The organism is Lentzea sokolovensis (genome assembly GCF_033949975.1).
In the GTDB taxonomy this organism is placed as follows: domain Bacteria; phylum Actinomycetota; class Actinomycetes; order Mycobacteriales; family Pseudonocardiaceae; genus Lentzea; species Lentzea sokolovensis.
Map to the genome: position 1 here is coordinate 1 of NZ_JAXAVU010000015.1, position 56,094 is coordinate 56,094.

At 69.3% G+C, this 56,094-nt stretch carries 56 protein-coding genes, 1 tRNA gene and 1 other RNA gene (1 of these 58 only partly in view); 26 read left to right on the top strand and 32 right to left on the bottom strand.

The features are described from left to right. Nucleotides 1-392 precede the first annotated feature (392 nt). Complete coding sequence (locus SK854_RS38375; RefSeq protein ID WP_319980059.1) at nt 393-3,923, bottom strand: FkbM family methyltransferase; 3,531 nt, start codon at nt 3,921-3,923, stop codon at nt 393-395. 18 nt (nt 3,924-3,941) lie between these two features. Continuing rightward, a complete protein-coding gene (locus SK854_RS38380) occupies nt 3,942-5,285 on the bottom strand; it encodes a glutamine synthetase family protein (protein ID WP_319980060.1) in 1,344 nt (447 codons plus the stop codon). A gap of 41 nt (nt 5,286-5,326) precedes the next feature. Here SK854_RS38380 and SK854_RS38385 point away from each other — a divergent pair, with 41 nt between their 5' ends. Both SK854_RS38385 and SK854_RS38390 read left to right on the top strand, forming a co-directional pair. Further along, nucleotides 5,327-5,962, top strand: coding sequence for an LppX_LprAFG lipoprotein (locus SK854_RS38385; RefSeq protein WP_319980061.1), 636 nt, complete (start codon nt 5,327-5,329; stop codon nt 5,960-5,962). Continuing rightward, nucleotides 5,962-7,473, top strand: a complete 1,512-nt coding sequence (locus tag SK854_RS38390) for an MFS transporter (RefSeq protein ID WP_319980062.1) — start codon at nt 5,962-5,964, stop codon at nt 7,471-7,473. The genes SK854_RS38385 and SK854_RS38390 overlap by 1 nt, the downstream gene beginning before the upstream one ends. Here SK854_RS38390 and SK854_RS38395 read toward each other — a convergent pair. Then, nucleotides 7,428-8,951 (bottom strand): alpha/beta hydrolase, encoded by a 1,524-nt coding sequence (locus SK854_RS38395; RefSeq protein WP_319980063.1) that lies wholly within the window; start codon nt 8,949-8,951, stop codon nt 7,428-7,430. The two genes, SK854_RS38390 and SK854_RS38395, sit on opposite strands and share 46 nt — an antisense overlap. Next, nucleotides 8,951-10,513: an alpha/beta hydrolase gene (locus SK854_RS38400; protein WP_319980064.1), complete on the bottom strand. Its 1,563-nt coding sequence runs from the start codon at nt 10,511-10,513 to the stop codon at nt 8,951-8,953. Before SK854_RS38400 ends, SK854_RS38395 begins: the two co-directional genes overlap by 1 nt. Before the next feature lie 29 nt (nt 10,514-10,542). On the opposite strand from SK854_RS38400, the gene SK854_RS38405 reads away from it, so the two are divergent. Next, nucleotides 10,543-12,255, top strand: coding sequence for an NAD+ synthase (locus SK854_RS38405; RefSeq protein ID WP_319980065.1), 1,713 nt, complete (start codon nt 10,543-10,545; stop codon nt 12,253-12,255). Here the strand turns inward: SK854_RS38405 and SK854_RS38410 are convergent. Then, nucleotides 12,230-12,847, bottom strand: coding sequence for a hypothetical protein (locus tag SK854_RS38410; protein WP_319980066.1), 618 nt, complete (start codon nt 12,845-12,847; stop codon nt 12,230-12,232). The genes SK854_RS38405 and SK854_RS38410 overlap by 26 nt on opposite strands. Before the next feature lie 56 nt (nt 12,848-12,903). On the opposite strand from SK854_RS38410, the gene SK854_RS38415 reads away from it, so the two are divergent. Both SK854_RS38415 and SK854_RS38420 read left to right on the top strand, forming a co-directional pair. After that, nucleotides 12,904-14,094 carry a sensor histidine kinase gene (locus SK854_RS38415; RefSeq protein WP_319980067.1) on the top strand — a complete coding sequence of 397 codons (1,191 nt, stop codon included), beginning with the start codon at nt 12,904-12,906 and terminating at the stop codon, nt 14,092-14,094. A gap of 2 nt (nt 14,095-14,096) precedes the next feature. Then, nucleotides 14,097-14,747, top strand: coding sequence for a response regulator transcription factor (locus SK854_RS38420; protein WP_319980068.1), 651 nt, complete (start codon nt 14,097-14,099; stop codon nt 14,745-14,747). Here the strand turns inward: SK854_RS38420 and lysX are convergent. Beyond that, a complete protein-coding gene (lysX, locus tag SK854_RS38425) occupies nt 14,741-18,043 on the bottom strand; it encodes a bifunctional lysylphosphatidylglycerol synthetase/lysine--tRNA ligase LysX (RefSeq protein ID WP_319980069.1) in 3,303 nt (1,100 codons plus the stop codon). The genes SK854_RS38420 and lysX overlap by 7 nt on opposite strands. On the opposite strand from lysX, the gene SK854_RS38430 reads away from it, so the two are divergent. After that, nucleotides 18,005-18,844 carry an alpha/beta fold hydrolase gene (locus SK854_RS38430; protein WP_319980070.1) on the top strand — a complete coding sequence of 280 codons (840 nt, stop codon included), beginning with the start codon at nt 18,005-18,007 and terminating at the stop codon, nt 18,842-18,844. The genes lysX and SK854_RS38430 overlap by 39 nt on opposite strands. On the opposite strand, the gene SK854_RS38435 is transcribed toward SK854_RS38430, so the two are convergent. Beyond that, nucleotides 18,822-19,184, bottom strand: a complete 363-nt coding sequence (locus SK854_RS38435) for a VOC family protein (protein WP_319980071.1) — start codon at nt 19,182-19,184, stop codon at nt 18,822-18,824. The two genes, SK854_RS38430 and SK854_RS38435, sit on opposite strands and share 23 nt — an antisense overlap. A 125-nt stretch (nt 19,185-19,309) precedes the next feature. On the opposite strand from SK854_RS38435, the gene panB reads away from it, so the two are divergent. Next, entirely contained in the window at nt 19,310-20,164 is an 855-nt protein-coding gene (gene panB / locus SK854_RS38440) for a 3-methyl-2-oxobutanoate hydroxymethyltransferase (RefSeq protein ID WP_319980072.1), read from the top strand. 4 nt (nt 20,165-20,168) lie between these two features. Here panB and SK854_RS38445 read toward each other — a convergent pair whose 3' ends face one another. After that, nucleotides 20,169-21,026: a glutathione S-transferase family protein gene (locus tag SK854_RS38445; RefSeq protein ID WP_319980073.1), complete on the bottom strand. Its 858-nt coding sequence runs from the start codon at nt 21,024-21,026 to the stop codon at nt 20,169-20,171. A gap of 18 nt (nt 21,027-21,044) precedes the next feature. Here SK854_RS38445 and pip point away from each other — a divergent pair, with 18 nt between their 5' ends. Continuing rightward, nucleotides 21,045-21,986 carry a prolyl aminopeptidase gene (gene pip / locus SK854_RS38450; RefSeq protein WP_319980074.1) on the top strand — a complete coding sequence of 314 codons (942 nt, stop codon included), beginning with the start codon at nt 21,045-21,047 and terminating at the stop codon, nt 21,984-21,986. Nucleotides 21,987-22,147: 161 nt separating this feature from the next. Here the strand turns inward: pip and SK854_RS38455 are convergent, their stop codons facing one another. The 12 genes from SK854_RS38455 to SK854_RS38510 form a co-directional block, all read right to left on the bottom strand. Further along, complete coding sequence (locus SK854_RS38455) at nt 22,148-22,573, bottom strand: RICIN domain-containing protein (protein ID WP_319980075.1); 426 nt, start codon at nt 22,571-22,573, stop codon at nt 22,148-22,150. A gap of 50 nt (nt 22,574-22,623) precedes the next feature. Then, nucleotides 22,624-23,385 carry a helical backbone metal receptor gene (locus SK854_RS38460; RefSeq protein ID WP_319980076.1) on the bottom strand — a complete coding sequence of 254 codons (762 nt, stop codon included), beginning with the start codon at nt 23,383-23,385 and terminating at the stop codon, nt 22,624-22,626. Next, complete coding sequence (gene npdG, locus SK854_RS38465; protein ID WP_319980077.1) at nt 23,385-24,050, bottom strand: NADPH-dependent F420 reductase; 666 nt, start codon at nt 24,048-24,050, stop codon at nt 23,385-23,387. The genes SK854_RS38460 and npdG overlap by 1 nt, the downstream gene beginning before the upstream one ends. A 61-nt stretch (nt 24,051-24,111) precedes the next feature. After that, nucleotides 24,112-25,518 carry an RNB domain-containing ribonuclease gene (locus SK854_RS38470; RefSeq protein WP_319980078.1) on the bottom strand — a complete coding sequence of 469 codons (1,407 nt, stop codon included), beginning with the start codon at nt 25,516-25,518 and terminating at the stop codon, nt 24,112-24,114. 24 nt (nt 25,519-25,542) lie between these two features. Continuing rightward, nucleotides 25,543-25,737, bottom strand: coding sequence for a hypothetical protein (locus SK854_RS38475; RefSeq protein ID WP_030481005.1), 195 nt, complete (start codon nt 25,735-25,737; stop codon nt 25,543-25,545). Continuing rightward, entirely contained in the window at nt 25,734-26,207 is a 474-nt protein-coding gene (locus SK854_RS38480) for a hypothetical protein (RefSeq protein ID WP_093602180.1), read from the bottom strand. The genes SK854_RS38475 and SK854_RS38480 overlap by 4 nt, the downstream gene beginning before the upstream one ends. Before the next feature lie 18 nt (nt 26,208-26,225). Further along, complete coding sequence (locus SK854_RS38485) at nt 26,226-27,230, bottom strand: C40 family peptidase (protein WP_319980079.1); 1,005 nt, start codon at nt 27,228-27,230, stop codon at nt 26,226-26,228. Between the two features lie 3 nt (nt 27,231-27,233). After that, a complete protein-coding gene (locus SK854_RS38490; protein WP_319980080.1) occupies nt 27,234-27,836 on the bottom strand; it encodes a hypothetical protein in 603 nt (200 codons plus the stop codon). Between the two features lie 11 nt (nt 27,837-27,847). Beyond that, complete coding sequence (locus tag SK854_RS38495; RefSeq protein WP_319980081.1) at nt 27,848-29,719, bottom strand: hypothetical protein; 1,872 nt, start codon at nt 29,717-29,719, stop codon at nt 27,848-27,850. Beyond that, nucleotides 29,716-32,577: an ATP-binding protein gene (locus SK854_RS38500; RefSeq protein WP_406601878.1), complete on the bottom strand. Its 2,862-nt coding sequence runs from the start codon at nt 32,575-32,577 to the stop codon at nt 29,716-29,718. Before SK854_RS38500 ends, SK854_RS38495 begins: the two co-directional genes overlap by 4 nt. Further along, nucleotides 32,552-33,028 carry a hypothetical protein gene (locus SK854_RS38505; RefSeq protein WP_319980082.1) on the bottom strand — a complete coding sequence of 159 codons (477 nt, stop codon included), beginning with the start codon at nt 33,026-33,028 and terminating at the stop codon, nt 32,552-32,554. Before SK854_RS38505 ends, SK854_RS38500 begins: the two co-directional genes overlap by 26 nt. 3 nt (nt 33,029-33,031) lie before the next feature. Next, nucleotides 33,032-33,310: a hypothetical protein gene (locus tag SK854_RS38510; protein WP_170176263.1), complete on the bottom strand. Its 279-nt coding sequence runs from the start codon at nt 33,308-33,310 to the stop codon at nt 33,032-33,034. Between the two features lie 425 nt (nt 33,311-33,735). On the opposite strand from SK854_RS38510, the gene SK854_RS38515 reads away from it, so the two are divergent. Continuing rightward, nucleotides 33,736-33,999, top strand: coding sequence for a hypothetical protein (locus SK854_RS38515; protein ID WP_245822284.1), 264 nt, complete (start codon nt 33,736-33,738; stop codon nt 33,997-33,999). A gap of 44 nt (nt 34,000-34,043) precedes the next feature. Here the strand turns inward: SK854_RS38515 and SK854_RS38520 are convergent, their stop codons facing one another. From SK854_RS38520 to rnpB, 3 genes are all read right to left on the bottom strand, one after another. Next, entirely contained in the window at nt 34,044-35,630 is a 1,587-nt protein-coding gene (locus SK854_RS38520) for a DUF6345 domain-containing protein (RefSeq protein WP_319980083.1), read from the bottom strand. Nucleotides 35,631-35,785: 155 nt separating this feature from the next. Next, a complete protein-coding gene (locus SK854_RS38525; protein ID WP_319980084.1) occupies nt 35,786-36,910 on the bottom strand; it encodes a threonine synthase in 1,125 nt (374 codons plus the stop codon). 17 nt (nt 36,911-36,927) lie between these two features. Beyond that, nucleotides 36,928-37,319, bottom strand: an RNA gene (gene rnpB / locus SK854_RS38530) — RNase P RNA component class A. Nucleotides 37,320-37,494: 175 nt separating this feature from the next. Between rnpB and SK854_RS38535 the strand changes: the two genes are divergently transcribed. Next, nucleotides 37,495-38,016, top strand: coding sequence for an NAD(P)H-dependent oxidoreductase (locus SK854_RS38535; RefSeq protein WP_319980085.1), 522 nt, complete (start codon nt 37,495-37,497; stop codon nt 38,014-38,016). A 123-nt stretch (nt 38,017-38,139) separates the two neighbouring features. Here SK854_RS38535 and SK854_RS38540 read toward each other — a convergent pair whose 3' ends face one another. Next, nucleotides 38,140-39,216 carry a bifunctional RNase H/acid phosphatase gene (locus tag SK854_RS38540; RefSeq protein WP_319980369.1) on the bottom strand — a complete coding sequence of 359 codons (1,077 nt, stop codon included), beginning with the start codon at nt 39,214-39,216 and terminating at the stop codon, nt 38,140-38,142. A gap of 65 nt (nt 39,217-39,281) precedes the next feature. On the opposite strand from SK854_RS38540, the gene SK854_RS38545 reads away from it, so the two are divergent. Next, nucleotides 39,282-39,364 (top strand) — tRNA-Leu (locus tag SK854_RS38545). Nucleotides 39,365-39,497: 133 nt separating this feature from the next. Here SK854_RS38545 and SK854_RS38550 read toward each other — a convergent pair. Continuing rightward, a complete protein-coding gene (locus SK854_RS38550) occupies nt 39,498-39,941 on the bottom strand; it encodes a MarR family winged helix-turn-helix transcriptional regulator (protein WP_319980086.1) in 444 nt (147 codons plus the stop codon). A gap of 45 nt (nt 39,942-39,986) precedes the next feature. Between SK854_RS38550 and SK854_RS38555 the strand changes: the two genes are divergently transcribed. From SK854_RS38555 to SK854_RS38570, 4 genes are all read left to right on the top strand, one after another. Beyond that, nucleotides 39,987-40,514: a DUF6790 family protein gene (locus SK854_RS38555; protein ID WP_319980087.1), complete on the top strand. Its 528-nt coding sequence runs from the start codon at nt 39,987-39,989 to the stop codon at nt 40,512-40,514. Between the two features lie 215 nt (nt 40,515-40,729). Then, nucleotides 40,730-41,371, top strand: a complete 642-nt coding sequence (locus SK854_RS38560; RefSeq protein ID WP_319980088.1) for an RNA polymerase sigma factor — start codon at nt 40,730-40,732, stop codon at nt 41,369-41,371. A 34-nt stretch (nt 41,372-41,405) separates the two neighbouring features. Beyond that, entirely contained in the window at nt 41,406-42,062 is a 657-nt protein-coding gene (locus SK854_RS38565; RefSeq protein WP_319980089.1) for a hypothetical protein, read from the top strand. Between the two features lie 126 nt (nt 42,063-42,188). After that, nucleotides 42,189-42,458: a hypothetical protein gene (locus SK854_RS38570; protein ID WP_319980090.1), complete on the top strand. Its 270-nt coding sequence runs from the start codon at nt 42,189-42,191 to the stop codon at nt 42,456-42,458. A gap of 70 nt (nt 42,459-42,528) precedes the next feature. Here SK854_RS38570 and SK854_RS38575 read toward each other — a convergent pair whose 3' ends face one another. Then, a complete protein-coding gene (locus SK854_RS38575; RefSeq protein WP_319980091.1) occupies nt 42,529-42,891 on the bottom strand; it encodes a cupin domain-containing protein in 363 nt (120 codons plus the stop codon). Between the two features lie 158 nt (nt 42,892-43,049). Between SK854_RS38575 and SK854_RS38580 the strand changes: the two genes are divergently transcribed. After that, nucleotides 43,050-43,877 (top strand): aminoglycoside phosphotransferase family protein, encoded by an 828-nt coding sequence (locus SK854_RS38580; protein ID WP_319980092.1) that lies wholly within the window; start codon nt 43,050-43,052, stop codon nt 43,875-43,877. Between the two features lie 4 nt (nt 43,878-43,881). Here SK854_RS38580 and SK854_RS38585 read toward each other — a convergent pair whose 3' ends face one another. Further along, entirely contained in the window at nt 43,882-44,439 is a 558-nt protein-coding gene (locus SK854_RS38585) for a TetR/AcrR family transcriptional regulator (protein WP_319980370.1), read from the bottom strand. A 112-nt stretch (nt 44,440-44,551) separates the two neighbouring features. Between SK854_RS38585 and SK854_RS38590 the strand changes: the two genes are divergently transcribed. After that, nucleotides 44,552-45,103, top strand: a complete 552-nt coding sequence (locus tag SK854_RS38590; protein ID WP_319980093.1) for a hypothetical protein — start codon at nt 44,552-44,554, stop codon at nt 45,101-45,103. Between the two features lie 52 nt (nt 45,104-45,155). On the opposite strand, the gene SK854_RS38595 is transcribed toward SK854_RS38590, so the two are convergent. The 4 genes from SK854_RS38595 to SK854_RS38610 are packed head-to-tail and all read right to left on the bottom strand — an operon-like array spanning nt 45,156 to nt 48,175. Beyond that, on the bottom strand, nt 45,156-45,893 hold the full coding sequence (locus SK854_RS38595; protein ID WP_319980094.1) for a zinc ribbon domain-containing protein: 738 nt from the start codon (nt 45,891-45,893) through the stop codon (nt 45,156-45,158). Continuing rightward, the gene (locus SK854_RS38600; protein ID WP_319980095.1) at nt 45,890-46,939 is read right to left on the bottom strand and encodes a Nif3-like dinuclear metal center hexameric protein; all 1,050 of its coding nucleotides are present in this window, start codon (nt 46,937-46,939) and stop codon (nt 45,890-45,892) included. The genes SK854_RS38595 and SK854_RS38600 overlap by 4 nt, the downstream gene beginning before the upstream one ends. After that, nucleotides 46,936-47,931 (bottom strand): Rv2231c family pyridoxal phosphate-dependent protein CobC, encoded by a 996-nt coding sequence (cobC, locus tag SK854_RS38605; protein WP_319980096.1) that lies wholly within the window; start codon nt 47,929-47,931, stop codon nt 46,936-46,938. The genes SK854_RS38600 and cobC overlap by 4 nt, the downstream gene beginning before the upstream one ends. 37 nt (nt 47,932-47,968) lie before the next feature. Beyond that, entirely contained in the window at nt 47,969-48,175 is a 207-nt protein-coding gene (locus tag SK854_RS38610; protein WP_030472678.1) for a hypothetical protein, read from the bottom strand. Nucleotides 48,176-48,259: 84 nt separating this feature from the next. Between SK854_RS38610 and SK854_RS38615 the strand changes: the two genes are divergently transcribed. From SK854_RS38615 to SK854_RS38640, 6 genes are read left to right on the top strand one after another with little or no spacing between them, the layout of a single operon-like run. Then, a complete protein-coding gene (locus tag SK854_RS38615; protein WP_319980097.1) occupies nt 48,260-48,712 on the top strand; it encodes a low molecular weight protein-tyrosine-phosphatase in 453 nt (150 codons plus the stop codon). Next, complete coding sequence (locus SK854_RS38620) at nt 48,691-49,422, top strand: fructosamine kinase family protein (RefSeq protein ID WP_319980098.1); 732 nt, start codon at nt 48,691-48,693, stop codon at nt 49,420-49,422. Before SK854_RS38615 ends, SK854_RS38620 begins: the two co-directional genes overlap by 22 nt. Nucleotides 49,423-49,426: 4 nt before the next feature. Further along, entirely contained in the window at nt 49,427-49,969 is a 543-nt protein-coding gene (locus tag SK854_RS38625; RefSeq protein WP_319980099.1) for a DUF1349 domain-containing protein, read from the top strand. A gap of 57 nt (nt 49,970-50,026) precedes the next feature. Further along, the gene (locus SK854_RS38630; RefSeq protein WP_319980100.1) at nt 50,027-50,485 is read left to right on the top strand and encodes a helix-turn-helix domain-containing protein; all 459 of its coding nucleotides are present in this window, start codon (nt 50,027-50,029) and stop codon (nt 50,483-50,485) included. Next, nucleotides 50,486-51,040 carry a PIN domain-containing protein gene (locus SK854_RS38635; RefSeq protein ID WP_319980101.1) on the top strand — a complete coding sequence of 185 codons (555 nt, stop codon included), beginning with the start codon at nt 50,486-50,488 and terminating at the stop codon, nt 51,038-51,040. It abuts the gene before it with no gap. A gap of 21 nt (nt 51,041-51,061) precedes the next feature. Further along, complete coding sequence (locus SK854_RS38640) at nt 51,062-51,880, top strand: SURF1 family cytochrome oxidase biogenesis protein (protein WP_319980102.1); 819 nt, start codon at nt 51,062-51,064, stop codon at nt 51,878-51,880. Here the strand turns inward: SK854_RS38640 and SK854_RS38645 are convergent. Beyond that, on the bottom strand, nt 51,788-52,720 hold the full coding sequence (locus SK854_RS38645) for a cobalamin biosynthesis protein (RefSeq protein WP_319980103.1): 933 nt from the start codon (nt 52,718-52,720) through the stop codon (nt 51,788-51,790). The genes SK854_RS38640 and SK854_RS38645 overlap by 93 nt on opposite strands. Before the next feature lie 72 nt (nt 52,721-52,792). Here SK854_RS38645 and SK854_RS38650 point away from each other — a divergent pair, with 72 nt between their 5' ends. The 3 genes in view from SK854_RS38650 to SK854_RS38660 are tightly spaced (each overlapping or abutting the next) and all read left to right on the top strand, a layout consistent with a single transcriptional unit that may run on beyond the window. Next, the gene (locus tag SK854_RS38650; RefSeq protein ID WP_319980104.1) at nt 52,793-54,265 is read left to right on the top strand and encodes a DUF2397 domain-containing protein; all 1,473 of its coding nucleotides are present in this window, start codon (nt 52,793-52,795) and stop codon (nt 54,263-54,265) included. Continuing rightward, nucleotides 54,262-55,458 (top strand): TIGR02678 family protein, encoded by a 1,197-nt coding sequence (locus tag SK854_RS38655; RefSeq protein ID WP_319980105.1) that lies wholly within the window; start codon nt 54,262-54,264, stop codon nt 55,456-55,458. The genes SK854_RS38650 and SK854_RS38655 overlap by 4 nt, the downstream gene beginning before the upstream one ends. Then, nucleotides 55,455-56,094, top strand: partial view of a TIGR02680 family protein gene (locus tag SK854_RS38660; RefSeq protein ID WP_319980106.1) — the 5' portion only. The gene runs 3,389 nt beyond the window's last position; 640 of the gene's 4,029 nt are visible here — the first part of the coding sequence; it begins with the start codon at nt 55,455-55,457; its stop codon lies off the right edge, out of view. The genes SK854_RS38655 and SK854_RS38660 overlap by 4 nt, the downstream gene beginning before the upstream one ends.

Here is a 56,094-nt window from a genome sequence, read left to right on the forward strand (position 1 = left end):
TATATTACTGGCTGTGTTTCGGCACGCTGTTGAGTTCTCAAAGAACACGCGCTCACCGGTTCCAGTCTCCGTTTCCGGAGGCTTTCTCTCGGGGCTTGTGTTGAAAGCTTAGCCAGTTCGTTTTCGCTTTGTCAAATCGGCCGTTTCGGCTTCTTTAGCTCGGCGCAAACTCGCTTCGCATTCAGTTTTTGCTTGGTTCAGAAGTTATCTGAGTGGCTTTCCCGGTGTCAAATCGGGGTCATTTTCAGATCCCGGACAGCACGTTAGGCCGTTCATTTACTTCTGGGGGTTTGACGCCGTGAGACTTTACCCGGCCCGATCCGCGGTGTCAACCGCTCGTTCCGGGGTCTCGCTTGCGACTTGGAGAAAGTTACTGATGGGGACGATCAAAGTCAAATCGCCTGGTCAGCGGGCTGCTTGATCGGCACGGACGGTGCGGGAGCAGCCTGCTTGGCCCCGACAGGACGCGGTCGCAGCCACAGGGTGATGGAACGAAGTCCCTCCATCGCCCGCACGATCTGGTCCGCCGAGGCCGGCTGACGCGTCGCCACCGGCACCAGGTCGTAGCCCCAGACGCCGAACTCCTTGAGCACCGTCACCGGATCGTCACCGAAGTCCGCTGTAGAGGTCGCGGAGAACTCGAGGAACACGTGCGGCCTGTCGCGACGCAACAGCCGGACGAGTCCCGCGAGAGCGCGATGCCCACGTCCAGGCGTGTCGACCTTGACGACGGAAAGCTTCATGCCCTGCACCAAGGCGATCTCTTCGAGCGCCTTGTCCAGGCGCACCGACTTCACCCGTGCCACGTCTTCCCCGGCATCTGCGGCCAGCGGCGACACCGACACACCACCGGTCAACGTCGGTGAAACGGCGAGCTCGCCCGCGCTCTCCCACGCGGCGCCCTCGACCACGGTCATCCGATCGGCGACCGCGGCGGGAAGGTTCGCCGAGACGTTGTGCCTGAGCAGAGCGGCGGCGGACGCGTCCGGTTCGACGGCGACAACGGCGCCCATCAGCCCGAGCCGCGACAACACCCGAATCGAGTGGTAGCCGACGTACGCGCCGACGTCGAGGAAGATCCCGTCCGGTTCCAGCACGGAGTCGAGCAGTTCCGCGAGCTCCGGTTCCCACACACCGTTGGACGACAGCAGCGGAAGCATGAACGCGTCGTCGGAGGGCAGTCGCATCATGCCCGCGTCGCACAACACCAAAGACGAACGCACGGCGGGCGCGTCACCGGCGTTCTCGTGCTGACGAACGACCACGCGGCGCAACGCGTCCGCGGTCTGTTGTGCCTGATGGGCGGTGCGAAGTGCGGCGTCCAGGCGCGTGTCGCGCTCGCGGAACACCTCGACGACCTTCGACTCCAGCGAGTCGATCCGGTCCAGGGTCCGGTCGAGGGCGACGGTCAGCTTGTCGATCCGCTCCGCCAGCACCTCGTCGGACTTCGCGCGCTTGGCCGCCTCGGCGACGACCGCGTCCTCGACGTCGCGCTGCCGGCGGCCCTGACCGGCCATGTCCGCGCGCACGCGCACGACCCCGTCGTCGACGCCGATCAGCTGGTCGGCGAAGTGCGACTGCCGTTGCGCGACCTGTTCGACCTCGGCGCGGAGCAGTTCGAGCTCCCCGGCGCCGACGCCGGCCTTCAGCGCGTCCTGCCGGTTGACCAGCTCGGACACCGTGCGCTCGACCCCGTCGATCAGGGTGTGCAGCACCTGGCGCATGTGGTTGTCGTAGTGGTCCAGCGCGCGCAGCACGACCTTGCGCAACGCGGGTGCCATCGGCGTCCGATGAGGGCCGTCCACGGTCGGTTGCCGCAGTAACGCGTGCTTGGCCGACTGCAGCGCGAGCATCGGGTCGACCTCGGCCTTCGGTTTCGGCCGGCGTGCCCGCCACCCGCGGTACGCGTGCTCGACGCGTTCGCGGAGGACTTCGGCCACGCGTGCGACGGAGCGCACGGACAACACGTGCTCACGTCCGGCCGCACCGAGTGCTTCGGCCGTGGGCAGGTCATCGGCCAGTGAACGCAGCAACTTCGCGGCGGCCTGCACGTCGGGTTCGGCGCCCTGGTGACACGGCACGAGAACCGCCGTCTTGCCGAACAGTTCGGCAACGGCGCCGTGGTCCGACGCGACTACGGGGACTCCTCGCACCGCCAGCTCGGCCAGGCGCAACGCGATCCGGTCGTCCGCCCCACCGCGGTGCAGTGACACCACGGCATCGGCGACGGCCGCCACGTCGAGGTCGTCCACCAGCGAGATCCGCGGGTCGGAGCCCGTGGCGAGGCGCAGTCGCTCGGCGGCCTCCGGGTGCTCGACCGCGCCGGACACCGCGATCCGCAGCTCGACGTCCGTGCGGTCGGGGAACGCGGTCAGGAACGCCGACACGGCGCCCAGCACGTTGCCGGGCCGGTCCAGCTCGTGGTCCGCGAGCGCCGCGAACACCACCACTTCGCCGGACTCGTGCTCACGTGCGCCAACGTCGTGCACGGGCACAGGCACCACACGCACGATGGGCCCGCCGATGCGTTCGGCGGCGGCACGCGACACCTCAGACGAAAGCCAAAGTTCGTTCACGCCCGTGCGGTCGTCCGCAGCCGTGGCGTCCAACGCGACGTCGACGACGAACCGTCCGGCCGGCACCTCGTCCCAAGAAGAAGCGCGCACCACGACGGGATAGCCGGCGGCGGCCGACACGGGCAGTCCGGACGCACGCGCGGCGGCGAGCATCAGCTCGGCCAGCGGTCCCGAACCCACGACGGACACGCCGAGCTGGTCGAGCAGCGCAGGGCCTTCCGACCGGGGCTGCGGCACGGCGGGCGCGGGCAACCGCCCGGAAGCGACACCGACCCCGGCACACCACTCGCGCCAGGCGTCGGCGTCCGCGGCGAAAGGCGCGGGGAACTGCTGTTGCAGCGAGGTGTCCGCACGCCACACCGCGTCGGCCCACCGCGTGCCACCGTGCTCGGTCGCCTCGCACGCCCACATGAGGAACCCACCGCCACCGTCCTCACCGAACGCCGGCGGCGGCGTCAGCGCGGAGGCCCGGTAGTCGGCCCGCAGCTCGGACGGGATCTGGGTCCCGTCGATCAGGGAGTCGAACCGGTACGGGACGGGCGCCACGGACCAGCCGCTGCGCACCAGTTCGGCGCGGTAGGCCTGGCAGAGCTCGGCGACCTCGGAGTGCTCCGAGAGCAGCACGCGGGGACGGTCGGCGAAATCGGCCGACAGCAACCAAGGCCGGCGCGGGTCGAAGCCGCGGAAGTGCACGGTCAGCAGGTCCTGGCCGATCACGGCCAGAGAACCGGACTCGGTGCGGTGCAACGGACGGTCCGCGACGTTCCACACGGACAATCCGAGCCGTGCGTCACGCACGACGTAGTGCGGCACGATCGCCGGCATGTCCAAAGAGGTCAGGTAGGGCTCGGAACCCTTGCCGACCGCGATGAACCCCGGGTCGAAGGCACCCTGGTCGTGCAGGTCGGCGGGGCCGGGCTGCAGACCGTCGGACGGCAGCGGACGCAACGTGCGGGGCAGCATCACGACCGGTGCGGTGCGCAAGGCCTCCAGCACGAGCTTCGTCAGCGACCCGAACACCTGCACCCACGGGTCGAGGTACAGCACGGGCATGCCCTGCGACAGCAACGCCTCCAGCAGTCGCGGCACCATCGCGGCCTTCAGCTCCGCGGCGTCGAGCGACGTCGCGAGCACGTGCAGCTCGTCCTCGGTGACACCGATCTCCATCGGCGAGACCAGCCCGGGACCGGTGTGCTCCGACTGCGCGTCGACGACCAGCGCGACGAACCGGCCCTCGGGGTGCTCCGCGAGGAACGAGCTGGACAGGACCTTGACCGCGGGCAGCTCCGCCGCCGTGGCGACGGTGCAGGCGCAGATCGTCGGCTGGAACTCGGGTACCTCAGTCACGGAGAGCACGTATCTGCCTCACAGCATGGGGAGAAGAGTGCGCAACTCGTACGGGGTGACGCTTCGACGGTACGCGTCCCACTCCGTCCTCTTGTTGCGCAGGAAGAAGTCGTAGACGTGCTCGCCGAGCGCCTCGGGCAGCAGCTCCGAGTTCTCCATCTCGGTCAGCGCCTCGCCGAGGTTCTGCGGCAGGTTCGCGTACCCCGCCGCACGGCGCTCGCGGTCCGTCAGCGACCACACGTCGTCCTCGGCGGGCGGCGGCAGCTCGTAGCCCTTCTCGATGCCCCGCAGGCCGGCGGCCAGGATCACCGAGTAGGCCAGGTACGGGTTGCACGCGGAGTCCAGCGAACGGACCTCGACGCGGCGCGACGACGACTTGCCCGGCGAGTACATCGGCACACGGACCAATGCAGAGCGGTTCGCGTGACCCCAGCACACGGCCGTGGGGGCTTCACCGCCGACGATCAGCCTCTTGTAGGAGTTGACCCACTGGTTCGTGACGCCGGAGATCTCGCGCGCGTGCTTGAGGATGCCCGCGACGAACTGCTTGCCGATGTCGGAGAGCTGGTACGGGTCCTCGTCGTCGTAGAACGCGTTGCGGTCGCCCTCGAACAGCGAGAAGTGCGTGTGCATGCCGGAGCCCGGCTGGTCCGAGAACGGCTTGGGCATGAACGAGGCGCGCACGCGTTGCGTGATCGCGACCTCCTTCACCACGTAGCGGAACGTCATGACGTTGTCCGCCATGGTCAGCGCGTCGGCGTAGCGCAGGTCGATCTCCTGCTGGCCGGGCGCGCCCTCGTGGTGGCTGAACTCGACGGAGATGCCCATGGCCTCCAGCGCCTCGATGGCGTGGCGGCGGAAGTGCGTGGCGGTCTCGTGCGAGGTCTGGTCGAAGAACCCGCCGTTGTCGGCCGGGATCGGCTCGCTTCCGTCGCCGGGCAGGTCCTTGAGCAGGAAGAACTCGATCTCGGGGTGCACGTAGCAGGTGAACCCGGCCTCGCTGGCCTTCGACAGCGTGCGGCGCAGCACGTGGCGCGGGTCGGCCCACGACGGGGAGCCGTCCGGCATGGTGATGTCGCAGTACATGCGTGCCGAGTAGTTGCTGCCCTCCGGCGTCTGCCAGGGCAGCACCTGGAACGTCGAGGGGTCCGGCTTCGCGACCATGTCCGACTCGTAGACGCGGGCGAAGCCCTCGATCGCCGAGCCGTCGAACCCGATGCCCTCGCTGAAGGCACCTTCGAGCTCGGCCGGTGCGACCGCCACGGACTTCAAGAAGCCCAGGACGTCCGTGAACCAGAGCCGGACGAACCGGATGTCGCGTTCCTCTAGCGTGCGGAGCACGAACTCCTGCTGGCGGTCCATAGGGCGCAGCTTAAGGGCTCGGGACTCTCTACGATCAACGCATGTCCGCCCGTTGGTTGTTGGTTTGCGCACTCGCCCTGCTCACGAGCTGCACGTCCGGGGGAGATCTCCCCGATGGTGCGACCTTGCTCTCGAAATCGGCCGAGTCGATGCGCTCGGTCAAGAGCGTCCACTTCACCATCAAGGTCGACGGTGAGCTGCCGGACGTGCCGGTGAAGGAGGCCGACGGCGACCTCACCTCGGCGGGGGACTCGAAGGGCACCGCGAAGGTGACGTTCGGCGGGCAGCTGCTGTCCATCGAGTACGTCCTCACCGGCGGAAACCTGCACTTCAAGGGCCCGACCGGCGGGTTCACGAAGCTGCCGGCGGCGTTCGCGGGCCAGGTGTACGACCCGTCCGCGATCCTGAACCCGGACAAGGGCGTCGCGAAGGTGCTCTCGTCTTCCAAGGACGCGAAGACCAAGTCGTCCGGTGACGTGTCGGTGGTCGAGGCGACGGTGCCGAAGGACGTGGCGGCCGGGCTGGTGCCGGGCATCTCCGCGGACGTGAAGGCGACGTTCTCGATCGACAAGGACAACAAGCTCAAGAGCGCGCTGTTCGAGCTTCCCGCTGGTCAGAAGGTCGACATCGGTCTGACCGACTTCGACAAGCCCGTCACCGTCACCGCGCCTGCCTAATGCGCAAAATCGCTCTCGCCGCGTCCGGCGCGGCTGTGCTGCTGGGCGCGCTCGACGCGTACGTCGTCGTTGGCGTCCTCACCGACATGGTGCGCGACCTGGGCATCGCGGTGAACGAGCTGGAGCAGGCGACGCCGATCGTCACCGGCTACCTGCTCGGGTACGTGGCGGGCATGCCGTTGCTCGGGCAGCTGTCGGACCGGCTCGGCCGGCGGTTCGTGCTGCAGATCTCGCTGCTCGGGTTCCTGGTGGGCTCGGTGATCACGGCGCTGGCCGCGGACGTGCCCCTGCTGGTGCTGGGCCGGGTCGTGCAGGGCCTGGCCGGTGGCGCGTTGCTGCCGGTGACGATGGCGCTGGTCGCGGACCTGTGGGAGGAGCAACGGCGGTCGTCCGCGCTCGGGACCGTGGGCGCCGCTCAGGAGCTGGGGTCTGTTCTCGGCACGCTGTACGGCATCGCGGTGGCGTCGCTGTTCAACGCGATGCCGTTGTTCGAGGCGTGGGAGCCGCAGAGCTGGCGGTGGATTTTCTGGGTGAACATCCCGTTGGCGGTCATCGCGATGGTGATCGTGCAACGGTCCGTGCCGAACACACGGCGCGAGGTGCGCATCGACGTCGTGGGCGGGGTGTTGCTCGCTCTTGCCTTGTCGTTGCTGGTGGTGGCGCTCTACAACCCGACGCCCGCCGAGTCCGTGCTGCCGTCATGGGGCTGGCCGACGCTCATCGCGGCGTTCGTCGTGCTGGGTGGCTTCTTCTTGTGGGAACGCCGTAGTGCCGTGCGGCTCATCGACCCTGATGGCGTGCAGTGGCGGCCGTTCTGGGCCGTGCTCGGGGTGTCGCTGGCCGCCGGTGCCGCGTTGATGGTGACGCTGGTCGACGTGGAGTTGTTCGCGCAGACGGTGTTGCGCCGCGACTCGGCGTCCGCGGCGACGTTGCTGACCAGGTTCCTGATCGCGTTGCCGGTCGGCGCTGTCCTGGGTGGATTCCTCGCGTCACGGCTCGGCGACCGCTGGGTGTCCTTCGGCGGACTCGCGCTGGCGTCGGTGTCGTACGTGTTCATCGCGCAGTGGCCCGCTGACGTCAGTGGGCTCGTGCTCACGCGTGACCTGGCCATCGCCGGTTTCGGGCTGGGGCTGGTCATCGCGCCGTTGTCCGGTGCTGTGCTGCGTGTGGTGCCCGCCGTGCGTCACGGCGTGGCGTCGGCGTTCGTCGTCGTCGCGCGCATGACGGGCATGCTCGTCGGTGTGGCGGCGTTGTCCGCGTGGGGACTTCACCGGTTCCGCGAGCTCACGGCAGGCCTGAACACGCCGCTGCCGTTCGGCGTCGAGAAAGCCGAGTTCGAACGGCAGATGGCCGAGTACCAGCGCGGGCTCACCGAGGCGCTGCTCACCGAGTACCACGAGATCTTCCTGATCACGGCGGTGATTTGCGCTGTCGGAGCGCTGGGCTCGATCCTTCTGCCGGGTCGTCAGCAGACCGAGTCTGTTTCGGGCAGTCTCAAGTCCACCAGGTAGTTCGTGCCCACGCCGTCCACGCAGTTGATGCCCGCGAGGAACGCCGTGTGCTGGTTTCCGTTGTACGTCAGCAAACGCGCGCCCAACGCCCGTGAGAGGTCCACGCCGGACTGGTAGGGCGTCGCCGGGTCACCGGTCGTCGACACCACCAGCACCTGCGGCAGCCCGTTCACGTTCGGCGGATGCGGTTCCGACGTGTGCGGGGCCGGCCAGAACGCGCACGGGCCGAGAGCGGTCTCGTCGGTGGGGATCGTGTCGTTGCCCAGCAGTTCCAACAGCCTCCGACGGTTGGACTCCAGGGTGGCCCGGTCCTTGATCGGCGGTTCGTCGACGCAGCGGATGGCCACGAACGCGTCCTGGATGCGGCTGTAGGTGCCGTCCGGGGCGCGACCGAGGTACTGGTCGGCGAGCTGCAGCAGGGTGGTGCCCTTGTTCTGCCGCAGTTCCTGCAGGCCCTTGAGCGCGGTCTCCCACAACCGGTCGGTGTACATCGCCTGGATGATGGCGGTGTTCGCGTCCGAGTGGGACAGCTTGCGGTCGCCGACCTGCATCGGGGTCTTCTTGAGCGGCTCGATCATCTGCCGGAACTTGGACTCCGCCGTGACCGCGTCCTTCCCGATGGGACAGTCGCGTTGCGCGCACCAGCCGGCGAACCGCTGGAACGACTCCTCGAAGCCCTGCGCCTGACGCGCCGACGCGGCCACCTTGTCGCCGTCGACCTCCACCGCGCCGTCGAGCACCATCGCGCGCACGTTGCGAGGGAACATCTCGGCGTACAAGGTGCCGATGCGGGTGCCGTAGGAGTAGCCGAGGTAGCTCAGCTTCTTCTCCCCCAGCGCGGCACGGAGCACGTCGACGTCCCGCACGACGTCACGGGTGCCGACGTTGCGCAGCAGGTCGATACCGCTGCGTTCGGCGCAGCGGTCGACGAAGAACTTGTTCTCCTGTTCGGTCTGGTTCGCGCTCTCGCCCTTGGGCCGCAGCCGTTGCGCGTCGCGTTCCGCGTCGGTCAGGCACTGGACGCGGGGCAGGCTCGCCCCCACGCCTCGCGGGTCGAAACCCACCACGTCGAACCGCTTGCCGACCGGGTTGTTCGGCTGCATGTTCGCGACGTGCGCCATGCCCGAACCTCCCGGACCACCGGGGTTCAGCACGAGAGAACCGACCCTCCGGTCCTTCTCGGTGGCGGGTCGGCGCAGCAGTCCAACGGTGATCGTTCCCGCGTCCGGCTTCTCGTAGTTGAGCGGGACCTGCATACGCGCGCATTGGATGCCCTCGCGCTCGTACAGGGTCTTGCTCTTCGCATCGGTCGCGTAGGGCTGGCACGCACCCCACGACAACACCTGCGAGTAGAAGCGCTCGATGCCCTTGCGACCGGCGACGGGCGAGCCGTCGATGCGCGCGAAGGACGTGGACGTACCGAACAGAACGATCAAGGCGAACAAGGCCGCGGTGACTCGGGATCGCCTCTTCGTCATTAGGCGCACCGGGTTCCGTCAGCGGGCAAGGTCTGGTCGACCAGGTACTTCACACCTGCGGCGTCCACGCACTGGTCACCCTGCAGGAAGACCGTGTGCTGGACGCCTTCGAACGTGAGCAGCCGCGAGTTGAGCGCTTTGGCCAGGTTCACGCCCGCCTCGTACGGCGTCGCGGGATCGCCGGTCGTGGAGATGACGAGCAGCGGCGGGATGCCGTCGGCCTTGGGCGGCGCGATGGTGGCGCTCACCGGCGCGGGCCAGAACGAGCACGCGTCGAGGGCCGCGCCCGGCGGGTTGCCGTCGTCGAGGAACGGCGCCGCCGCCTTGTACTGCTTCGCGGTCTCCAGCAGGGCGTTCTTGTCCGTCAGCCGTGCGTCGTCCACGCAGTGCACTGCGTTGAACGCGTCAGTGATGGTCGAGTAGTTGCCCTGGTCGTCACGGTCGAAGTACGCGTCGGCGAGGGCCAGCAGCCTGGTGCCCTTGCCGTCCTTCAGCTCCTGGAGGCCGTCCAGCAGGATCGGCCAGAGCTGTTCCGAGTACATCGCCTGGATCGCCGCGGTGATGGCGTCGTTGTAGGACAGCTTGCGATCACCGACGTCGACCGGCTTCTGGATCAACGGGGTGGTCAGCTGCCGGAAGCTCGCGTTGGCGTCGTCGCCGAGAGGGCAGTCGTTCTTCCCCCGGCACCACTTCACGAACTCGTCGAAGGCCTTCTGGAAGCCGGCTGCCTGGGCGACCAGCGACGCGAGCTGGTCCTGGGTGGGGTCGACTGCGCCGTCGAGGATCAGTGCGCGCACGTTCTGGGGGAAGGTCTCGGCGTACTCAGTGCCTATCCGGGTGCCGTACGAGTACCCGACGTAGCTCAGCTTCGCGTCGCCGAGCGCAGAGCGGAGGACATCCATGTCCTTAACTACGTCCCGCGTGCCCAAGTTGGCGAGCATTGATGCACCGAATTTTGTCTCGGCGGCACACTTCTCGGCATATGCCCTGTTCTCTTGCTCCGTTTGGGCGATTCCGGCCGGACTCGTGTCCACATCGAGGTCCAAACGCTCCGCGTCGCGCTCCGGTCCGGTCAGACATTTGACCGCCGGCTCGCTCGCGCCGATGCCCCTCGGGTCGAATCCGACGAGATCGAACTTCGCCGCGAGCTCGGTCTTGCGGTAGGCGGTGATCATGCCCGCGGCCGACGCCATGCCGGACGCGCCGGGGCCGCCGGGGTTGGTCAGCAGCGAGCCGATCTTCTGCCCGGTGGCCTTGTACCGGAGCACGCCGATGGTGATCGTGTCGCCGGTTGGCTTGCCGTAGTCGAGGGGAACCCTCAAGCGCGTGCACTGGACATCGCGCTTGGTGCCGTAGGCCTCCCTGCTCGACCCGGTGGTGGCGTACGGCGCGCAGTCCTCCCAGCCGAGCTTCTGGCCGTAGAACTCCTCCAGACCGGCGGGCACGGTCCCGGCCGGACCCGTCTTCTCGAAGACGACGCCGGGCTTGGACGTCCCCTCGATGATCGACGTGCAGGACGCGAGCAGCGGAATGACGAGCAACACGCTCAAGAGACGGGCCACAGCCCGATCGTATGGGAGATGATGAGGGCATGCCGCAGCTTCGGATCGCGCTCGCCCAGGTCAACGCCACTGTTGGTGACCTTGCCGGCAATTCGTCGTTGGTCGTGGAGTGGACGCGCAAGTCCCGTGAGGGCGGCGCTCACCTCGTCGTCTTCCCCGAGATGGTGCTGACCGGCTACCCGGTCGAGGACCTGGCGATCCGCACCTCGTTCGCCCGCGCTTCCGGCGAGGCCCTGCAGGCGCTGGCGGGGTCGCTGGAAGCCGCGGGCCTGGGTGACATCGCCGCTGTCGTCGGGTACCTGGAGCACGACTCCGTCGGCCCGCGCAACGCCGTCGCCGTGCTGCACGGCGGCCGTGTCGTCGCGCGGCAGAACAAGCACCACCTGCCGAACTACGGCGTGTTCGACGAGCGCCGGTACTTCAAGCCGGGTTCGACGCTGGACGTCGTGCGGATCAACGGCGTCGAGGTCGGCATGGTGATCTGCGAGGACCTGTGGCAGGACGGCGGCCCGATCACCGCCCTCGGCAACGCCGGGGTCGACCTGGTGGTCTCGCCCAACGCCTCGCCGTACGAGCGCAACAAGGACGACCAGCGGCTGCCGCTGGTCGCGCGCCGTGCGGCCGAAGCCGGCGCGCCGCTCGCCTACTGCAACCTGGTCGGCGGCCAGGACGAGCTGGTGTTCGACGGCGACTCGCTCGTCGTCGCGGCCGACGGTCAGCTGATCGGGCGCGCGCCGCAGTTCGTCGAGCACCTGATGTTCGCGGACTTCGACCTGCCGGGCGGCCGCGAGTACCACCAGGGCCAGATCGGCGACTTCTCCGTGCGCCGCGTGTTCCTGTCGGACGCGGTTCCGGCCTACGAGCCGCTGCCCGCGCCGCGCGTGTTCGAGCCGTTGTCCGATGAGGCCGAGGTGTGGCACGCGCTGGTGACCGGCCTGCGCGACTACGTGCACAAGAACGGTTTCCGGTCCGTGGTGCTCGGTCTGTCCGGCGGCATCGACTCCGCCGTGGTGGCCTCTCTCGCCGTAGACGCTCTCGGCGCCGACTCGGTCTACGGCGTCTCGATGCCGTCCTCGTACTCGTCCGAGCACTCGCGTTCGGACGCCTCCGACATGGCCGCGCGCACGGGCCTGCACTTCACCACCGAGCCGATCGGCGAGATGGTGTCGACGTACGTCTCGCAGCTCAAGCTGACCGGCCTGGCCGAGGAGAACATCCAGGCCCGGTGCCGCGGCATGCTGCTGATGGCGTTGTCGAACCAGAACGGCCACCTGGTCCTAGCGACCGGCAACAAGTCCGAGCTCGCCGTCGGCTACTCGACCATCTACGGCGACGCGGTCGGCGGCTACGCCCCGATCAAGGACGTGCTGAAGACCCTCGTCTGGGACCTCGCCAAGTGGCGCAACGCCGAGGCGGAGAAGCGCGGCGAGACCCCGCCCATCCCGGAGAACTCGATCTCCAAGCCGCCGTCGGCCGAGTTGCGCCCCGGGCAGGTCGACACCGACTCGCTGCCGGACTACGAGGTGCTCGACGCGCTGCTGGACGACTACGTCCACGGTGACCGCGGGTACGACGACCTGCTGGCCGCCGGGCACTCGCCGGAACTCGTCGACAAGGTGCTGCGGATGGTCGACAAGGCCGAGTACAAGCGGCGGCAGTACCCGCCGGGTACGAAGATCTCGAACAAGGCCTTCGGACGGGACCGCCGGCTGCCGATCACGAACGGGTGGCGCGAGGGCTGAGCATTCCCGTGGTGGGGATGCCCTCGTAGACGCGGGCGGACGTCGCTTCCGGCTGGTCGTAGTAGGTCGCCAGGCCGCCGTGCACGGAGATGAGGGTCGTCTTCGTTCGCCACCAGTTGTCGGCGACTCCGCGGACCTCTTCGACGGGCTCGAAGCCGGACAGGTCCACGTCGTCGACCACGGTGATCTTCCGCGCCTCGACGGTGGCGTAGTAGGTGAGAGCGAGCGATTCGATCCAGCCCTCCACCGACTCGTGCAGGGCGGCGAACCTGCCGCAGCCGAGGCCGAACTCGCCGTTCGGGCCGATGTCGAAGGTGTAGGGCAAGGCGCTCCGCGTCTGGCCCGCGTCGAACCGGTCGGCACCGGACGCCCCGACCGGCAGGTCCGCGGCGAGCCAGCGCGGGCCACCGTCGTAGGCGAGCGAGGGCGGCAGGACCAGACCGCCCCACCGTTCGTGGAAGCCGGCGGCCCTGTCGATCTCGGATTCGCGCACGCCGGCCGCGCGCCAGCGTTCCCGGTCGAGCGGTGGAACGTCGACCCGGCGGCTGTGGATCGTGACGAAGTAGCGGGCCACATAGCTCAGCGCGGACACAGGAGTGGAGTCTGCTCTACCGCGCCGGTCCTGGTCAGACCGCTACGTTTGCCCGTATGAAACGGATTTGGGCGGCGCTGGTCTACCTCGCGAGCGGCCTGTTGACGGCCATCGCGTCGTGGCTCGCCATCGGCGTCCTGCTGCTGTCCGTGGTCGTGCTGCCGTTGCTGCCGATCACCGCGCCGTGGATGCGCCGGATCGTCGACTTCGACCGGCAAAGACTCGCGCGGTTCACCGGGGACAGGGTGCAGTCACCGCCGCCGCTCGACGGGCCGTGGCTGCATCGGGCCCAGCGGGTGCTGGCCGACCCGGACAGCCGCCGCGACGGGATCTGGCTGATCACGCACGCCCTGTTCGGAACGCTGTTCGGGGCGATCGCGATCGGGGTTCCCGGGGCGCTGCTCCAGCAGCCGTTCGTGCCGCTGATCTGGTGGGCGATCCCCGGCGGGTTCGAGAACTCGTTCGGCGTGCGCGTCGACTCGTGGCCGAAGGCGCTGCTGAGCGTGCCGATCGGGATCGTGCTGACGCTGATCCTGCTCCAGTTCCCGCGGCTGGCGGACGTGGACGCTCGATGGGCGCGGAAGCTGCTGGCGCCGCCCAAGGCGTCGCTGGAGAAGCGGCTGGCCGAGGTGGTGGCCACACGAGCGGCCGCGTTGCAGGCTCACGGGGCGGAGCTGCGGCGGATCGAGCGGAACCTGCACGACGGGACGCAGAACAAGCTGGTCGGCGTGGTCATGATGCTCGGGATCGCGGAGCGGACGCTCAAGCAGAACCCGGACAACGCGGCGCAGGCGTTGCTTCGGGCGCAGGACGCGGCGGGCGAGGCGTTGGAGGAGCTGCGGAACGTCGTGCGGAGCATTCATCCGCCGGTGCTGGAGGACCTGGGGCTGGACGGGGCGATTCAGGCGTTGGCGGCGCGGTGTCCGGTGCCGTGCGTGCTCACCGCCGAGCATCTCGGGCGGTTGCCCGCGGCGGTGGAGGCTGCCGCTTACTTCGCGGTGGCCGAGGCCCTCACGAACGTGGCCAAGCACAGTGGTGCCCGTCATGCCTGGGTCAGTCTTGGGGTGGACGATGATCAGCTCACCGTTCTCGTGCACGACGACGGCAAGGGTGGCGCGGACGAGAAGCAGGGGACGGGCTTGGAAGGCATTCGTGGCAGGGTGGCGGCGCTGGACGGCAGCGCGGAGATGAGCAGTCCCGAGGGTGGGCCCACTGTGCTCACCGTCGTGCTGCCGGTGGGGAGGTGACCATGCGCATCGTGATCGCCGAAGACGACGCGTTGCTCCGCGAGGGGCTCACGTTGTTGTTGCGCAACGAAGGCATCGAAGTCGCTGCGGCGACTGACAACCCGGACGACTTTCTGAAGGCCGTGGCCGAGCACGAGCCGGACATCGCCGTGGTCGACGTGCGGATGCCGCCGACGTTCACCGACGAAGGCCTGCGGGCCGCGGTGGAAGCACGGCGACGGCACCCGAAACTGGCGGTGCTGGTCCTGTCCGCGTGGGTCGAGCAGAGCTACGCGCACGAACTGCTCGCGGGTGCGGGAGGCGGCGGCGTCGGCTACCTGCTCAAGGAACGCGTCGGCAAGGTCGCGGACTTCCTCGACTCGCTGCACCGCGTCGCGAACGGCGGCACGGCGCTCGACCCCGAGGTCGTGTCGCAGCTTCTGGTGCGGCGCAAGGCGGACGACGCGCTCAGCGTGCTGTCACCGCGGGAGCGCGAGGTCCTCGGCCTGATGGCGGAGGGACTGTCGAACGCCGCCATCGGCGAGAAGCTCGTTCTCAGCGCGGGAGCCGTGCACAAGCACATCGGCAACGTCTTCCTGAAGCTCGGCCTCAACAGCGAGGACGGCACCGGCGACCGACGCGTCCAGGCCGTCCTCGCGTACCTGGATCACTGAGGCCGGACGAAGGGGAAGAGCACGGTCTGCCGGATCGACGTGCCGGTCAGCATCATCAGCAACCGGTCGACGCCCATGCCGAGCCCACCGGTCGGCGGCATGCCGTGCTCCAGCGCCCGCAGGAAGTCCTCGTCCAGCTCCATCGCCTCGACGTCACCGGACGCGGCCTTGAGCGACTGCGCCTCCAGCCGGCGCCGTTGCTCCAAGGGATCGGTGAGCTCCGAGTAGGCGGTGCCGATCTCCGCGCCGAACGCGACGAGGTCCCACCGCTCGGCCAGGCGCGGGTCGACGCGGTGCTGGCGGGTCAGCGGCGACACCGAGGTCGGGAAGTCGATGTAGAAGGTCGGGCCGACGGTGCCGGCCTCCACGAACGAGTCGTACGCCTCCTGCACCAGCTGGCCGTGGTCCCAGTCGTCGTTGATCTCCACGTCTCGCGCGGACAGCAGGGACCGCAGCTCCGAGACCGACGTGTCCGGGGTGATCGAGGCGTCCAGGGCCGCGGAAACCGCTGTGTAGACCGGAATCACCGGCCACTGGCCCGACAGGTCGAACGTGCCGTCGGGCCGGTGCGCGACCTCGGAACCGAACGCCTCGCGCGCCGCGTGCTGGATCAGCGTGCGGACCAGGTCGAGCATGACCCGGTAGTCCGCATAGGACTGATAGGCCTCCAGCATCGTGAACTCGGGGTTGTGGGTGGCGTCCGCGCCCTCGTTGCGGAAGTTGCGGTTCAGCTCGAACACCCGGTCCACGCCCGCGACGCACAGCCGTTTCAGGTACAGCTCCGGAGCGATCCGCAGGTACATGCGCATGTCGTAGGCGTTGATGTGCGTCACGAACGGCCGTGCGTTCGCACCGCCGTGCACGGCCTGCAGCATCGGCGTCTCGACTTCGAGGTACTCCTGCGCGTGCAGGAACTCCCGCACGCTGCGGATGACGTCGCTGCGCAGCTTCAGCAGGTGCGCCGAGTCCTGGTTCACGACCAGGTCGAGGTAGCGCTGGCGGACGCGGGCCTCCGGGTCGGTGAAGCCCTTCCGCTTGTCCGGCAACGGGTGCAGGCACTTCGCGGTCATCGTCCAGGACGAGGCCAGCACGGAGATCTCGCCGTGGTCGGACTTGATCACGCGACCGGTCACGCCGACGTGGTCGCCGAGGTCGACGTCCGACTTCCACGACGCCAGCGCGTCACCCAGCGCGTCTATGGACAGCATCAGCTGGATCTCGCCGCTGAAGTCCCGAATCCGCGCGAAGCAGAGCTTGCCCATCTCCCGCAGCGCCACCACGCGTCCGGTCACCGACACGTCCTCGCCGAAGCGTTCCCGTGCGCCCGCAAGGAGATCCGTGCGAGCGAACCCGACCGGATAAGGGTCGACGCCCTGGGACAGAAGCCGTTCGACCTTCGCGATCCGCACCCGGACCTGCTCCGGCCTGCGCACGGCCTTCGGTTCGATCCGGATCGCGTCGATCTCGGCGACCTTCAGCGCGAACTCGGAGCTCACGTCGGTCTTCTGCAGCGCCCGCTTGCGCAACGACCGCAGCGACGGCACGAAACCCTCGGCGACACCGGCGGCGATGCTGACCCGCGGCAGCGAACGGGAGCGCTGGTAGCAGAGGAAACGCGGCTCCCACTCCGGCAGGTACTTGGCGTTCGACCGGTACAGCGACTCCAGCTGGAAGAACCGCGAGGCGAGCGACAGCACCCGCCGCCACGCCCGCAGCACCGGGCCGGCGCCGATCTTCTCGCCCTCCTCGAACACCGCGCGGAACATCGCGAAGTTCAACGAGATCCGTTGCACGCCGAGGTGCCCGGCGGCAGCCGCGAGCTGGGCGACCATGTACTCGTTGAGGCCGTTCTCGGCCCCGCGGTCGCGGCGCATCAGGTCCAGGGAGACACCCCGGCGACCCCACGGCACGAACGACAGCAGGCCGCGCAGAGCGCCCGAGGCGTCGTAGGCCTCGACCATCACGCACCGGCCGTCGCTCGGATCTCCCAGACGCCCCAGCGCCATCGAGAACCCGCGCTCGGTCTCGGCACCGCGCCAGGCCTCGGCCAGGTCCAGAATGGACGCCATCTCGTCCGGCGCGATCTCGCTGTGGCGGCGGACCCGCGTGGTGTACCCGGCCCGTTCGACGCGCGACACCGCCTGACGCAGCCCACGCCGTTCCGGACCGGCCAGGTTGAACTCGCGGACGTCCAGGATCGCCTCGTCGCCGATCTCCAACGCCTTCAAGCCTGCGTCGGAGTAGACCTGCGCGCCTCGTTCGGAGGCACCGAGAACACCGGGCATCCAGCCGTAGGTGCGTGCCTCGGACAGCCACGCCAGCACGGCCTCCGGCCAGTGCTCCTCGTCGCCGATCGGGTCGGCCGACGCCAGCGTCACGCCGCCGATCACCCGGTAGGTCAACGCCGCGCGGCCGGACGCCGCGAACACGACGCTCTTGTCGCGCCGGGTCGCGAAGTAGCCCAGCGAGTCGGGCTCGCCGTCGGACGCCAGCAGCCGGCGCACGTCCAGCTCCTGGTCAGCGGTGATCATGCTCTGCGTGCGGACACCGCGGAAGAAGATGTACATCGCGCGGGCCGCGACGAGCGTGCCGCCCAGGCCGAGGAGCACGCTCAGCCACTGCGGGCCCTCGGGGATGTCGAGCCTGCCCAGCCGGACGACCTCACCCGTCGCCTGGTTCGCCGCCCACGCGACCTTGTCGAGCTGCTCGACGAGTTCGCCGGGGAAGATCTCGGCGAGGCCCCAGCCGAGGAGGACCAGCGCGATCATGCCCAGCACGAACGACGCGAGCGCCCGCCGCCACGCACCACGGGCGACGCGGGCCGGGAACGCCTCGCGCACCACGAACAGCAGCACGACGAACAGAAGCGAGGTCGCGGCGCCGACGCCGAGAAACACCCAGTGCGGCTTCTCGCCCTCATCCAGGATTTCTTCAGGCGCCAGGGCCAGGATGACCATGATGAAGCCGACCAGCACCAGGCCCATGACCTGGAACAGCAGCAGCGTCCACAGCGCCGCTCGCTTGTGCCTGCGCAGGGCGGCGCCGAGGACGAAGAACACCATGGCGATGAACAGGTTGCCGTCGATCGGCAGACCGAAGAAGTACCCGATGCCGTCCGCGACGTCGGTGAACCAGCTGTCCTCCGGCAGGATCACTCTGAGCAGCGACAACGCCCCGGCTAGCTGCACGATCGTCGCGATCGTGCCCGCGGTCTTCCACTTCCACGCCGGTGCCACTGCATCTCCCGAGGTCAGCCGATGACCGCCATGATTCCGTCTTCGGCCGGACGAGTGCATGTCGCGTCCTCCGGGCGTGTCGAGGCACCCGTCGTGGTGCTCAGCTCAGGCCTGGGCGGGGCGTGGTTCGACTGGGACCGGACCGTCCGCCTGCTCGAACCACTCGCACGGGTGATCGTGTTCGACCGGCCAGGCCTGGGACTGAGCGGTCCTGCCCGGCGCGGGCCGTCGCTGGCGCGGGAGGTGGCGGTGCTCGACGCGGTGCTGCGCGGCGTGCCTCGGGCGATCCTGGTCGGGCACTCGATGGCGTCGATGCACGTCGAGGCCTACGCGCGGCTGCGTCCGCATCGGGTCGACGGGGTGATCCTGCTCGATCCGGACGCCGAGGCGCCGGGCGCGGGAGCCCCGTTCGACCTGTCGGCGGTGGTCGCGCAGGGCGTGCGGGCGTTCGGCAGCCGCTGGCTCGGCGCCCGGTTCACGCGGCGGTACGGGCACTCGTTCCGCAACCTGCTGACCGCCGTCTCGACGCTCGGCGTAACGGATCCGGCACCCTCTGACCTGGTCGAACTCGTCTACCGGCGGCCCGGTGTCGGGCGGGCGGTGCTCTGGGAGCTCGCGTCGTACCCCGGTCAGGTGGCGACGCTCGAACGGCTGCGGGCACGCCGGCCGTTGCCGCGTGTGCCGTTCCTCGTGCTCACCGCCGGACGGAAGGTGTGGCCGGAGCACCGGTCGTTGGCCGCCCTCGTGCCGTGGGGACGCAACGTGCCGGTGCCCGGCAGTCGGCACATGATTCAGATGGATCGCCCGGACGCCGTGGTCATGGCCGTCCGGGAGGTGCTCAGGGGTCTACCCGACCACTGAGCAGGCAGAACTCGTTGCCCTCCGGGTCGGCGAGCGTGTACCAGCTCACGTTCTCGCCCTGACCGATGTCGGCACGCGTGGCACCGAGCGCGAGGAGACGCTCCAGTTCCTCGTCCTGCTCGCGGTCGGTCGCCCGCACGTCGATGTGCAGGCGGAGCTTCTGCAGCTTGCGGTCGGGGTTGCGCAGGAACAGCAGCGTCGTGCGCTTGTCCTCCGGTCCGATCTCCACCGACACGTCGTCGCGGTCGAGGATCTCGTAGCCCAGAACTTCTCCCCAGAAGGCGGCAAGGCGTTCGGGATCGGTGCAGTCGAGTACCAGTTCGGTGATTCGTGCGGCCACGCGTGTGACGGTAACCGCATCTGCATTCCGTTTCCGCCTGACGGTGCCACTCTGGAGTTCGGCAACCGTGCACCAAGCGCCCGGGGACCTGCTGATGCGGGCCTCGAGGAAAGGACCGGTCGACGATGACCACTGCCGATGTTTCCGCGCCCTACGGCTCCGGAGCGGGCCAGAAGCCCCCGGCCAAGAGGGTCCGCGTTCATCACCTGCGTGAGATGAAGGAACGTGGCGAGGCGTGGCCCATGCTCACCTCGTACGACACGTTCACCGCCTCGATCTTCGACGAAGCCGGAATCCCCGTCCTGCTGGTGGGCGACTCGGCGTCGAACACCGTCTACGGGAACGAGACCTCGCTGCCGGTCACGGTGGACGAACTCGTACCGCTGGTACGCGCGGTGACGCGTTCGGTCAAGCGTTCCCTCGTTGTCGCCGACCTGCCGTTCGGCTCCTACCAGGTGTCGGTCGAGCAGGCCGTCGCGACGGCCGTCCGGTTCATGAAGGAAGGCCAGGCGCACGCGGTCAAGCTGGAGGGTGGCGCGTACTTCGCGCCGCACATCCGGGCGATCACCGCCGCGGGCATCCCGGTCATGGCGCACATCGGCTTCACCCCGCAGTCCGAGCACCAGCTGGGCGGCTACCGCGTGCAGGGGCGTCACGACAACCACGACGTCGTGGTGCAGGACGCGCTGGCGGTGCAGGAGGCGGGCGCGTTCGCGGTCGTGCTGGAGATGGTGACCGCCGAGGTCGCGAAGCAGATCACGCACGACCTCGTCATCCCGACCGTGGGCATCGGCGCCGGTCCGGACACCGACGCCCAGGTGCTGGTGTGGCAGGACATGATGGGCCTGAACCGCGGCAAGGCGCCCAGGTTCGTCAAGCGCTACGCGGACATCGGCAACATCATGCTCGGCGCGGCCACCGAGTTCGCCAACGAGGTGCGCGGGCAGCAGTTCCCCGGCCCCGAGCACACCTTCCACTGACCGCTCAGCGGGTCCAGACCTCCGGGTCTGGGCCCGCCGGCACGATTCCGGTCGGATTGATGCCGTGGTGCGTCACGTAGTAGTGGCGCTTGATGTGGTCCCAGTCGACCGTGTCCCCGAATTGCGCGTAGAGGCGTTTCGCGTAAGCCCACAGGTTCGGCATCTCGGTGAGCTTGTTCCGGTTGCACTTGAAGTGGCCGTGGTAGACCGCGTCGAACCGGACGAGCGTGGTCCAGAGCCTGATGTCGGCCTCGGTGAGCTGCTCTCCGACCAGGTAGGTGTGGTCGGTCAGGTGCTCCTCGATGCGGTCCAGTCCGGTGAACAGGGCCGTGTAAGCCTCCTCGTACGCCTCCTGTGACGTGGCGAAACCGGCCTTGTAGACGCCGTTGTTGACGTGGTGGAAGATCGGCTCGATCCAGGCGTCGATCTCCTGGCGCAGGTGCTCCGGGTAGAGGGTGCTCTCCGGGCGCCACTTGAGGCTGAAGTCCAGGGTGATCTGCGGGTAGTCGTTGGTGACGACCTCGCCCGTGGTGGTGTCGACCAGCGCGGGGACGGTGACCCGGCCCTCGTAGTTGCCGTCGGCCTTGTCGTAGGCCTCTTTGAGGTGGTCGATGCCCAGGACCGGGTCGGTGCCCTGGAAACGCCAGCCCTTCTCGTCGCGGATCGGGTCGACGACGGCCAGGGAGATCGCGTCTTCGAGGCCGAGGAGCTTGCGGACGATGACCGCGCGATGCGCCCACGGGCAGGCGAGGCTGACGACGAGCCGGTAGCGGCCGGGTTCTGGCTCCGGCCGCGCGGTGAAGCGGTTCGGCTGACGGACGAACGCCCCCGTGGTGGAGGTCTCCTGCGAGAACTGCGCCATGTGTCCGACGATAGGCCCATGTACCCGGAGATCGAGCCCCACGCGTCAGGCCACCTGGACACCGGTGACGGCAACCTCGTGTTCTGGGAGGAGTGCGGCAACCCGGACGGCAAGCCCGTCGTGTTCCTGCACGGTGGCCCCGGCGGCGGCTGCTCGCCGTCGCACCGGCGCCTCTTCGACCCGTCCGCCTACCGGATCATCCTGTTCGACCAGCGCGGGTGCGGGCGTTCGCTGCCGCACGCGTCGATGTCCGGTGATCTGTCGCTGAACACGACCTGGCACCTCGTGGCCGACATGGAACTGCTGCGGACGTCGCTGGGGATCGACCGGTGGCAGGTCTTCGGCGGGTCCTGGGGGTCGACGCTGGCGCTGGCGTACGCCGAGAAGCATCCGTCGCGCGTGTCGGAGCTGGTGCTGCGCGGGATCTTCACGCTGCGTTCGTCCGAAGTGGACTGGTACTACCGCGGCGGGGCGGCGAACCTATTCCCCGATCTGTGGGAGAAGTTCAGCGAGCCGCTCGCCGGTCTCTCCGGCGATCCGGTCGAGCTGTACGCGAAGCTGCTGGCCTCGGACGATCCCGAGGTGCACGGGCCGGCGGCGGTCGCGTGGAGCACGTGGGAGGGCGCGACGGTGACGTTGCTGCCGCGGCCCGAGCTGGTGGCGGAGTTCGCCGTGCCGGAGTACGCCCTGGCGTTCGCGCGGATCGAGAACCACTACTTCGTGAACCACGGGTGGTTCGAGGAGGGGCAGCTGATCCGGGACGCCGTGCGGCTCAAGGACATTCCCGGCGTGATCGTGCAGGGCCGCTACGACATCGCGACGCCCGCGGTGTCGGCGTGGGACCTGCACAAGGCGTGGCCGGAGTCGGAGCTGGTGCTGGTGCCGGATGCCGGGCACGCGTACGACGAGCCCGGCATCCTCGCGGCTTTGCTGGCGGCGACGGATCGGTTCCGGGATTAGTGGTGCGGCCCGGAACGTTGCCGTGCGCATTCGCGGTCAGACGGGTGCATCGTGGTGCCGCCCCCGCGTCCTCATACCGGAGTCGTATGGGGGCGTGGGGGCGGTGCCGCGAGGCGCCCTGCTGAGCGTGAATGCGCTCGCCAACGAGCCGGGTCACGCCACTAACGGAGGCCGTTCCACTTCGCGCTCGACGTCGTGCAGGTCGCGACCGTCACCTGCGCGGTGAGGCACTTGTTGGTGCCCACGTTGCGTAACTGGAACGAGGAACCAGACGCGACGCGGCGCCAGCGCTGGCCGGCGCTCGTCGTGCAGGCCTGGCCGAGCACGTCACCGGCGGCGGTCGCGCCGAGGCACTTGTCGGTGGCCATGTTGTGCGGCCAGTCGACGCCACCGCTTATCGGGACGATCCAGCGCTGCTCGTCGGAGAGTTCGTTGCACGGCTTCAGAACGACGTTGCTGCCGGTGTCGGCGAGGCAGCGGGTGCTGCCCGCGAGCTGGTAGACGACGACGGGTTCGGCGCTGGCCGGGAGGGCGGTGAGCGTGACGGTGGCGGCGGCTGTCGCGATGATCGCGGCTAGTTTCCCCATGGCCGAGAATCCTGGCAGCGCCGGGAGTTCCGCGAATCCACCCGTGGTTGTCAACCCTGGCCGTAGTCGAGTGCCCTCTGGAGACCAGCTTTTGCGTCTACGAGCGAAGGCCCGTACCAGGTGAGGTGCCGGCCGTTGACCAACACGTACGGCAGCCCGGGGAAGCTCTCCGGGCCGTCCTCGTGGGTGAACACGTACGGCTCGTCGGGCAGGATCACCAGGTCGGGGCGCCTGTCGTTGAGCTGCTCCAGGCTCGGACGCGGGTAGCGCTCCTCGTCGGAGGCGTATACGTTCTCGATTCCCAAGCGCCGCAACACATCGGTGGCGAAAGTATCGCGGCCGACGACCACCCACGGGCGGCGCCAGACCGGGATCAACGCCGTGAGCTTCGCCGGTGCCGTCTCGCGCCAGAGGTCTTCTGCCTTCGTGAGCCACTCCGGTTCGAGGTCCCAGCCGAGCCCGAAGAGCCTCCTGAGCGAGGCCAGGGCCATCGGGACCGTCTTCGGCGCCTCGGTCACCCAGACGTTGACGCCGTTGGCGCGCAACCGGTCCACGTCCTCGGCGCGGTTCTCCTCGGAGTTGGCGATCACGAGGTCCGGTTTCAGGCTCAGGACCTTGTCGACGTCCGGGTACTTCGAGCCACCGACGCGTGGAACGTCCAAATCGGACGGATGGGTGCAGTAGTCCGTGGCCCCGGCGAGGGCGTCGGGCACGCTGACGGCGACGGCCTCGGTGATCGACGGCACCAGACTGACCACGCGTCGTGGCTGGTCGAGCGGGACCGGCTCACCGAGGTCGTCGACGGGAAGCATCAGACGCCCGTGATCTTCAGGCCGGCGTGGGTCTTGTACCGGCGGTTGATCGCGATGAGGTTCGCGGTGAACGCCTCGACCTGGTGCGCGTTGCGCAGCCGCCCGCCGTAGACGCCGCGGAAGCCCGGTACCAGCTCGGCCAGTTCGCGCACGGTGTCGGTGGCCTCGCGGTCGTCGCCCAGCACGAGCACGTCCATGTCCACTTCGGACACCGCGAGGTCGGCCAGCAAAACGGCGGACACGTGGTGGAACGCGGCGGTGACCTTGGACTCCGGCAGCAGGAGTTCGGCCTGCTGGGCCGCGCTGCCCTCGGCGACCGGCAGCGCGAACGGCCCCTGCTTGTCGAAGCCGAGCGGGTTCACGCAGTCGATGACGATCTTGCCGGCCAGCTGGTCGCGCAGGGACGCCAGCAGGTCCGCGTGCCCGTCCCACGGCACCGCGACCAGCACGATGTCGGAGTCTGCGGCGCAGTCGGAGTTGTCCGCGCCCCGGACGTCGCCGCCGGCGATCTCGACGATCTCCTTGGCCGCCAGCTCGGCCCGGTCGGCGCTGCGGGAACCGATGATCACCTTGAGGCCCGCCTTGGCCCAGCGGATGGCGAGGCCCTTGCCCTGGGCTCCGGTGCCGCCCAGGACGCCGACGGTGAGGTCACGAATGTCAGTCACCCCTGCATCTTCACACGACCCGCCGGAAGCGGGCTGCCCAACGTGACCTTGGGCTCGCCGCTCACACCGCCCTGAACCGGACGCGCCGCTGCGCGGGGTCGGCCTCGTCCAGCCGGACGCGAATCCGCTCACCTTCCGGCAGGCGCTTCCCGGTGCACTTGGCGAGGATCGGCGGAGCGGACACGAACACCTCGGCGTCGTTGTCGCCGGACCGCAGCACGACGGCGTCGAACTCCTGCCCGACCCGTCCGGCCAGCACCCACGCCTCGGCCTGGTCCAGCGACGCCCGCTCCACCTTCGACGCCAGCGAGTCCGAGGACCCCATCAGCGCCGGCAGCTGCGGCAGCGCCTCGGCCAGCCAGGACGGCAGCTCCTGTCCCGCCCTGACCGCCAGGCACACCTCGGTGGCGAAGCGGTCCACCAAGCGGCGCAGCGGCGCGGTGACGTGCGTGTACGGGGCCGCGACACCCGCATGCGTGACGATCTCGGGGACCGACCCGTTGAACGCCGAGTAGCCCGCACCGCGCAGCAGCCGCGTGGCATCCGTGAACAGCGCCAACGCCTCCGGTGTCGAAGCGTCCAGACCGGCCAGGAACGCACCGGGCGACAGGTCCGCGGGCCACGCCACCTTCAGCGCCGCCGCGTCCTTGCGCAACGAGGCCACGGCCGCAGGGTCCGGGTCGGGCAGCGTGCGCAGGATGCCGACACGCGCCTCCAGCATGATCGACGCGGCGGCCATGCCGGTCATCAGCGAGATCTCGGCGTTCCACGAGTCCACCGCGGCGCGCGGCCTGGTGACCAGCTTCCAGCCGTCCCCGTCGGACTCGATCTCCTGCTCGGGCAGCTGCAGCTCGATCGCGCCGCGCTGACGGGCCAACGCCCGCCGCAGCGGCCCGAACTCGGCCAGCGCCGCCACGGACGGGTGCGGATCGCCCGCGTCGAACGACTTCTGCACCGACTCGTAGTCGAACTGGGCCGTGGACCGCACCAACGCCCGCCGCACCTCGACAGCCGTCGGAACGCCGTCAGCCCCGCAGGTGAACGTCCACAGCACCGCGGGCCGCACGACGCCAGGCAAGAGAGAGGCCGCACCCTCGGAGAGCACGGTGGGATGCAGCGGCACGTTGCCGTCAGGCAGGTAGATGGTCTGACCGCGCCGCCGGACCTCAAGATCCAACGGGCCGCCGGGCGTCACGAACAACCCCAGGTCGGCGATCGCGTAGTGCACGACGAAGCCGTCACCGGACTTCAGCACGCACAGCGCCTGGTCCAGGTCCTTGGCGCCGGGCGGGTCGATCGTCACCAGCGGCAGCGAGGTGAGGTCGGGGCGATCTCCCGCGGAACGGGAGATCGCCGCCTCTGCCTCGGCGAGCACGGCCGCGTCAAAAGCTGACGGCAGGCTGAACTCGGTGCGGATGCCGTCGAAGGACACGTCCGCACGGCCCGTGCGGATCACCAGGGAAGCCACCCGCACAGACTATGTACCGACGAGTCAGTCCTCGTCGTCGCCGCGCCACTTCTTGTCGGACTCGTCGGCCGCCTTGGTCCGTTCCCTGGCGATCTCCAGGGCACGGGCCGCGGTGGCCTCGTCCGGGTACGGGCCCATCCGGTCAGGGCCCTTGCAGCCCTTGCCCTGCTCCACGGTCTGGTGGGTCAGGCAGAAGTACCAACCACTGCTGTCACTCATCTGCGTTCGCCTCCCAAAGGCGCCGGGAATCCCCGCGGCGGCGTCGACTGGTTGGCGTTGGCGTACTCCGACGGGATCGGGTCCAAACACGAGACCAGCACCGTGCGGTCCTCGGCGTTCTCGATCTTACGTCCGGAACGGTCCCGGTAGACGAGAGAGCCGTCGGAGTCGATCTCCATGATGGCGCCGACCTCGGCCAGCTGTTCCTCGTCGAGATCGGCGAGCTTCTCGTAGCGCGACGGCACCACGCGGTAGACCGGCCACTTCAGGTGGCCGTACGTCCGGTGGAAGTCCGCGAGCAGGTGCACCAGGTGCTGCTGCCACGGCAACGGCATCGCCTCGGCCAGCGCACGCGGGATCACCACGTAGTCGGCAGAGACTCCCGGAGCACCGGCCGCCACGTAGTCACGCACTGGTGTGCTCGACGCGGGTGGTCCGGAAGGCCTCGGGATGGGGTCGTGGTTGAACATGCAGCGCCTCCCCGCGATCTACACGCCCGGCCGGACGGCCAGCGGCATCAACTCTTGATAATTCCAGTTGATCTTGCTGATCTTCACGACGTCACCCGTCTGGGGGGCGTGGATGTACTCGTCGTTGCCGAGGTACATGCCGACGTGGTGCACCGAGCGCGGGTCCGCGGTGTTGTACGCCCAGAAGATCAAGTCACCGGCTTGGGCGTCGCGCACCGGAAGGTGGGCGCCGCCCTTCTCGTACTGGTCGTTCGCGACGCGCGGGATGCTCACACCGGCCGCGCCGAAGGCCTTCACCAGGATGCCGGAGCAGTCCCACGCGTCCGGGCCGTTGCCGCCCCACAGGTACGGCTCGCCCAGCTGCTCCTTGGTGAACTGGATCGCGATGCCCGCCGCGTTCGACGCCAGCAGGAACTCCCCCGCGCCGGAGCCGCAGCCCGCCGGGTCGCTGATCGCGCCCAGCTCGCTGAGCAGGAACGCCCCCATCGACTCCCAGTTGTGGTACCGGTCGGGGAACGCCGAGCGCTCCACCGCCTGCGCCGAGTCACCGGGCCGCTTGTTCTCCCAGTCCGGCACCTTCAGCAGCACGTCGTAGAACTTGTTGATCGCGTACGTCGGGTCGATCACCTCGGCGGGGGTGCCCCAGCCCATCGACGGACGCATCTGGAAGATGCCGAGCGAGTCGCGGTCGCCGTAGTTCAACGGGCGCAGGCCCGACTCGGTCATGCCGGCCTGGATCGCGATCTGCCACGCGAGCGGCGGCAACTTGCGCTCCTGGCCGATGGAGATGATCCGCGCGACGATGTTGCGCTGCTCCTCGTTGAGGCGCGCCGCGTCGGCCTGTCCCCTGGCCGCACCGCCACCCGCGTCCCACGGGCCGATGGCCGCGTTGCAGCTCATCTTCAGGACGTTGCCGCCGGCAGCGGGATTCGTGGAGTTGCTGACCACCTGCGAGACGCCCGACGTCGCCACCGCGATCACGACGACCGCGGCGAGAGCCCCGATCAGCAGCATCAGGCGCATGGGTCAGCCCGCCTTCGTGTAGCCGTTGACCCGCCACTCGTTGCTGGGCGAGAGCTTGATCAACGTGATGACGACCTTGCCGGTGTCCGTTCCCACCTCGAAGTCCGCCGACGACACGGTCGACCGCTTGGCCGCGACCTTCTGGGTGATCTTGTCCGGCACGTTCTTCGGGTCGATCGTCGCCATCTGCGCGAGGAACTCCTCCGTCGTGTACGGACGGAGCTGCGCGAGCCACTTGGTGACGTCGTTGTCCGGCGGCGGCTTGATCCAGTTCTCCGCCCACAGCTCGGCGATCAGCTGCGCGTCCGCCGCGGGAGGGGCGGCCGACGCGGCGTTCGTGGGCGGTGGCTGCTTGGTCGGCAGCGAGACGCCGCTGCTGCCCGGCAGCTGACCGACCTGGGTGCCCGACGAGGACGCCGAGGTCTGACCGGCCGCGGACGGGTCCGTGGCCTTGCGGTCGAGCACCTTGGGGATGACCACTCCGAGCGTGACGACCAGCACCACGAAGATGATGATCGAGGCGCCCAGGTGCCGCGGGGAACGCAGCGGCCAGCCCCACAGCCTGCGGTAGACCGCGGCACGGCCGCGGTTGGTACGGATCGGCATCTACGCTCCCCTCAGCTGTTGTCCCGGACTTCGAAGCCGCGCGACGGCCGGTAGATCACGTGCACCGGACGCCCCGCCACGACTTCTGTCTCTGCCCTTCGCGGTTCCTGCGCCGGCGCGGAGTAGCCACCGCCGGAACGCGACGGCACGAGCACCGCGTCGTCGACCCGGTCCCACTGCCTGTCGGTGACCGTGGGGCTGTCCACCACGCGCGACCGGGCGACGGGCAACGCCGCCGGACCCGATCCCGAGGGCAGCGCGCCCGCGCGGACGCCGTTCCCGTGGGAACCGCTGACGATCTGGCCCGGCTGCGAGTCGCGGTCGAGCCGCTGAGCCGTCGCCATGACCGGGTTCGAGGCCTCCGGGCGCACCCGGCCGCGACCGCGCTGCGGAGCCGCGTCGCCCTCGGCGTCGCTGTCCCGCACGGACTCCCAGAACTCGTCCTGCGGCGTCGGGCCGGTCTGCTTCTTGCGGCCCATCATCTTCGACCAGACGCCCCCGCTCATCGGCAGGACGTTGCTGGCCGAACCGACCGACATCTCGACCATCTGCCACATGCGGCGCAACGGTTTGCCGATCACGAAGCACACGAGTGTCAGCATCAGGCCGAGCAACGTGCGCGTCAGCAACGACAGCCCGGTCGCGTTGAAGATCGCCTGCAGCAGCAGCGCGTGGACACCCGCGAGGACCGCGAGCACCAGCACGTTGAACACCGTCACGGCGGCCGCGCGGGCGACCTTGCGCAGCAGGTCGTGGTGCAGCAACGCGACCAGGCCGATGAGCGGCCCGGCGAGCGTCAGGATGCGCAGCAGCAGCTGGGCCAGCAGCACCGCGGCCTTCGCGAACAACTGGAACAGCGAGAACGCGATGGACTGCAGCAGCGCCAGGAAACCCGCGCCGGTGCGGCTGCCGTCGGTGCCGTCGAAGTAGCCCTTGGAGGTGCCGAGCTGCGCTTCCAGGGCCTTCCACTCGGCCTTCTTCGCGTCCAGGGCTGCCTGATCGCCGTCCTTGCCCTCGGCGATCTCGGCGGTGGTCCAGGCCTGCGCCTTGAGGATGCGCGGGCCGAACTCGGCGGCCTGCGGTGCCTCGGGCGTGCCGAACGCGCCGCGCAGCCAGCTCTGGTAGACGACGGCGTCGTGCAGTTTCGTTGGTAGGACGTGGAGCGTGCCTTGTTCCTCAGGCGCCTCGATGAACCCCGCCTGGATCTCCGAAGTCTTCGAGACCAGCGTGTTGTCGAGGAGGTTGTAGAACTGCGGCAAGGCCAATGTGGACGTTGCCAGCCACATGGCCGCCAGCGCCCAGAGTCCGCGTTTGGAGATCGCGGCGAAGTCGCCGGTCCAGATCTGCCGGAACATCAGGATCGCGAGGAGCAGCGCCACCAGGCCGAACCAGCGCAGGTAGACGTTGTCGTAGACCTTCTGCACGCCGTTCTTCACGGCGTCGTCCAGCGGGACCAGCAGGCCGCGGCCCATCACGGTGTAGTGCAACGCGTTCGTGGCGCCGACGATGTTCTTGCCGATGCTGAACAGCTCGTTGCCCGCCCACGTGTCGAGCGTGGCGTTGGCGTCGGGCAGGACGTTGCACTTGGCGTTGTAGTTGTGCCAGACCATGCCCGCGTAGCCGTACTCCAGGTACGGCGAGCCGGGCAGGCCGTTGCCGACGGGCGGGTCGAGCGCGCCGACCATGCCGGCGCCGGGACGTTCCGGATTCGGTGCCTCGCCACAGGTTTGGGCGTGCGCCATCGGGGCACCCATGACGACCTGCAAGGCCAGGATGGCCGCGACGAGGCCGACCGACCTCGTGCGTGCTGACGCGCGCAGCGCGAACCGCCGCCTTGCCCAGAGCAAGGCGGCGATCGCGAGCACGATCGTCAGCGCCGTCATGCGCCGCCGTCCCGGTGGCGGTTGGTGCCGTCACCGTGGGCCACCAGCTGGGCCTCTTCCTCCGTCAGTCCTAGTTCCATGTCCGCCGCCAGTTCGTCGTCGATCTCGTCGGGCACGTAGGCGGGCGGCATCGGGGCCGCGTTGGGGTCGTCCGCCGGCACGAGCTCGCCCTTGCCGTTGTCGCGCTTGGCGTCGGGGGTCGTGTCGAGGGCGTTGCGCAGGTGCTCCAGGTGCGGGCCGCTGAAGTCGATGCGGATCCGCTCCACGCCACCCGCGCCGTCGCCGAAGATGAACTGGCGGGGCGCGCGGTCGCGTTCGGTCGCGTTGCGCTCGCCACCGGGGCGGCGGCCGAGCGAGGCGACGACCTGCTCGTACCCGGCGCCGATCGGCACCTTGAGCAGCCGCAGCGCGTCCGCCTGCGCCGAGTCGTCGTCGAGCCGGCCGACGAAGACCGAGTCGAGCAGCGTCACGAAGCCCTGGATCTTCAGGAAGTCGGCGGGGATCTGCGACGACAGCAGCACGCGGACGTTCCACTTTCGCGAGTCACGCGCGAAGCGGTTCATCAGCACACGGCCGGTCGGGACCTCCGAGAGGAAGAACGCCTCGTCGATCCAGACGCCCTTGCGCTGGTCCTTCGGCTTCTCGTAGATCGAGCGCTGGGTGAGCCAGGCGGCGAGGTTCAGCATCTCGACGCCGAGCGACTCCGCGTCCGTCCAGTGCTCGCGGCCGACGCCGTCCTTCGGCAGGTTCAGGCCCGCCATGGTGAGGACGGTGAGGCGGTCGTCGCGCACCTCGTTGTACGGGTCGTGGTTCTCCTCGGGGATCAGCAACGACATGCGCTCGCGCATCTCGTCGAGGAAGTCCGCGACGACGACGGCGTGCTCGTGGTGCTCGGACGCGTCCCGGCGCAGCGCCTCGAAGACGAGACCGGGGTGGGCGTCGAAGCGGCCACCGACCGTGCGGACCGCGCGCAGCAGCGTGATGCGCGTCTGGGGCAGCCGGGCGACCTCGTAGGGCAGCAGACCGGTCAGCACGTCCAGCACGAGACGACGGCGGGTCGCGGCCGCGAGGGCCTTCTCCCGGCGCCAGGCCCGTTCCGGGTCCTCCTCGTCGAGGAAGTGGTCGAGCATCGGCTCGGCGACCACCCGGTACGGGTTCAGAATCCCCGGCTGGGCGTTGAGCAGGTTGATCGGCCGCGCGTAGGGCCGCAGCTCCGGCAGTTCGCACAGCGCGGACAGCGGACCGGACGGGTCGAGCAACGTCCAGTGCGCGCCGGCCCGCAGGGTCTTGTAGACCATGCCGCCGCCGAGGAACGACTTGCCGGCGCCCAGGCCCGCGACCATCGCCGTCAGACCAGAGGCGTCACGGAGCTCCTGCGCCATCCACGGGTCCCACGCGACCGGGCGGCGGGTGGCCGTGACGGTCTCGCCGAGCAGAATGCCGCGGCGGTCACCGACCTCGGCCGTCGCGGTCGGAACGGCCGACGCGGCCCACAACACGCTGCCTCGGCGCAGGTAGGCGCCGTTGGACAGCGGCTCGCCCGGAATGAACTCGCGGGCGATCGCGTACTGGGCCTCGGGGTGGTCGATCGAGACCTTCGGCTTGTACAGCTCCAGCAACGACTGGGCGAGCCGCAGCGCCTCGCGCTCGGTCGGGCCGGACACGGCCAGGCGCCACCACGAGCGCACCCGGGTGCCCAGCGCGGTGAAGCCCGACGTCATCTCGTCGTCGATCTCCAGCACGCGGCCGGCCTGACGGGCCAGCGACTGCGGCGGTTCCAGCTCGTGCTCGTCGGTGTAGTGGCGGACCTGCGAGCGGACCTTGCTCATCTGCCGCGACAGCTCGCCCGACACCTCTTCGGGCTTGCGCACGTAAATGCGCGCGGACCACTCGACCGAGGCGGGCAGCCGGTCGGCGCGCTGCACCCACGGGTCGTCGACCTCGGGGATCTGCAGGCCGTGCATCAGCCCGACCGTCAGCACGCAGACGTGCCGCTTGATGCCCGCGTTCGAGCCGGTGCGGCCGCGCACGGTCACCGTCGGTGAGTACGGCTCCTGGTGGAAGTCCGCGGCGTCGGTGAAGGACGCCAGGTCCTCCGGCTCCCACGCGGCGCCGGGCACGGCGGGCAGGTTGCGCGGCGCGGGCAGGCCCAGCGAGCACGACCGGTGCATCAGCCAGGACATCTCCTCGGCCGTCGCGGGACGGCCTTCGAGACCCGCGGACCCGATCACCTGGTCGAGGTGCTCGACCTCGGAGTCCAACGCCACCAGTTCGGCGTCGACGGCGTCCGGGAAGACCTTGCGCAGCACGGGGGCCGCGCGTTCGACCGCGCGGTCCATCATGTTGCGGGTCTGCACCTGAACGCCCAGGTAGACCTCTTTCTCCGCCATCGAGCGGCCCATGAGCTGCTGCTGCTCGCCGACCATGTAGTCGTCGAACGACAGCGTGCCGGGAGTGTCCGGCAGGCGCTTGACGGCGTTGTGCACGTGCGCCTCGGCCCACATGCGGATGGGGTACGGCCGCGTGGTGACCCGCAGGTGCATCCAGCGGCCCTGCAGCTCGGCGTACTGGCCCGCGATGGCCGCGATCAGGTCCTGGCGCTGCGAGTCGCTGCGGAACGACCAGCGCTGCGGCGCGAGCCGGTACCAGGCGTAGACCTCCTGGCCGGTGCGCAGCAGGTGACCGTCGATGCTGCGGGCCGCGATCGACGGTGTGTAGCTCGGCACGGACTGCTCGCCGGGCAGGCGGCGTCCGCGCTTGGAATACGCTGCCCTGTCGCGCTCGCGCGGGTCCGCGGCGGCGTGCTGGGCGATGTGCTGGGCGGAGCGACGGTCACGGTCTCGCCGGCGTCCGAACACCGCGAACCTCCTTCTTACGGCTGTCTGACGTCCGGCGGGGCTGGGCCTGCTGTCTCGCCCGTCGTTGTTGTTTCTTGCTCAACTTGGGACGAGGCCGCTGCGGACTGACCCGGATCCGGGCGGCACTGGCCGCTCCGCCGGTGCTTGCCGTGCGCTCTCGAGGTGCCGTCAGCTCGCGGACCCACATCGACATCACGGCCGTGAGGGGCCGTTCATGGCTGATCCGCTGGGTGATGAAACGAGTGAGGATGATCGTCGCGACCAGGGCCCACGCGGTCGAGAAGAACCCGAACCCGACGCCCATCTGCCGTTCGATCGTGAGTACGACGAGGAAAACGACGATCCCGACACCCCACGCGACGTATCGCGCGCGCCAGGGAAAAGTCGCTTTGGGCGGACCGAGCCAGACGGCGTCGACCCGGTAGACCTCGTCGTCAGTGCGGACCCGCACGGATCAGCCTCCGACGAACAAGCCGGCGAGCCACTTGCCGATGTTCGCGCCGGCGTCGGTGGTGACGGCGAGGCCGATGATGGCCAGCGCGACGATCACGCCGCCCAGACGGCGCATGACACCCGCGTTGTCGCCTTTGCCACCTCCGAGCCAGAGCAGGAGCAGCGCGACCGTCAGCAGCAGCAGGGGGACGATGTTGTTCAGGATCCAGTCACGGACATTGCTTGTGCCCGGCACCGTCGGCTGCTGCTGAGCGAGTGTCACCAGGTCCATGGCGGTCATTCGGTACTCCAGAGTGCGCGGGGGCTTGCGCTACGAGTAGAACACGAGTTCGTCACGACGTGTGGGGCTGTTGCTGCGGGGTGTAGATCATCTGGCCGTTCCCCCTGGGAGGAATTACGTCTAATCTGGCCGACACATCATCACTGAGGAGACGTCAGTGGGGAACACCCGGATCGAGATTCTCTCCGTCGCTGGCAAGGTTCACCCGACTGCGAACGCCCTGGTCACCCACAGTGCGTGCGTCCTAAACGTGCGCACGTGTACATCCATGTGAATGCTCTGATCGGCCGGTTCGCGACCCCGTCGACAAGCACGGCGGGCGCAATCCGGAGCGACGACTCCGAGGAGATTCGCCCATGCTCGAACCTGACCTCGTGCCGGACGGAAGTGTGGACGGAATCACAGCCTCCCCTAATGCTCCAGGCGTGGATGAGCCTACCGGGCAGAGCACGCAATCCCGGCGCCGGGTCCAAAGGACGATCAACTTCGACAGGTCGGTGCTGGAACGCGCGCGTGCGGCGGCCACCTACCTCGCCTCCTACGAGCCCCAGGCGGGGGTGCGGTCGCTCGCCGACATCGTGAATCCCGCGGTGCTCGCCTACGTGACCGAGTTGGAGGAGCTCTACAACTCGGGGGAGCCGTTCCGGCCCGTCCTGAGGATGCCTTCCGGGCGGCCGGCCAACCGGTGAAGCCCGGCGACCGAGGGTCGCCGGGCTTCGTCGCGCGTCCGGTTCTAGGAGGCGCCGGAGATCCGCCAGAACAGGCCGGTCGAGGCGTAGTCAGGGCCGACGCCCGCGCCCTTGCCCCAGAAGTAGTCGTTGAAGTTGCCCAGTCCACCCGTCGTGGTGACGGGACCCATGGTCGCCCAGCGGACCGACGCCGGCTGGGTGTCGATGCTGGCCTGCGCCCACGCGTCGCGGACCTTCATCGGGTTGTTCCACCACAGGAACGGCGAGCGCCACATGTAGTGACCGAACTTGCCGCCGTGGTTGGCGGAGTTGTAGCTGACGGTCGTGAAGCTGTTGATCTGGTGCAGGCCGCGGAAGGCCTGGCCCCAGCGCTGCGCCCAGGTCTGGCCGCCGGTGCTGTCCTCCAGGATCAGGCAGGTGAAGAGGCTCATCCACTCGACGTCGTTCTGGCCCCAGCGCGCGTCGGTGTTCGCGAGCTTGTTGTCGGTGTGGTTGGAGCAGCCGGTGAAGTAGAAGCCGGTGCCGGAGCCGTGGCCCTGCCAGTAGGTGAGGTCGACGTCGTCGGCCCAGTTCGTGTCGTCACCGCCGGCGAACGCGGGGTCCTTGAAGTCGCTCTCCCACGCGTTGGCGTTGAGCCAGGTGAAGTCGCGGGCGATGCCGTGGTTGCTCGCCTCGGTGTTGAACGTGCCGATGTTGGCGACGGTGTTGGGCAGGCCGGAGCAGTTGCCGGTGCCCTCGCTGCCGACCTGGGTGCCGACAGCCTGGCTCTTGAACTGCTGCTCGGGCCGCGGCTCCTGGCCCGGTCCCGGCTGCGGCAGCTCGGCGCCGACCGCGGCGGGCAGGGTGATGGCCTGGGGCGCGCCACCGTCGTCGTTGCGACCGGCGCAGCGGAACGAGGGCTCGACCTTGTCGACCTCGTCCTCCAGCGGCGGGGCGACGTAGACGTAGCTCACCTCGGGCTTCACCGAGGCACCCAGGTACTTCTGGCACAGCTTGGCGCCGTACTCGAGGTCGTTCACCTTGACGGTGCCGGCCTTGTCGTAGGTGCGGGCGGCGTGGCTGACCGCCGTCACGCCCTGCGCGTCGAACGAGACGCGGATGTTCGCGCCCTCGCCCTCCAGCGGGAGGCCGTCGAGCTGGAACGTGTACGAGACGCTCGTGTCGAGGTTGGCCGTGAGTGCGTTGCGCCCGTTGACGTCCGACAGTTCGAACGTCGTGTACTGCGCGCTGGGCGTCGCGTTGGCCGGCAGCACACCCGCCGCCCTCAGGCCTTCCTGTGCGCGCTTGGCCGCGTCCTCGGTGGGGATGGTCTTGATGCGCTTGATCGCCTCGGTGTCGAGCGCGGTCTGCGTGGTGGCGTTGCCGTCCTCGTCGGGCCTGCCCTGTCCTTTGTCGACGGTCGGCAGGTGCTGGTAGCGCTGCTCGTCGGCGAAGGACACCGCGCCGGCCTCGGATCTCTGGACGTCTTTGAGGCCGAACGCCCGTTGCAGCCTCTGCGCCTGTTCCTGGTCGAGACCGGAGCTCTTCACCCCGTAGACGGGCAGTTCGGTGGCGTCGGCGGTCGCGACGCCGACCGCTCCCGCGGTGACGAGACTGGACAGGGCCAGCACCACCGTCAGCTTGCGTTGCATGTCTGTTCCCTCCCTTGGGGACGGCCGGCTGCAGGGGCCGACCGTCTGACAGGAGGATCTGGCTTTATTCGCCGTGATACCGAGAGTGGACTTTTGCGACGGGCGCGCCACTCGAACGGCCGCAATTCTGTAACACCCTTGGGGCAGCAAGGGACTTAGAGGCGGACACTTGGGTACTTGATGCCCGCACCGGTGTTCAGCACGACCACTTCGTCGTCCGCGGTGAGCCAGCCGTTCTCGCGCAGCGACCGGACCGCGCTGATCGTCGCGGCGCCTTCCGGGCACAGGAACACGCCTTCGAGGCGGGCGGTTTCAGCGCGGTCCGCGGCGATCTGCTCGTCGGTCACCGCCACCGCCGTGCCATTGGTTTCCCTGATGGCCTGGAGGATGATGAAGTCCCCCAACGGTTTCGGCACGTTGATGCCGAACGCGTCGGTGTAGGCGCCGTCCCAGAACGCCGATTCGGCCTTGCCCTCGTCGAACGCCTTCACGATCGGCGCGCACCCGGTGGACTGCACGGCGACCAGGCGGGGCAGCTTGCCGTCGATCCAGCCGAGCTCGCGCATCTCGTGCAGCGCCTTGTGAATCCCGATCAGACCGACCCCGCCGCCGGTCGGGTAGATGATCACGTCGGGGACGCGCCAGCCGAGCTGCTCGGCGATCTCGTAGCCCATCGTCTTCTTGCCCTCGATGCGGTAGGGCTCTCGCAGCGTGGAGGCGTCGAACAGGTCGACGTCCGCGATGGCCTTGGCGGCGTCGGCGATGGTGCCCGGCACGATCCGCAGCTCGGCGCCGCTCGCCTCGACCTCCTCGCGGGTGATCAGCGGGGCGTCCTCGGGCATCGCGATGACGCTGCGGATGCCCGCGCGCGCCGCGTACAGGGCCCAGGCGGCACCCGCGTTGCCGTTGGTCGGCATCTTGATGCCCTCGATGCCGAGCTCCTTGGCTCTGGCGACACCGACGGCCGCGCCACGGGCCTTGAACGAACCGGTCGGGACGAGCGACTCGTCCTTCATGAGGATCTTCGCGTCCAGCGCCCGGCTCAGTGCGGGCAGCGGCACGAGCGGGGTCATGCCCTCGCCGAGGCTGAACGCCGGATCGGGGTCGCGGACCGGGAGGACGTCGCGGTAGCGCCACAGCGAGTTCTCGGTCGTCGGACGGGCCACGCGGGTGAGGTCGTAGCGCGCCAGCAGTGGCGACGCGCACTCGTGGCAGAGGTTCTGGACGGCGTTGGCGTCGTGTTCGCGGCCACAACGGGCGCATTCCAGGTGCGAGAGCATGACTTCATGCATACAGGCGGATGAGCCGGCATGTAAGCCGGATCCTGTTCGTGGGACCGAGGTCCCAGTCGGCGGCCATCCATCTGGGCCTGCCGTTGCCGACAGGCTCTAGCAGCCTACCCGCGAGCATCGGGCGGGCAGCCCTCGAACGCTCGCGCAGCACCTTCACTCGCGATCCGGTGCCCTCTTGGCCTTGCTCCGGGTGGGGTTTACCTAGCCGCCCCAGTCACCTGGGGCGCTGGTGGTCTCTTACACCACCGTTTCACCCTTACCGCGGCTGACGCCACGGCGGTCTGTTCTCTGTGGCACTGTCCCGAGGGTCACCCCTGGTTGCCGTTAACAACCACCCTGCCCTGTGGAGTCCGGACTTTCCTCGACAGTCACCTGCCGCGGCCGCCCTGCCGACTCATCCGCGTTGACCAGGATATCCCAGCGGCTGGGAGCAGTTGTCCACCGGTGCGGACGTTGGTTGACTTCCGTCATGACACGACGTCGCCACGTCGACTACGGCCGCGTGGCAGCAAGCCTGTGTTGCCTCCGCTGAGTGCGTTCTTCGTGCCCGCGACCTCAGGGAGTGCCTTGTCATGTCCGATCTGCTGATCATCTCCGGTGCGCCGTCCCACTCCGCGCCGATCGGTGTCGTCGTGTCGTTCGTGGAGGAGCAGCTGCGAGCCGCCGGGCACCGGGTGTCGTTGCTCGACGTGCGGTCGTTGCCCACGTTGTCGCTGCTCACCGAGGACCTGCGTGATCCGGAGATCTCCGATGCCGTGCGCAGTGTGCTGTCCGCGGACGGCGTGGTGGTGGCCTCGCCGGTGTACCGCGCGGCGTACAGCGGGCTGGTGAAGGCGTTGCTCGACCTGCTGCCGAAGAAGGCGTTGCGCGGACGTGCCGTACTGCCTTTGGCGACGGGCGGCAGCCAGGGCTTCCTGGTGGCGATGGACTACGCGCTGCACCCGTTGCTCGCGGCCAAGGGCGCGGACCAGGTGGTGCGCGGCGAGTTCGTGCTGGACCAGAACGTGAACACGCCCGGAGCGGCCGCCGCTCTGGAAGCGGCGGCCGACCGGTTCACCGCGGCGCTGACGCCCCGGCTGCGCAAGGTCAGCTGAGCTTCGGCAGCACGTAGACCAGGTCGAGGCTCTCGCCGTCGGGCGTCACGTCGAACGTGGACAGCACCGGGACCGGGCGAACACATCGAGGCGTTCTACCGTCCCCTACACGGTGATTTCCGGTCAGCCGAGGTGCGAGGTGTCGTTCACGAGCTTCACCGACGCGTGCCCGTCCGGGTAGAACTCGGCGATCGAGACACCGGTGAGGTCGAGGTGCATCCGGAACAGGAACTGCGGCCCGACGTCCAGCGCCTGACGAAGCATGGTCTTGATCGGCGTGACGTGGCTGACCAGCACCAACGTCTTGCCGCCGTACCGCGAGATGATGTCCGCGCGCGCCTTGCGCACCCGCGCGTGCACCTCGTCGAAGCTCTCCCCGTTCGGCGGCTTCACACTCGTGTCGCCCAGCCACCGCCGGTGCACCTCGGGGTCCTGCTCGCTCGCCTCGGCGAACGTCAGTCCTTCCCACGTGCCGAAGTCGGTCTCGATGAGCCCCTGATGGGTGACGACCTCCAGCCCGATCCTGTCCGCGAGCTTCTTCGCCGTCTGCTGAGCCCTCTGCAACGGCGAGGAGATGACGGCCGCGATGCCGTCCATTTTGGACAGCCGTGCCGCCGCCCGCTCCGCCTGCTCCAGCCCGAGCTCCGTCAGCGGGTGATCGCCCCGCCCCGAGTAACGCCGGTCGACCGACAGCCTGGTCTGCCCGTGCCGCAACAGGATCACGCGCGTGGGCTCCCCCATCGCGCCACTCCAGTGCGGCTGCTTGGCACCCTCGGCCTTTGCTTCGGGTTCGTTCCCGGCCTTGCCCTGGGCGTCCATGGCCTCGTTCGCGAGCCGGTCCGCCTGCTTGTTGCGCTCGCGCGGAATCCACTCGTAGGTGATCTTCCCGAAGGCGCTCGCGACCTCCTGCGCCTCCCGTGCGAGCGGCTGCATCGAGGGGTGCTTGATCTTCCAGCGCCCGGACATCTGCTCGACGACGAGCTTGGAGTCCATCCGCACGTGCACGGTCTCGGCGTTCAGCTCCCTGGCCGCCCTGAGCCCCGCGATGAGCCCCTGGTACTCGGCCACGTTGTTGGTGGCGACACCGATGAACCCCTTGCGCTCGGCCAGCGTCTCGCCAGTGAGCTCGTCCCGCACAACCGCGCCGTATCCAGCAGGACCGGGGTTGCCCCGCGAGCCGCCGTCAGCCTCGACGATCACCTTCACGGGCCGATCGTAGCCCCGCGTTCAGGCCCCTCCGGACGCCCTGTATTCTGTTCACATCAGTCTGGGTGGCGGAATGGCAGACGCGCTAGCTTGAGGTGCTAGTGCCCGAAAGGGCGTGGGGGTTCAAGTCCCCCCTCGGACACTGGTTTTATCCCTACCAACAGGGCGGATGCTCCCATCGAGCGTCCGCCCTGTTGCGTTGCAGACGATCTCCAGGTTCAACCGCTTAGATCGCCGCCGCCTCACGCGCGACAGGTTTCGGTTCACCAGGCCGTTCAGGTCCGCCCCGGAGGGTCCTCCAGGATCTCGGCCAAGCGAAGGGTGTCGCTCAGATACCGCTCGTAGGGGAAGCCCGCGTCGAGCAGGGCGGTGCGCAGTTCGTCGTACATCGGCTTCCCGTTGTCGTGGAACGCTTTGCCGCCTGCCTCGGTGAGGCTGACCAGACGACGACGCGCGTGCTCGGGGTCGACGCGGACCTCCACGTGCCCTGCCGCCTCCAGCGGCCGCAGGGCCCTGCTGATCGCCGGGTCGGACACCGACAACGCCTGCGCGAGCTGGTGCTGCGTCACCGGCTGGATCTCCTCCAGCGTGCCCAGCAACCGCAGCTGGCCGTAGGTGAGCCCGCCCTGGCCAGCCTCCCGCTGCCGGGCCGATTCTCCAAGCAGGTACACGACCCGATGCAACAGGTCCGCAAGTCCGTCGTCCACGGTGTCGATCATACCTGAATGTTGCGATGTTAATATTAACCATGCAAGACTCAAAGCATGGACACGTTCTCCTACCTCGCCCAGACCTCGTTCCCCCTGCTCTGGCTGCTGATCGCGGTCGTTGGCGCGGCCGTGCGCACCCGCCACAGCCCGTCCCGCGCGGCGAAGCTCGAGATCTGGCAGCGGTGGTGGGCGGGCGCCGCGCTCGGCTGCGGCAGCCTGTGGCTCGTCATCGCGTTCCTCGTCATCCCGGACGAGATGGCGGCCACCATCGGCTTCGCCCGCACCCCGTTCGAGTTCGAGATCGCGTTCGCCAACCTCGCCCTCGCGGTCCTGGCCTTCCGCGCCGCGTCCCCGTCGGCTACCACCAGGGAACGCGCACTCGTCGGCCTGGGTGCCGGGATGTTCCTGTGGGGCGCGGCGATCGGTCACGTCCACCAGTGGCTCGCGGCAGGCAACCACGCACCGGGCAACACCGGCGGCATCCTGGTCTACGACGTGCTCGCGCCCGCGGTCCTGATCGTCCTCGCGCACAGGGCGCAGCGACTGTCCGGTGCGAACGAGTCGGCTCACGCGAGCCGGTGATGTGACCTTGGCCGGCAAGAACCAAGACCAGTGGGACGGGCTGCGGCGGACCCGTCCCACTTCGACACTCGATCCCAGCAGTTCCTCGCCGGCACCTGACCCCTCCGAGCCACACGCTGACCTGCGCGGAGTGGACGATCCACAGTGGACGCGCACGCCTGCCCCCGGACGGCGAAGGCTTGGCATGAGACGAATAGTCGTTCAGGATGCCGCGCGTGCGAAGTGCGGCGAGGTTCGGCGACAGCGGTGAGATCTCCGGTGTCGCGTGGTCGATGAGCCGTGCGAGTCCCGGAGATTCCTCTGGGGACACGGTCCTCGCGGCGGTGCGACGAGGTGACGAGGACGCCTTCCGCGCTCTCTACCGAGACATCCAGCCGAAGCTGCTGCGGTACCTCCAGGTGCTGGTCGGAGCCGATGCCGAGGACGTGGCGTCCGACGCCTGGCTGCAGATCGCGCGGGACCTGGGATCGTTCCGCGGCGACCTCGACGGGTTCCGCGGCTGGGCGACCACGATCGCCCGCAACCGCGCGATGGACCACCTCCGCCGTCAGCAGCGCCGGCCGGTCGTGCACGGGACCGTCGAGGACGTCGCCGAACCGGCTGGGCCGGAGGACACCGCTCAGGCGGCGCTGGACTCCGCGGCCACCGACGCCGCGCTGGCCCTGATCGCCAGGCTGCCACGGGACCAGGCCGAGGCCGTGCTGTTGCGGGTCGTCGTCGGCCTGGACGCGAAGGCCGCGGCCAAGGTGCTCGGCAAGCGCGCCGGCGCCGTGCGCACCGCGGCGCACCGCGGTCTGCGCACGCTGGCCGAGCACCTCGCCGCAACGTCTCCACCAGGGCCGACACCGTCGGAGTGACAGAAAACCGAGCCCTGACGCTGAAGGACATGAGATGAGCACCCACCGTTCCCGTCGCATCGACCGGCACACCGCGGAGCAGTTGCTGCGCAGTGCGCCCGGTCAGCAATCGGTCGCCGGACGCGATCGGCTGAGCGACCTGCTCGCGGCGGCGGGTGCGCCGGCCCGCGACCGGGAGCTGGCCGGTGAGCAGGCCGCCCTGGCGGCGTTCCGCGACGCTCGTCTCGCTCCCGCCCCTCAGCGACGGAGATCCCGGATGCTCAAGGCCGCACTGGCGAACCTGCTCGCTGTGAAGATCGCCGGTGTCGCGGCACTGACCGCCGGTGGCATCGCGCTGGCCGCCGCGGCGGGCACGTTGCCCGGTCAGCAGCGCGAGGAACCCACCACACCCGCCGGTACGAACGTCGTCAGCACGACGTCCGCCACCACCGCCACGACGTCGAAGGGGCCGGAGCGGAAGCCGGACAACAGCGCCGCCTCTCCCTCGCCGTCGCTCAAGGGCCTGTGCCAGGCCTACACGGCGGGCGCGGGCGCTGAACACGGCAAGTCGCACGACAACCCGGCGTTCAGCGCCTTGATCACGGCCGCGGGGGGCGCCGAACGGGTGCCCGGCTTCTGCGCCGGGCTGCTCGGTGAGAAGCCCGGCAAGTCCGACCGCGAGCCTGGCAGACCCACCCGCTCGAACCGCTGACGCGCCAGGACATCCGGCGACCCGACTGCCCCCACATCGGGTCGCCCGCTCCGGACGGGCGGCGGCCTGTGCCCCACGCCGCCGCTCGTCCACCCTTTTCCGCCGCCCAGAAGTGGAGGAGAGCCTGTGACCGACGCCTGTCCGCACGCTGTGTCCGCCGGCAGTTACCTGCTCGGCATGCTCACCGCCGAGGAGACCGACGAGTTCTGGCAGCACAGCACGAGATGCGCGCACTGCCGGGAGGAGCTGGTGGAGTTGATGCCCGGCGCGCTGTACCTCCGGCAGCTCAGAGCGGACATCTTCGCGGCCGGGCAGCGCTCGTGCACGGACCGGCCCTTCCTCTCCACGGTCGTGGCGCGGGAACCGAGATGGATCGCCGGCTGCGGCACGTCCTGACCCCGGCTCAAGACCGATCAACGGGCTGGAACGCCGGAACGCTCCAGCCCTCTCGCGCATCCGCCCGGCATCACCGCTTGGCGTAGTCGTCCATGCCCTGCCAGTCGATCATGACGCAGGCCTCCTCGCCGACCGTCCACGCGTCGTGGCCCGGTGCGGCGATCATGAAGTCGCCCGCGCCGATCTCGGCCTCCTCGCCGTCGTCCATGACGATCTTCATCCGGCCGGACACGCAGTAGCCCTTGTGCGCCACCTGGCAACTGTCGGTCCCCGCGATGGGCTTCACGTGCTCGGCCCAGTGCCAGCCCGGCTCGAACACGGCCCGGCCGACCGCACCGGCGTCGGAGTTGATGAGGTCCAGATGGCCCGTGCCCTGCTCGAAGGGGCGGGACTCCTCGGGTGCGTTGAAACTCTTGATCAGCAGACCAGACATGACCAACCTCCTGAAACTCGCTGATCAGCCAGCGGAACACGCCGGCGGCACCGGCGCTCGCCGCAGACGACCCGAATCACCGGGCCGAAATACCGGAACTCGGACGGTCAGATAACGGACACGCATGGTGATCGGCGGTCAGGTTGTAGGTTCCCGGCATGATCAAGGCCGCACCGGACCTGCTGGAGATCGCCTCCGCGCTGCTGCCCGGCGCGCGACTGGACGACGCCTTCGTCGCGGCCGACGGCAACGTCCACGACGTGCTGCTGGTCCCCGGCGTCGCCGCCGTGCGAGTCAGCACGCGGCCGCTGGGCGCCGCGTCGATGCCCCGCCGGGTGGAGGTGTTGCGGCAACTGGCTTCCGCCGGGTTGCCGTTCCAGGTGCCGCACCCGCTCACGCCCGTGACCACGTTCGGCGATCGGGCCGCTGTCGCCGTGTCGTGGATCGACGGTGCCGCTCTGCCCGAAGGCGCCGGAGATCCGGCGCAGGTGGCCGAAGTCCTGGAAGCCGTGCGCTCCGTGCCGCTCGGCGACTCGCTGATGGCGGTCCTGGACGACCGGGCGCAGGGTCCGTCGTGGTCGACGATCATCGTCGAGGAGATCATTCCCCGGCTGCCCGCTCGCTGGCGGTCAGAGGGATTGCGGCGGCTGGAGTCCGTTCTGGCGCTGGAACCGGTGCCCGACGCCCTGGTGCACGGCGATCTGAGCGGTTCCAACGTGCACTGGTCCGCGGACGGGAAGCTGCTCGGCGTGCTCGACTGGGACATGGCCATGCCCGCCGATCCCGCCATCGACGCCGCCCAGATGGCCTGGCACGGCTGGGACACCGTTCGTCGCGCCGTCTCCGAGACCACCTACCGCCGTGCCCGCACCTGGGACGCGCTGTTCGGTATCGGTCACCTGGTCGCCACCATGAACGGCCGTCCCATGACCAGCCCCGACGGCTTCGTCGCCGCGATCGTTCCCTGGCTGGAGAGGCAGGCCTGAGCGCCTAGGACGTGCGCGCTCGGAGGATGCCCTCGACCGCTTCGCAGAAGGTGTCTCCGATCGGGCCCGGATCCGAGAGGCAACCGGCCGCCATCGCGCCGTCGCGCAACATGACGAAGTGCCGGCCGTCGAGTTCCGCGGGAGCGTTGCCGACGCGTGCGAGTAGGCCCGTGACGGTGTCGAGGAACCATTGGCGGTGTGCCTGCACTGCCTTGTGAACGGGGTGCGCGGGGTCGGCGTACTCCGCCACGGCGTTGAGGAACGCGCAGCCGCGGAAGCCCTCGATCTGGATGTGCCCGGCGATCCCCTTCGCGACGGCGCGCACGGCGTCCGCGTCGTTCGTGGCCGCGGCGACGCCTGCCTCGACGTTCTGGCGGGTCGCCCTGTCCGCCTCGGCCAGGTAGGCGAGGACCAGGTCCTCCTTGCCCGCGAAGTGGCGGTACATGGTCGCGCGGGTCACCTTCGCCTCGGCGAGGATGCGGTCGACTCCGACGGAGTGCAGTCCCTCCCCGTAGAACAGCCGGCTGGCCGTTCCCAGCAGGCGGTTCCTGGCGTCGGACACGGTGCGGGTCACCTTTCGACGGTAGCAGAGAGAACGTTCGGTCTTGACAGCGTCGGCGAGTGCTGACAGCCTCGAAATAGAAAGAACGTTCTCCCTACCTCAAGGACACCTCGTGAGCATCGACGCAGCCTCACCCACGACTCTCGCCCCCGCCCTCCGCACGCTCTACCTCGTCCGTTTCGGCTTCGCGATCGTGTGGGCGGTGCTGCTGTTCCTCACCGGGGCCGAGATCGGGCCGGTCAGCGGCACGTTGCTGGTGCTCTACCCGCTGTTCGACGTGGCAGCGATCGTCGTCGACAGCCGCGCGGCACGGGGCGGTCGGGCCTCGGCTGCCCTCTACGCCAACATCGCCGTCAGCACGCTCGCGGCAGCCGGTCTGGCGTTCGCCGTGACGTCCGGGATTCCGGCCGTGTTGCAGGTGTGGGGTGTCTGGGCCGTCGTGTCCGGCGTGGCGCAGCTGGCCGCCGGTCTCGTGCGCAGGAGCCTCGGCGGTCAGTGGCCGATGATCATCAGCGGTGCCATCTCCACGCTCGCGGGCACGTCGTTCTTCCTGCAGGCGAGCGGTGACAACGCGACGCTGACCAACCTCGCGGGTTACGCGGCGATCGGCGGCGTGTTCTTCCTCGTCTCAGCGCTGCGTCTGCGTCGCGCGCGGGGCGAATGACGAGAAAAGGGGACCGCCCGCCGGGCAGTCCCCTCGTCGGCTTCGGATCCGGCTACAGACCTGATTCCGTGGTGCGGACCAGGATCGCGCCGCACTCCTCACACCGCACGACCTCGTCGGCCGCGGCTTCCTTGAGCTTCGACACCGCGCTGCGGTCCAGTTCGATCCGGCACGCGCCGCAGCGGCGGGACTGGATCAGGGCCGCGCCGATGCCGCGCTGCTCGCGCTGGCGGTCGTAGGCCTTGAGCAGGTCGTCCGGGAAACCCTTCGCCATCACCGAACGGTCGGCGGTGCGGCGGGTCTCGGTCGCCTCCAGGTCGGCGAGGGCCTCGTCACGACGGTGGCTCGCGTCTTCCAGGGCGGTGCGGGCCTTGTCGAGCTCCACGCGCGCGAAGGACGCGTCGGCGTCGACGGCTTCGCGGCGTTCCATCAGTTCCAGCAGGTCGTCTTCGAGGACGCCCTGGCGGCGCTGGATGGTGGCGAGTTCGTGTTCCAGTTCGGTGAGCTGCTTGGCCCCGACCGAACCTGACTGCATCAGCTTGCGGTCGCGCTCGCCGCGGGCGCGGACCTGCTCGATCTCGGTCTCCTGGCGCTTCACGTCGCGGTCGAGGTCGGTGAGCGTCGTCTCCACGGCCACCAGTGCGTCCTGCTTCGTCCGCACCTGCTGCTCGACCTCGTTGATCTCCGCGATTACGGGCAGCGTGCGGCGACGGTGGGTGACACGCGCCAGTTCGGCGTCGACCTCGGCCAGGTCGAGCAGCCTGCGCTGCACTGCGGGATCGGCTTTCACGCATGTCCTCCTGCTGCTGTGCTCGTCGCACCGACGGTCCACGGATCGGTCCGGCGAGTGGAGACGAGTACGTCGACCCTACCGCCGAAGGCCTCCCGCAGGATCTCCGCCGCCTGCTCGCACCACGGCCACTCGCTGGCCCAGTGCGCGACGTCGACCAACGCGGGGCCGCCGGACTCGATGTGCTCCGAAGCCGGGTGGTGCCTGAGGTCGGCCGTGACGTAGGCGTCGACGCCGGCGCGCTTCACCGCGTTCAGGAAGCTGTCGCCCGCACCGCCGCACACCGCGACCCGTTTGATCAGGCGTTCCGGGTCTCCCGCCGCCCGCACGCCCTGCACGGTGACGGGCAGCGCGTCGGCCACCCGCTGGGCGAACGCCCTGAGCGGCTCGGGTTCCGCGAGCTCACCGATGCGGCCCGAACCGGTGTCGCCCGGCAGACCGACGGTCTCCTGCAACGTGAAGCTCGGTTCCTCGCAGGCGTCGCGGAGTGCGCTGATGACCGCGTTGCGGCGTGCGCGTGGCACGACGACCTCGATGCGCGTCTCCTCGTGCCCGGTCAGCTCGCCGGCCGCGCTCGCGCCCGCCTCGGTCAGCGCCTTGAGCACCTGCTCCGCGTCCGCGGCCGGTACGTACGTGGCCAGCACGTCCTTCGGGGCGTGCGGGGTGGCGTCGAGCGGGCCGGTGACGGTGAGCCCGATGGCCTTCGCGAGCGCGTCCGAGACGCCCGGAAGCGCGTTGTCGGCGTTGGTGTGCGCGCAATACAAGGCGGCGCCGTTCCGGATCAGCTTGTGCACCAACGCACCCTTGGGGTCGTCGGCCGGAACCCCGTTGACGCCCTTGAGGAGCAACGGGTGGTGCGCGAGCACGAGCTGCGCGCCGCGTTCGACCGCCTCGTCCACAGTGGACGACGTCGGGTCGACGCAGACGAGGACCCTCGTGACCTCCTCCTGCGGATCACCGCAGACCAGGCCGACCGCGTCCCACTTCTCGGCGGTCTTCGGCGGATACGCGGCCTCCAGGACCGCGATCACGTCGGCGAGCTTCACGCCTGTTCCTCCATCACTACCCGCAACGCGTCCACGAACACGGCGAACTCCTCCGGCGGCCGGATCGCCACGCGCAGGTACGTGTCATCCAGTCCAGGGAACGTGTCGCAGCGGCGTACCGCGATCCCCTTGTCCCGCAACGCTTGCCGCGTGCCCCTCGGCGCCCTGATCAGCAGGAACGGACCTTTCGGCGCAACGACGACGAGGTCTTGGAGCTGCTCCAACGCGTAGGCCGCATGGCGTTCGGCCTCCTTCGCGAAGCCCGAGGACTGTTCGAGCGCTTCCGGCTCGCAGCACGCCGTGATCGCCTCCAGCGTGAGACTGCCCACGGGCCAGTGCGGGCGGCCGTGCGCGAGCCGCGCGAGGGTCTCCGGGTCGCCGAGGAAGTAGCCGGCGCGCAGGCCGGCGAGGCCCCAGGTCTTGGTGAGACTGCGCAGAACCAGCACGTCGGGGTCGTGCGCGAGCGACTCGGGCTCACCGGGAACGGCGTCCATGAACGCCTCGTCGACGACCAGCCTGCCGGGCAACGCCTTGAGCCTGGCGGCCTCGTGCAGCACCGACGTCGGGTTCGTGGGGTTGCCGATGACGGTCAGGTCGGCGTCCGACCGCACGTCACGCAGCTGGAAGTCGCCGTCGAGCAGCACGTGTTCGACCGGAATTCCGGCATCGCGAAAAGCCACCTCGGGCTCGGTGAACCCGGGGTGGACGATCGCGGCACGGCGCGGCGCGAGCTTCGGCAGCAGCGCGAAGCCCTCCGCGGCACCGTTGAGCAGCAGAACCTCGTCCGGTGAGCGCCCGTGACGGCGTGCGACGGCCTCACGAGCGCGTTCTTCAGCCGGTTTCGAGGGGTAACGCCCGAGTCCGTCGAGCGCCGCGGCCAGCCGTTCGCGCAGCCAATCGGGCGGGTGCGGCACCCGCACGTTGACGGCGAAGTCGGCGAGACCTGGCGCGGCGTCGACGTCACCGTGGTGGCGCAGATCTGAGCTGGTCATCGCCGGAAATTCTAGGCGACGGGCTCAGGTGCCCGCGTCACTGCATGTAGCGGCGGAGCTCGGTGAGGTGGCTGATCAGCTCGTCCAGCTGGAAGGCGTCGAGCTGCGCGGACTCACCGGGCGGGGTGCGGAAGCAGACGCGACCCTTCTCGTTGAGGTACACCTCGAACGCACGACGGCGCCCGAGGGCGTCGGTACACCCGATGATCTCCCGTTGCGGGGGCACGTCGGTACCTGTCTGCATGGGCGGCCTCCATGTCGTTTGTCCATACATCTTGCGACAGCGGTTGAGCGTTACCGTGCGGCGGCACCACTTAGGCTGCGTTCCATGCACGTCTCGTTCGTCTGCACCGGCAACATCTGCCGGTCCCCCGTGGCAGCGCTCGTGTTCCGAGAATGGCTGTCCCGGGAAGGATTGTCCTCCGAGGTCCGGGTGTCCAGTGCCGGAACCGGCGGATGGCACGTCGGCGACCCCGCCGACCCTCGCGCACTGAAGACGTTGGCGGACAACGGATATCCCACCGACCACGTCGCCGCCCAGGTCGGTCCCGACCACCTGGACGCGGATCTGCTGGTGGCGCTCGACGCCGGGCACGCCCGCGCGTTGCGCCGGATGGCCGATCCCGATCGCGTGCGGCTGCTCCGTTCGTTCGATCCGGACGCCGACGGCGCGGACGTGCCGGATCCGTACTACGGCGACGCTTCCGGGTTCGACGAGGTGCTGGTCATGACCGAGGCGGCGATGCCGGGATTGATCGCGTGGGTTCGCGAGCGGCTCTGAGGACGAAGCACCAGTCGCCTCAGGCGACCGCTGCCGGGGCGGCCGGTCTGCGGTGGCTGCGCGTCGACGGCGGCCCGCCGATCCCGTTCGTGCACAGCGCCGAGGACGGCACGCTGGTGATCGACGAGATCCCGGCCGGCGAGCCGAATCTTCAGGCGGCCGTGACCTTCGGACGCCGTCTGGCCGCCCTGCACCTCGCGGGAGCCGAGGCCTTCGGCTCCGCACCGCCCGGCGGCCCGCGCGAGGCCACGATCGGCATGGCGCCGATGGTCAACGAGCCCGCGCCGCAGTGGCCGTCGTGGTTCGCGTCACAACGCATCGAGCCGTACGCGCGGCAAGCGGGCATCGACGTGAGTGAGGTGTGCGCGCGGATCAGCGAGATCGCCGGTCCGCCGGAACCTCCCGCACGGCTGCACGGCGACCTGTGGAGCGGCAACGTGCTGTGGGGCGCCGACGGCCAGGTGTGGCTGATCGACCCCGCGGCCCACGGCGGTCATCGGGAGAGCGATCTCGCGATGCTCCGGCTCTTCGGCTGCCCGTTCCTCGACCACGTGCTGGGCGCCTATCAGGAGGTGGCGCCGCTGGCCGACGGCTGGCAGGCGCGAGTGCCGTTGCACCAGCTGTTCCCGCTGCTCGTGCACGCCGTGCTGTTCGGCGGCGGCTACCGGTCCGAAGCCGTGGCCGCGATGCGAGCGGTTTTGCGAGGATGAGGTCATGGACCTCACCGGCTGGACGTGGCTGAACGAACCGCGGAAGTGGTCGACCGACCCTCTCACCGTGCACGCCGACCCGAGCAGCGACTTCTGGCGCCTCACCGGCAACGGCGTCGTCCGAGACAACGGCCACCTCTACGGCGTGAGCCTGACCGGCGACTTCACCATCACGGCGACGTTCACCGGCGAGTACGTGGCGCAGTACGACCACGCCGGCGTCGGGCTGCTGATCGACGGCGAGAACTGGATCAAGGCCGGGGTCGAGGTGTTCGACGGCAAGCGGCAGGCCAGCACGGTGGTCACGCGTGGTTTCTCGGACTGGAACCTGGCGCTCACCGAGCCGTTCGAGCGCTTCACCATCAGCGCCGAACGCAAGGGTGACGCGGTGTGGGTCCGGTACGGAACCGACGGCCGGGAGCCGGCGAACGTGCTGCGCAAGGCCTACTTCCCGCCCGGCGAGGAAGCCAAGGTCGGGATCATGGCGGCGAGTCCTGAGGGAGAGGGGTTCGTGACCCAGTTCCACGAGGTCCAGCTCACCCGATAGGGCGTTGCGATTGCTTCGAATACTGCGGATACTGCGGATAGCGGAAGGAGGAAGGCGATGGGTTCCGCAGCGTTGCGAGCTGTCCAGCCTGACGATCGTGCCGTCGTCAGGGCCGGCGCCGCGTTGACGAGAGTGAAGGAATACCTGCACGACCACGAGGACGACGAGGCTGACGTCCGCATCAGGGTCGAGGAGAACGACGACGTACTGGTGCTGCCGCGCGCGGCCGTCGAGCTCTTCGCCCAGATCCTCGCCTACATGGCCGCGGGTCATGGCGTGTCGGTCGTGCCCGCTGACGCCGAGCTGACCACGCAACAAGCCGCAGACTTGTTGAACGTGTCACGTCCGTACCTGATCGGTCTGCTGGAAGCCGGCGAGATCGAATACCGCAAGGTCGGCAAACACCGCCGCATCAAGGCTGTGTCGCTGGTGGACTACATGCGCAACGACGACCAACGGCGGCGGCGAGCGGCTGACGAGTTGTCGGCGCTCACGCAAGAGATGGGCATGGCCTGAGTGAGTTTCGTCGTCCTCTACGACGCCAACGTCCTCTACCCGAGCACTCTGCGAGACCTGCTGATCCGGATCGCGGCGGCAGGTCTCGTGCAGGCCAAGTGGACTGAGCAGATCCTCGACGAGGTGTTCCGCAACATCCGGAAGAACCGGCCGGACCTCTCCGAGGAGCAGCTCCTGCGGACCCGGTCGCTGATGCTCACGGCTGTCCGGGACTGTCTGGTCACCGGCCACGAGCCGCTGATCCCCTCAGTGGACCTGCCGGACCCGGACGACCGCCACGTGCTCGCGGCGGCGATCAGGGCTCGCGCGCAGGTGATCGTCACCAACAACTTGAAGGACTTTCCCACCCAGGCCCTGCGCCAATGGGACATCGGCCCCAAGGACGCGGACGACTTCGTCGGCGACCAGATCGGGCTCGACGCCAAGGTCGTCTGGAGCTGCGTCCAGCAGATCGCGAACTCTTGGCGCAATCCTCCCGGCACGATCGGAGACGTCCTCGTCTCGCTCGAACGCTGTGGGTTGGTGCAGTCAGTGGCCGCGCTCAGGGCGCTCTGAACAGTCATCTACCGTGAGGACGTGCGGTTCAAGTTCCTCCTCAAGCCGGGCTGGCTGGCGCTGACCCTGGCCGTCTGGGTGTTCGCGGGTGCCTGCGTCTACTTCCTGTCGCCGTGGCAGTTCGGCCGCAACGACGAGCGGCAGCAGCAGAACTCCGCCATCACCAAGTCGTTGAAGAGCGATCCCGCTCAGTTCGGCGCTCAGCACGACGAGTGGCAGAAGGTCGAGATCAAGGGCCGCTACCTGCCGGAGCTGGAAGCCCTCGCGCGGCTGCGGACCGTGCAGGGTGAGGCGGCGTTCGAGGTCATCACGCCGTTCGAGACCACCACGGGCCACCGGATCCTGATCGACCGCGGGTACGTGCGGCCGGTCAACGGCATCAAGCCACCGGACTTCGCCGCGCCGCCGACGGGTGAGGTCACGCTCATCGGGCTCGCGCGGCCCAACGAGTCGAACGCCCAGGCCGCGTTCCAGCAGGACGGGCGCCGGCAGATCTACTCGATCAACAACACCGCGATCGGCGAGAACATCGAGCCCGGCTACTACCAGCTGATCGAGAAGCAGCCTGGTGCGCTGGACACGTTGCCGTTGCCCCGGCTGGAGTCCGGGCCGTTCTTCTCCTACGCGCTGCAGTGGATCGCGTTCGGGGTCATGGCGGTCGGTGGCTGGCTGTACTTCACGATTCGCGAGGCACGGCCGGGTGGCGTGCTCTACGAGGGCAAGAAGAAAAAGAAGTCGATCGCCGAGCTACTTGCGGAAGAGGGCGACGAAGGCGCTGACGAGGCCCGCGCCGAAGCCGACGACGCGGGACAGCTCCACGGCACGCGTCACGTGACCTGAGTCCGGGTTGCGGCCGTGACCGAGCACCGGGCGCTCTTCGACGCCGTGCGAGTAGACGGTGCGGCCGCCGAGGCGGATCTCCAGGGCGCCGGCGAACGCCGCTTCGACCTGGCCCGCGTTGGGCGACGGGTGCGCTGACGCGTCCCGGCGCCAGGTCTCCAGGGCCTGCGAGGCCGAGCCGCCGACGACCGGGGCGCCGCCGACCGTCAAAAGAGCCGCCAGACGTGAGGGCAGCAGGTTCAGCAGGTCGTCCAGGCGGGCCGAGGCCCAGCCGAACCGCAGATACCGCGGCGACTTGTGGCCGACCATCGCGTCCAGCGTGTTCGCGGCGCGGTAGCCCAGCAGGCCGGGGACCCCGTAGACCGCGCCCCAGAACAGCGGGGCGACGACGGCGTCCGAGGTGTTCTCGGCCACGGACTCCACGGTCGCGCGCGCCAGGCCCGTGGTGTCCAGGCGGGCGGCGTCGCGGCCGCACAAACTCGGCAACCGCGAACGTGCGGCCTCAAGATCGCCGTCGGCCAGTTCGCGGCCCATCGACGTGCCCTCGGTGGCCAGGGAGTTGCCGCCCAGCACCACCCAGGTCGCCGCGCCCGTCGCCAGCGCCTGCGTCAGCCAGTGGCGGCGTGCGAGCCGCTCCACGGCGACACCGGCGGCCACGGTCCCGCCGACCAGCACGGCCGTGTACGCCGCACCGGCGGCCTGCGAGTCCGCGTAAAGACGCTTTTCGAGGGCCGCGGCCGACGAACCGAATGCCGCTACCGGGTGAAATCGGCGGGGATCACCGAACACCGCGTCCGCCGCCACGCCCAGCAACAACCCCAACGCGCGACCCGCACCCACGGCAGCCTCCCCAGCTCGTCGAAGGCACCGTAGCGCCGCAGCACACCCGCACGCGCATTAGGGTGGCCGGTCGTGGAGCACAAGCGGCTGAAGCTGTACGCCTATCTGGACGCGCGCGATCACCAGCGCACGTACCTGGCGATCATGCGGCTGTTCACCTCCACGCTGCTGGCGGATCTCAGCGCGGGCGAGGTCGCGGGCGCGCTGGCCGGGCAGGAGCGCGAGGGCAGGGTCGAGCAGGGCGAGAGCCGCATCGAGAACGTCATCAACCGCCTCAAGCAGCTGGTCGAGTGGGGCAACCTGGTCCAGGGCCGGCGTGAGGTCGTCGCGGCCAGCATCGCCGAGTTCCAGCACGGCAGCGTCCGCTACCAGGTCTCCAAGCTCGCCGTCCGCGTCCAGCGCGACGTCGACGAGCTGCTGCGGGTCCCGGAAGGCGCCCGCGAGGTCTCCCGCGAGCTGCTCCCCGCCATCGAACGCGGCCTCAACGAGCTGGGCGGATCGCTCAGCGTGGCCCTGCTCAACGAGGGCGACAAGACCAAGGAACTGCTGGCCGAACGCGTCACCACGCTGTTCCTGCAGCACGCCGAGCTCGCGGCGACGGTCCGCGACTTCTACGCCTACCTCGGCCAGGTCGTCACCAGGAACCACCTCGCGCCCGAGGAGATCGCCGGCTTCCGGAACCTGCTGGTCGAGTACATCCAGCGGGTCGTCGAGGACGTCCTGAAGTACACGCCCCCGATCGCGGAGGCCCTGGCCGGCTTCACGAAAGCCCGCACCGAGCTCCTGCGGCTCCTCGGCACCGACCTCGGCCACAACGTCGAACGCGCCCGCGGCCGCACGCCGGAGGACTGGCAGGAGCTGACGGACTGGTTCGTCGACCGTCCAGGCCGCCCGAGCCAGGTCACGGCGCTGCGAGAGGCCACGGCCCGCGCGATCGGCAGCCTCCTGGCCAGCGTGAAGCGCGCGACGTCCGGTGGCGGCCTCCTCCCCGGACGCCGCGCGGAGCTGTTGAAACTCGCGAGCTGGTTCGACAACTCGACCCGCGAAGAAGCGCACGAGATCTACGCGTCCGCCTTCGGCCTCTACAGCGCCCGGCACCTCTCCCCCGCGCCCGAACACGACTCGGACAACGAACGCACGCCGTGGCGCGACGGGCCGGTCTGCGACGTCACCGTGAGCGTCAGAACCCGAGGCGACCGGGGCGGGCGCGGCAGGCCGTCCAGGATCCTCGACGACCCGATGACCGAGCAGTCGCTGCTGGCGGAGGCCCGGGAGGCGGACGAGATCCGCGCGAGGCACGTCGCGGAACTGACCAAGGCCGCCGGAAACCTGGAGAACTCCACGCTCACGCACGGCGCGTTGGAGGTCTTCTGCGAGCTGCTGACGCTCGCGATGGCCCAGCGCGACTCCCCGCACGACAGCGGATCGGCCAGCGACCCCGTGCGCGGCCTCAAACTCGAGATCGCCCACGGCACGACGACTCAGATCAAGTCGGCCGCCGGGACGCTAACCCTGCACGACGCGACGGTGGCACTGAAGCAATGAACCACTTGGACAACCTCTCCGACATCGACGCCGCCAACGTGGTGCGGTGCGCGCGCACGTTGCTGCGCAGGCCTTTGCTGCGCTCCGACGGGCCGGACGGCGAGCTGCTCAGCCTCGTCTACCGGCACCGGGCGACGCTCCAGGACCTGTTCGCGGGCCTGCTCGGCTACCGGCTGGTCGTGGAACGCCGTTTCGCGCGCCTCTACAAGTCGGGCCCCGGCAACGACGACACGCGCGGCGTGCTCAGCATGTCCCCGCGCGGCTACGCCTACCTGGCCCTCACGCTCGCGGTCCTCACCGGCATCGGCCGGCAGACGCTGCTGAGCAGGCTCGTCGCCGACATCCGTTCCGCCGCGGTGGAAGCGGGCATCGACGCGCCGGACGACGTCACCGAACGGCGCGCGCTCACCGCGGCTCTGCGCCACCTCGTCTCCTTCGGCGTGCTGCACGAGACCGAGGGTTCGGTCGCGCAGGACGTGCTGCCCCAGGAAGCGTTGATCACGATCGACACCGACCTGCTGGGCCAGCTCGTGACGGGCCCGGTCGGCGAGGCCCAGAACCCCGCCCACCTCATCGAACTCGCGGCACGTCCCGGTCCGCGCGGCATCGAGCACGCGGTGCGGCGCAAGCTGGTCGAAACCCCGCTGGTGCTCTACGCGGACCTGCCGGACGAGCAGGCGGAGTGGCTGCGCCGCAACCAGCGCAAGGAAACGGCGTTGCTGGAGCAGGCTTTCGGCCTGCACACCGAGTGCAGGGTCGAGGGCGTGCTCGCCGCCGACCCCGAGGACTTCCTGACCGACCTGTCGTTCCCCGGAGTCTCGACGGTCGCCCGCATCACGTTGCTGGCGCTGCCCGACCTGCTGGACAGCGAGGACGAGGACGCGCCCGCACGGCACGTCGTCACCGTCGAACGGCTGCGCGAGGTCTGCGCCGGACTGGTCGAGGACTATCCCGCCGCGTGGTCGAAGCAGTTCACCGACGACCTCGACCGGCTGGTCGCCGAGGTGACGGAACTGTTGCGCCGCATGGGGTTGGCGGCACAACAGGACGATGGCACGTGGGCCGTCAGCGCGGCCGCGCACCGCTGGCTGCCGTCCCCGGACGGCGACCCGGAACGAGAACAACCGGAACAACCCGTCGTGGTGTCCGAAGTACCGAGCTGGTCCCTGTTCGACGAGGAGAACGTTTCATGAGCAGGTGGCGGCTGCACCGCGGCGGCGTGGTCAACATCTGGCAGTACACCGAGCAGACGTTCGACTTCTCCGGTGGCCGCGCGATCTTCCAGGGCACCAACGGTTCCGGCAAGTCCCGCACGCTGGAGCTGCTGCTCCCGCTGTGCCTGGACGGCGACCTGCGCCAGCTCGGCTCCAAGGGCTTCGACACCGTCAGCCTGCGGCGCCTGATGCTCGACGACTACGACGGCGGCCCGAACCGCATCGGCTACGCGTGGGTCGAGCTGATCCGCGACGCCGCCGACCACTCGGGCAACGAGTACCTGACGTGCGGACTCGGCGTGAAGGCGTCCAAGACCTCGCAGGCGATCACGGACTCGTGGCGCTTCGTCACGCCGATGCGCGTCGGCGCGGAACTGCAGCTCGCGGGCCCGGAACGCGTTCCGCACGGCCCGGCGCAGTTGCGGGATCTCATCGGCGCGGACTGCATGTTCGAGGAACCGGCGTTCCGCGCGAAGGTCGCCGAGACCGTCTACGGCGTTCCTGCGGCGCGTTACGGCGACCTGCTCCACCTCCAGCGGACGCTGCGCAACCCGGACGTCGGCCTGAAGGTGCTGGAGGGCCAGCTCGAGCAGATTCTGAGCGACGCGCTGCCGC

Coding starts and splice junctions, on each gene's coding strand:
- SK854_RS38380 (WP_319980060.1), bottom strand. CDS start 5,285: ATGGACCGCCAGCAGGAGTTCGTGCTCCGCACGCTAGAGGAACGCGAC.
- SK854_RS38385 (WP_319980061.1), top strand. CDS start 5,327: ATGTCCGCCCGTTGGTTGTTGGTTTGCGCACTCGCCCTGCTCACGAGC.
- SK854_RS38390 (WP_319980062.1), top strand. CDS start 5,962: ATGCGCAAAATCGCTCTCGCCGCGTCCGGCGCGGCTGTGCTGCTGGGC.
- SK854_RS38395 (WP_319980063.1), bottom strand. CDS start 8,951: ATGACGAAGAGGCGATCCCGAGTCACCGCGGCCTTGTTCGCCTTGATC.
- SK854_RS38405 (WP_319980065.1), top strand. CDS start 10,543: ATGCCGCAGCTTCGGATCGCGCTCGCCCAGGTCAACGCCACTGTTGGT.
- SK854_RS38415 (WP_319980067.1), top strand. CDS start 12,904: ATGAAACGGATTTGGGCGGCGCTGGTCTACCTCGCGAGCGGCCTGTTG.
- SK854_RS38420 (WP_319980068.1), top strand. CDS start 14,097: ATGCGCATCGTGATCGCCGAAGACGACGCGTTGCTCCGCGAGGGGCTC.
- SK854_RS38430 (WP_319980070.1), top strand. CDS start 18,005: ATGACCGCCATGATTCCGTCTTCGGCCGGACGAGTGCATGTCGCGTCC.
- lysX (WP_319980069.1), bottom strand. CDS start 18,043: ATGCACTCGTCCGGCCGAAGACGGAATCATGGCGGTCATCGGCTGACC.
- panB (WP_319980072.1), top strand. CDS start 19,310: ATGACCACTGCCGATGTTTCCGCGCCCTACGGCTCCGGAGCGGGCCAG.
- SK854_RS38445 (WP_319980073.1), bottom strand. CDS start 21,026: ATGGCGCAGTTCTCGCAGGAGACCTCCACCACGGGGGCGTTCGTCCGT.
- pip (WP_319980074.1), top strand. CDS start 21,045: ATGTACCCGGAGATCGAGCCCCACGCGTCAGGCCACCTGGACACCGGT.
- SK854_RS38455 (WP_319980075.1), bottom strand. CDS start 22,573: ATGGGGAAACTAGCCGCGATCATCGCGACAGCCGCCGCCACCGTCACG.
- SK854_RS38460 (WP_319980076.1), bottom strand. CDS start 23,385: ATGCTTCCCGTCGACGACCTCGGTGAGCCGGTCCCGCTCGACCAGCCA.
- SK854_RS38475 (WP_030481005.1), bottom strand. CDS start 25,737: ATGAGTGACAGCAGTGGTTGGTACTTCTGCCTGACCCACCAGACCGTG.
- SK854_RS38480 (WP_093602180.1), bottom strand. CDS start 26,207: ATGTTCAACCACGACCCCATCCCGAGGCCTTCCGGACCACCCGCGTCG.
- SK854_RS38485 (WP_319980079.1), bottom strand. CDS start 27,230: ATGCGCCTGATGCTGCTGATCGGGGCTCTCGCCGCGGTCGTCGTGATC.
- SK854_RS38490 (WP_319980080.1), bottom strand. CDS start 27,836: ATGCCGATCCGTACCAACCGCGGCCGTGCCGCGGTCTACCGCAGGCTG.
- SK854_RS38495 (WP_319980081.1), bottom strand. CDS start 29,719: ATGACGGCGCTGACGATCGTGCTCGCGATCGCCGCCTTGCTCTGGGCA.
- SK854_RS38510 (WP_170176263.1), bottom strand. CDS start 33,310: ATGACCGCCATGGACCTGGTGACACTCGCTCAGCAGCAGCCGACGGTG.
- SK854_RS38520 (WP_319980083.1), bottom strand. CDS start 35,630: ATGCAACGCAAGCTGACGGTGGTGCTGGCCCTGTCCAGTCTCGTCACC.
- SK854_RS38525 (WP_319980084.1), bottom strand. CDS start 36,910: ATGCTCTCGCACCTGGAATGCGCCCGTTGTGGCCGCGAACACGACGCC.
- SK854_RS38535 (WP_319980085.1), top strand. CDS start 37,495: ATGTCCGATCTGCTGATCATCTCCGGTGCGCCGTCCCACTCCGCGCCG.
- SK854_RS38550 (WP_319980086.1), bottom strand. CDS start 39,941: ATGATCGACACCGTGGACGACGGACTTGCGGACCTGTTGCATCGGGTC.
- SK854_RS38555 (WP_319980087.1), top strand. CDS start 39,987: ATGGACACGTTCTCCTACCTCGCCCAGACCTCGTTCCCCCTGCTCTGG.
- SK854_RS38565 (WP_319980089.1), top strand. CDS start 41,406: ATGAGCACCCACCGTTCCCGTCGCATCGACCGGCACACCGCGGAGCAG.
- SK854_RS38575 (WP_319980091.1), bottom strand. CDS start 42,891: ATGTCTGGTCTGCTGATCAAGAGTTTCAACGCACCCGAGGAGTCCCGC.
- SK854_RS38580 (WP_319980092.1), top strand. CDS start 43,050: ATGATCAAGGCCGCACCGGACCTGCTGGAGATCGCCTCCGCGCTGCTG.
- cobC (WP_319980096.1), bottom strand. CDS start 47,931: ATGACCAGCTCAGATCTGCGCCACCACGGTGACGTCGACGCCGCGCCA.
- SK854_RS38610 (WP_030472678.1), bottom strand. CDS start 48,175: ATGCAGACAGGTACCGACGTGCCCCCGCAACGGGAGATCATCGGGTGT.
- SK854_RS38615 (WP_319980097.1), top strand. CDS start 48,260: ATGCACGTCTCGTTCGTCTGCACCGGCAACATCTGCCGGTCCCCCGTG.
- SK854_RS38625 (WP_319980099.1), top strand. CDS start 49,427: ATGGACCTCACCGGCTGGACGTGGCTGAACGAACCGCGGAAGTGGTCG.
- SK854_RS38630 (WP_319980100.1), top strand. CDS start 50,027: ATGGGTTCCGCAGCGTTGCGAGCTGTCCAGCCTGACGATCGTGCCGTC.
- SK854_RS38655 (WP_319980105.1), top strand. CDS start 54,262: ATGAACCACTTGGACAACCTCTCCGACATCGACGCCGCCAACGTGGTG.